At 38.3% G+C, this 54,043-nt stretch carries 45 protein-coding genes; 20 read left to right on the forward strand and 25 right to left on the reverse strand.

Annotated features, from left to right (window positions below; all coding sequences use genetic code 11):
- The first annotated feature begins 114 nt into the window (after positions 1-114).
- Positions 115-1,512, forward strand: a complete 1,398-nt coding sequence (locus tag H4J50_RS06570; RefSeq protein ID WP_220466119.1) for a sigma-54 dependent transcriptional regulator — start codon at positions 115-117, stop codon at positions 1,510-1,512.
- Between the two features lie 359 nt (positions 1,513-1,871).
- Here H4J50_RS06570 and H4J50_RS06575 read toward each other — a convergent pair whose 3' ends face one another.
- The 6 genes from H4J50_RS06575 to H4J50_RS06600 all read right to left on the reverse strand — a co-directional run bounded on the left by H4J50_RS06575 (position 1,872) and on the right by H4J50_RS06600 (position 6,774).
- Positions 1,872-2,378, reverse strand: a complete 507-nt coding sequence (locus H4J50_RS06575; protein ID WP_182255226.1) for a nuclear transport factor 2 family protein — start codon at positions 2,376-2,378, stop codon at positions 1,872-1,874.
- Between the two features lie 72 nt (positions 2,379-2,450).
- Complete coding sequence (locus tag H4J50_RS06580; protein ID WP_259366185.1) at positions 2,451-2,936, reverse strand: nuclear transport factor 2 family protein; 486 nt, start codon at positions 2,934-2,936, stop codon at positions 2,451-2,453.
- A gap of 45 nt (positions 2,937-2,981) precedes the next feature.
- Positions 2,982-3,515 carry a cytochrome c gene (locus H4J50_RS06585; RefSeq protein ID WP_182255228.1) on the reverse strand — a complete coding sequence of 178 codons (534 nt, stop codon included), beginning with the start codon at positions 3,513-3,515 and terminating at the stop codon, positions 2,982-2,984.
- An 84-nt stretch (positions 3,516-3,599) separates the two neighbouring features.
- Positions 3,600-3,938, reverse strand: coding sequence for a hypothetical protein (locus H4J50_RS06590; protein WP_182255230.1), 339 nt, complete (start codon positions 3,936-3,938; stop codon positions 3,600-3,602).
- 143 nt (positions 3,939-4,081) lie between these two features.
- Positions 4,082-4,945, reverse strand: a complete 864-nt coding sequence (locus tag H4J50_RS06595; protein ID WP_182255232.1) for a copper resistance protein B — start codon at positions 4,943-4,945, stop codon at positions 4,082-4,084.
- Complete coding sequence (locus H4J50_RS06600) at positions 4,942-6,774, reverse strand: copper resistance system multicopper oxidase (protein ID WP_182255234.1); 1,833 nt, start codon at positions 6,772-6,774, stop codon at positions 4,942-4,944. The genes H4J50_RS06595 and H4J50_RS06600 overlap by 4 nt, the downstream gene beginning before the upstream one ends.
- A gap of 165 nt (positions 6,775-6,939) precedes the next feature.
- Here H4J50_RS06600 and H4J50_RS06605 point away from each other — a divergent pair, with 165 nt between their 5' ends.
- Both H4J50_RS06605 and H4J50_RS06610 read left to right on the forward strand, forming a co-directional pair.
- Positions 6,940-7,626: a heavy metal response regulator transcription factor gene (locus H4J50_RS06605; RefSeq protein ID WP_182255236.1), complete on the forward strand. Its 687-nt coding sequence runs from the start codon at positions 6,940-6,942 to the stop codon at positions 7,624-7,626.
- Positions 7,616-9,010 (forward strand): heavy metal sensor histidine kinase, encoded by a 1,395-nt coding sequence (locus tag H4J50_RS06610; protein ID WP_182255238.1) that lies wholly within the window; start codon positions 7,616-7,618, stop codon positions 9,008-9,010. The genes H4J50_RS06605 and H4J50_RS06610 overlap by 11 nt, the downstream gene beginning before the upstream one ends.
- Before the next feature lie 178 nt (positions 9,011-9,188).
- Here the strand turns inward: H4J50_RS06610 and H4J50_RS06615 are convergent, their stop codons facing one another.
- Positions 9,189-9,857 carry a nitroreductase family protein gene (locus tag H4J50_RS06615; RefSeq protein ID WP_182255240.1) on the reverse strand — a complete coding sequence of 223 codons (669 nt, stop codon included), beginning with the start codon at positions 9,855-9,857 and terminating at the stop codon, positions 9,189-9,191.
- 343 nt (positions 9,858-10,200) lie between these two features.
- The gene (locus H4J50_RS06620) at positions 10,201-11,226 is read right to left on the reverse strand and encodes a zinc-binding alcohol dehydrogenase family protein (RefSeq protein ID WP_108457715.1); all 1,026 of its coding nucleotides are present in this window, start codon (positions 11,224-11,226) and stop codon (positions 10,201-10,203) included.
- A gap of 213 nt (positions 11,227-11,439) precedes the next feature.
- On the opposite strand from H4J50_RS06620, the gene H4J50_RS06625 reads away from it, so the two are divergent.
- Entirely contained in the window at positions 11,440-12,375 is a 936-nt protein-coding gene (locus tag H4J50_RS06625) for a LysR family transcriptional regulator (RefSeq protein WP_182255242.1), read from the forward strand.
- A 104-nt stretch (positions 12,376-12,479) separates the two neighbouring features.
- Here the strand turns inward: H4J50_RS06625 and H4J50_RS06630 are convergent, their stop codons facing one another.
- The gene (locus H4J50_RS06630; RefSeq protein ID WP_182255244.1) at positions 12,480-13,685 is read right to left on the reverse strand and encodes an AraC family transcriptional regulator; all 1,206 of its coding nucleotides are present in this window, start codon (positions 13,683-13,685) and stop codon (positions 12,480-12,482) included.
- 283 nt (positions 13,686-13,968) lie between these two features.
- Here H4J50_RS06630 and H4J50_RS06635 point away from each other — a divergent pair, with 283 nt between their 5' ends.
- Positions 13,969-14,394 carry a DUF6326 family protein gene (locus H4J50_RS06635; RefSeq protein WP_182255246.1) on the forward strand — a complete coding sequence of 142 codons (426 nt, stop codon included), beginning with the start codon at positions 13,969-13,971 and terminating at the stop codon, positions 14,392-14,394.
- 127 nt (positions 14,395-14,521) lie between these two features.
- Here H4J50_RS06635 and groL read toward each other — a convergent pair whose 3' ends face one another.
- From groL to H4J50_RS06650, 3 genes are all read right to left on the reverse strand, one after another.
- Positions 14,522-16,171 carry a chaperonin GroEL gene (gene groL / locus H4J50_RS06640; RefSeq protein WP_108454929.1) on the reverse strand — a complete coding sequence of 550 codons (1,650 nt, stop codon included), beginning with the start codon at positions 16,169-16,171 and terminating at the stop codon, positions 14,522-14,524.
- A 71-nt stretch (positions 16,172-16,242) separates the two neighbouring features.
- The gene (locus H4J50_RS06645) at positions 16,243-16,533 is read right to left on the reverse strand and encodes a co-chaperone GroES (RefSeq protein WP_182255248.1); all 291 of its coding nucleotides are present in this window, start codon (positions 16,531-16,533) and stop codon (positions 16,243-16,245) included.
- Between the two features lie 119 nt (positions 16,534-16,652).
- On the reverse strand, positions 16,653-17,162 hold the full coding sequence (locus tag H4J50_RS06650) for an FxsA family protein (RefSeq protein WP_182255250.1): 510 nt from the start codon (positions 17,160-17,162) through the stop codon (positions 16,653-16,655).
- 251 nt (positions 17,163-17,413) lie between these two features.
- Here H4J50_RS06650 and H4J50_RS06655 point away from each other — a divergent pair, with 251 nt between their 5' ends.
- Positions 17,414-19,270, forward strand: coding sequence for a protein-disulfide reductase DsbD (locus H4J50_RS06655; protein ID WP_182255252.1), 1,857 nt, complete (start codon positions 17,414-17,416; stop codon positions 19,268-19,270).
- Between the two features lie 105 nt (positions 19,271-19,375).
- Here H4J50_RS06655 and H4J50_RS06660 read toward each other — a convergent pair whose 3' ends face one another.
- The 3 genes from H4J50_RS06660 to H4J50_RS06670 are packed head-to-tail and all read right to left on the reverse strand — an operon-like array spanning position 19,376 to position 23,473.
- Positions 19,376-21,820: an EAL domain-containing protein gene (locus H4J50_RS06660; protein WP_162533705.1), complete on the reverse strand. Its 2,445-nt coding sequence runs from the start codon at positions 21,818-21,820 to the stop codon at positions 19,376-19,378.
- Positions 21,820-23,049, reverse strand: a complete 1,230-nt coding sequence (locus tag H4J50_RS06665) for a hypothetical protein (protein ID WP_182255254.1) — start codon at positions 23,047-23,049, stop codon at positions 21,820-21,822. The genes H4J50_RS06660 and H4J50_RS06665 overlap by 1 nt, the downstream gene beginning before the upstream one ends.
- Positions 23,021-23,473, reverse strand: a complete 453-nt coding sequence (locus tag H4J50_RS06670) for a hypothetical protein (RefSeq protein WP_182255256.1) — start codon at positions 23,471-23,473, stop codon at positions 23,021-23,023. Before H4J50_RS06670 ends, H4J50_RS06665 begins: the two co-directional genes overlap by 29 nt.
- Before the next feature lie 290 nt (positions 23,474-23,763).
- On the opposite strand from H4J50_RS06670, the gene aroQ reads away from it, so the two are divergent.
- From aroQ to H4J50_RS06690, 4 genes are all read left to right on the forward strand, one after another.
- The gene (gene aroQ, locus H4J50_RS06675; protein ID WP_108454923.1) at positions 23,764-24,225 is read left to right on the forward strand and encodes a type II 3-dehydroquinate dehydratase; all 462 of its coding nucleotides are present in this window, start codon (positions 23,764-23,766) and stop codon (positions 24,223-24,225) included.
- A gap of 75 nt (positions 24,226-24,300) precedes the next feature.
- The gene (gene accB, locus H4J50_RS06680) at positions 24,301-24,741 is read left to right on the forward strand and encodes an acetyl-CoA carboxylase biotin carboxyl carrier protein (RefSeq protein ID WP_108454922.1); all 441 of its coding nucleotides are present in this window, start codon (positions 24,301-24,303) and stop codon (positions 24,739-24,741) included.
- Between the two features lie 23 nt (positions 24,742-24,764).
- Positions 24,765-26,111, forward strand: a complete 1,347-nt coding sequence (gene accC / locus H4J50_RS06685; protein ID WP_182255258.1) for an acetyl-CoA carboxylase biotin carboxylase subunit — start codon at positions 24,765-24,767, stop codon at positions 26,109-26,111.
- Positions 26,112-26,200: 89 nt separating this feature from the next.
- Complete coding sequence (locus H4J50_RS06690; RefSeq protein ID WP_108454920.1) at positions 26,201-26,374, forward strand: oxidoreductase-like domain-containing protein; 174 nt, start codon at positions 26,201-26,203, stop codon at positions 26,372-26,374.
- A gap of 148 nt (positions 26,375-26,522) precedes the next feature.
- On the opposite strand, the gene H4J50_RS06695 is transcribed toward H4J50_RS06690, so the two are convergent.
- Both H4J50_RS06695 and H4J50_RS06700 read right to left on the reverse strand, forming a co-directional pair.
- The gene (locus H4J50_RS06695; RefSeq protein WP_220466120.1) at positions 26,523-27,710 is read right to left on the reverse strand and encodes a multidrug effflux MFS transporter; all 1,188 of its coding nucleotides are present in this window, start codon (positions 27,708-27,710) and stop codon (positions 26,523-26,525) included.
- Between the two features lie 21 nt (positions 27,711-27,731).
- The gene (locus H4J50_RS06700) at positions 27,732-29,177 is read right to left on the reverse strand and encodes a PLP-dependent aminotransferase family protein (protein ID WP_182255260.1); all 1,446 of its coding nucleotides are present in this window, start codon (positions 29,175-29,177) and stop codon (positions 27,732-27,734) included.
- A gap of 126 nt (positions 29,178-29,303) precedes the next feature.
- Here H4J50_RS06700 and H4J50_RS06705 point away from each other — a divergent pair, with 126 nt between their 5' ends.
- A complete protein-coding gene (locus H4J50_RS06705; RefSeq protein ID WP_182255262.1) occupies positions 29,304-30,269 on the forward strand; it encodes a DMT family transporter in 966 nt (321 codons plus the stop codon).
- A 151-nt stretch (positions 30,270-30,420) separates the two neighbouring features.
- On the opposite strand, the gene speB is transcribed toward H4J50_RS06705, so the two are convergent.
- Both speB and H4J50_RS06715 read right to left on the reverse strand, forming a co-directional pair.
- Positions 30,421-31,236, reverse strand: coding sequence for an agmatinase (speB, locus tag H4J50_RS06710; RefSeq protein WP_204100640.1), 816 nt, complete (start codon positions 31,234-31,236; stop codon positions 30,421-30,423).
- Between the two features lie 91 nt (positions 31,237-31,327).
- The gene (locus H4J50_RS06715) at positions 31,328-33,763 is read right to left on the reverse strand and encodes a zinc-dependent metalloprotease (protein WP_182255264.1); all 2,436 of its coding nucleotides are present in this window, start codon (positions 33,761-33,763) and stop codon (positions 31,328-31,330) included.
- A gap of 261 nt (positions 33,764-34,024) precedes the next feature.
- Here H4J50_RS06715 and H4J50_RS06720 point away from each other — a divergent pair, with 261 nt between their 5' ends.
- From H4J50_RS06720 to H4J50_RS06745, 6 genes are all read left to right on the forward strand, one after another.
- Positions 34,025-34,993 (forward strand): class 1 fructose-bisphosphatase, encoded by a 969-nt coding sequence (locus H4J50_RS06720; RefSeq protein WP_182255266.1) that lies wholly within the window; start codon positions 34,025-34,027, stop codon positions 34,991-34,993.
- A gap of 227 nt (positions 34,994-35,220) precedes the next feature.
- Entirely contained in the window at positions 35,221-36,759 is a 1,539-nt protein-coding gene (locus H4J50_RS06725; RefSeq protein ID WP_108454914.1) for a PAS domain-containing methyl-accepting chemotaxis protein, read from the forward strand.
- 326 nt (positions 36,760-37,085) lie between these two features.
- Complete coding sequence (locus tag H4J50_RS06730) at positions 37,086-37,628, forward strand: GbsR/MarR family transcriptional regulator (RefSeq protein WP_108454913.1); 543 nt, start codon at positions 37,086-37,088, stop codon at positions 37,626-37,628.
- 135 nt (positions 37,629-37,763) lie between these two features.
- Entirely contained in the window at positions 37,764-39,128 is a 1,365-nt protein-coding gene (locus H4J50_RS06735; RefSeq protein WP_182255286.1) for a cytochrome ubiquinol oxidase subunit I, read from the forward strand.
- Positions 39,128-40,129, forward strand: a complete 1,002-nt coding sequence (locus H4J50_RS06740; protein ID WP_182255268.1) for a cytochrome d ubiquinol oxidase subunit II — start codon at positions 39,128-39,130, stop codon at positions 40,127-40,129. Before H4J50_RS06735 ends, H4J50_RS06740 begins: the two co-directional genes overlap by 1 nt.
- 172 nt (positions 40,130-40,301) lie before the next feature.
- Entirely contained in the window at positions 40,302-41,228 is a 927-nt protein-coding gene (locus H4J50_RS06745; protein WP_108454911.1) for a manganese-dependent inorganic pyrophosphatase, read from the forward strand.
- 150 nt (positions 41,229-41,378) lie between these two features.
- Here H4J50_RS06745 and H4J50_RS06750 read toward each other — a convergent pair whose 3' ends face one another.
- Positions 41,379-41,807 (reverse strand): PACE efflux transporter, encoded by a 429-nt coding sequence (locus tag H4J50_RS06750; RefSeq protein WP_108454910.1) that lies wholly within the window; start codon positions 41,805-41,807, stop codon positions 41,379-41,381.
- 86 nt (positions 41,808-41,893) lie between these two features.
- On the opposite strand from H4J50_RS06750, the gene H4J50_RS06755 reads away from it, so the two are divergent.
- Complete coding sequence (locus tag H4J50_RS06755) at positions 41,894-42,775, forward strand: LysR family transcriptional regulator (RefSeq protein WP_182255270.1); 882 nt, start codon at positions 41,894-41,896, stop codon at positions 42,773-42,775.
- Between the two features lie 64 nt (positions 42,776-42,839).
- On the opposite strand, the gene H4J50_RS06760 is transcribed toward H4J50_RS06755, so the two are convergent.
- Positions 42,840-45,014 (reverse strand): prolyl oligopeptidase family protein, encoded by a 2,175-nt coding sequence (locus H4J50_RS06760; protein ID WP_182255272.1) that lies wholly within the window; start codon positions 45,012-45,014, stop codon positions 42,840-42,842.
- A gap of 348 nt (positions 45,015-45,362) precedes the next feature.
- On the opposite strand from H4J50_RS06760, the gene H4J50_RS06765 reads away from it, so the two are divergent.
- Positions 45,363-45,905, forward strand: coding sequence for a GNAT family N-acetyltransferase (locus tag H4J50_RS06765; protein WP_182255274.1), 543 nt, complete (start codon positions 45,363-45,365; stop codon positions 45,903-45,905).
- A 596-nt stretch (positions 45,906-46,501) separates the two neighbouring features.
- Here the strand turns inward: H4J50_RS06765 and fadA are convergent.
- The 3 genes from fadA to H4J50_RS06780 form a co-directional block, all read right to left on the reverse strand.
- On the reverse strand, positions 46,502-47,665 hold the full coding sequence (fadA, locus tag H4J50_RS06770; protein WP_108454906.1) for an acetyl-CoA C-acyltransferase FadA: 1,164 nt from the start codon (positions 47,663-47,665) through the stop codon (positions 46,502-46,504).
- A gap of 15 nt (positions 47,666-47,680) precedes the next feature.
- Positions 47,681-49,843, reverse strand: a complete 2,163-nt coding sequence (fadB, locus tag H4J50_RS06775; RefSeq protein WP_182255288.1) for a fatty acid oxidation complex subunit alpha FadB — start codon at positions 49,841-49,843, stop codon at positions 47,681-47,683.
- Between the two features lie 207 nt (positions 49,844-50,050).
- Positions 50,051-50,335: a MazG nucleotide pyrophosphohydrolase domain-containing protein gene (locus tag H4J50_RS06780; RefSeq protein WP_108454904.1), complete on the reverse strand. Its 285-nt coding sequence runs from the start codon at positions 50,333-50,335 to the stop codon at positions 50,051-50,053.
- Positions 50,336-50,490: 155 nt separating this feature from the next.
- Between H4J50_RS06780 and H4J50_RS06785 the strand changes: the two genes are divergently transcribed.
- Positions 50,491-51,687 (forward strand): MFS transporter, encoded by a 1,197-nt coding sequence (locus H4J50_RS06785; RefSeq protein ID WP_182255276.1) that lies wholly within the window; start codon positions 50,491-50,493, stop codon positions 51,685-51,687.
- 43 nt (positions 51,688-51,730) lie between these two features.
- On the opposite strand, the gene H4J50_RS06790 is transcribed toward H4J50_RS06785, so the two are convergent.
- Entirely contained in the window at positions 51,731-53,956 is a 2,226-nt protein-coding gene (locus H4J50_RS06790) for an EAL domain-containing protein (protein ID WP_182255278.1), read from the reverse strand.
- Positions 53,957-54,043 lie beyond the last annotated feature (87 nt).

Consider the following 54,043-nt stretch of genomic DNA (forward strand, 5'->3'; position numbering starts at 1 on the left):
TGTGGTACAACAGCCTCCGACTTCATTCGTATCTGGATTATCAAATTCCTAACGTTTTTGAATCAGTGGGTAGAGAATTAGAAATGGTTGCTTAACTAGGTTGACTGAATTTGGTTGACCACGTCAGTTTCGAGTGGCGCTTTATATAGCTCACAACTAGAAAGTGTGGGTTATCAAACCCGTCATTTTGTTGATGGTTATTCCGCTTTGGTTGCCATTAAAGAAAAAATGCCCAGCGTTATTATTCAAGATGTCTGCTTACCTGATATTAGTGGTTTAGATGTTTTACAATTCGTTAATAAACAAGCATCGCCAGCTAGGGTTATTATTATTACTTCTAACAGCTCTATCGAAATTGCTGTTGATGCCATGCGCTTAGGCGGTTTTGATTTTATCGAAAAACCTTTCACCCGCGAACGTATGCTGACCTCAGTAAATGACGCTGTAAAGCAGCTGATGCTGGAAAGTAACCCAAAAGAAATTGAAGAATCGCCTGAGCCAGCCGACAAAATTAACTTTGTTGGTGAGTCGTTGGCGATGCAAACGGTTTTTCGCTTACTCGATAGCGCATCACGCAGTAAAGCCAGTGTATTTGTGACGGGCGAAAGTGGTACCGGAAAAGAGGTTTGTGCGCAGCAATTACATCAATCGAGTAGTCGCAGAGTAGGCCCACTTATCGCCATTAACTGTGCTGCTATTCCAAAAGACTTATTTGAATCAGAATTTTTTGGCCATGTTAAGGGTTCGTTTAGTGGCGCACTCGCCGACCGTAAAGGTGCAGTTGAAGTCGCAAACGGTGGCACCTTATTTTTAGATGAATTATGTGAAATGGATTTAAACCTACAAGCTAAGCTATTACGCTTCTTGCAAACAGGTACATTTAATCGCGTCGGCAGTAGTGAAGTATTGCAAAGTGATGTACGTGTAGTATGTGCAACCAACAGAAATCCAGCCGAAGAAGTAGGCGAAGGACGTTTTCGCGAAGACTTATATTATCGTTTGAATGTAATTCCAGTACAACTACCTGCGCTTAGAGAGCGCGGTAACGACATACTATTGTTAGCCAATGCCATCCTAGCGGATAAAAGTAGCCAAAATAATAAAGACTTCAAACAGTTTTCAGCAGAAGTACAAAAGTTGTTTTTACAATATGACTGGCCGGGCAATATACGTGAATTACAAAATGTCATAGAGAATATGGTAGTTATTCATACCGGTGAAAGCATCACAACAGATATGTTGCCAGCAACGTTCGGTCAATCAGATGGTGAAATAACTAAATCAACAACAGTCGCGAAAAGATCCACACAACATATTATGGCGGCAGAAAAAATACAGCCTATTCAAGGTAGTTCCGCAGGCATAATACCTATGTGGCTAGTAGAGAAAAATACGATTGAACATGCCATAGAAGCCTGTAGCGGTAACATTCCACTTGCTGCAGCACACTTAGGCGTTAGTGCATCAACGATTTACCGAAAAATGAAAAGTTGGGATGCTAGTAACGTTTAAGACCAATTTTACACACATTTTAAATCATAAGTATTTATGTTGAAACTTCACTAATTTAAAGGTTAATAAAACCGGTTGATGTGGTTTCTTTTATTTAAAGCACTAAGTAATGTCACCTTAGTGCTTGCTCCTTTAATGATATGCAGGTATTTAAGCCATCATAATTACTTCAGCGAGGGGTTAAACTGAGTGTGCTTCGTCAAAATTTTAAAACCTGACTTTGCTTCTTAAAGCGTTTCTGTTTTGGCGTTAAAGTTTTATTAATATGACAAAATAAAATATTAAATTGGCTTATAAAAATGCAGCTAAAACATAAGCTATAGCTGCATTATTAATACTGAGATACAACCCATTAACCGTTAATGTTTGTGAGCTGCTTTAGGACGTTTATCACGTGTTGAAGAATGGGTATGAACAACCTTCCAATCCCCTTCTACTTTACGAAATAAGAAAGTTTGATAGCCTGTTTTATCAAATACCTTACCAGATTTTTTTACTTTTCCTTTGACTGCGCTATCAGCAATAGCCCAAGCAAAATCTTTATCTTTACCTTCAAAAGTAACCTCTATATTGGAAAAATTTAATTCGAGGTATTCCATGGCATCTTTTTCAGGTTCAACATGGTGATTAACTAAGCTGTCTAAACCTGGATTTTGACCGCCAGACTCTATATATCTAGCGCCTTTAAAGTCTAAGTAATTTTCTCTAAAAGGCGTTCCATCACCGTTTTCCCAACCAAATTTAATACCTGAGATAATATCAACAATGGCTTGTTTGCTTTTATCGTTATGATTTTTATCACCGTGAGCATTCACTGAGAAGCTCAAGATAACTATCATCGCTGTTAAAATGTTTTTAATCTTCATATCTACGACTCTTATTTTGTAGGTTGTAATATTTTGCAGAACAACAAAACCCTAAAGTGGCATTACATGTTGCTAATTTGACCAGTGAATATGTACTATCTTCCACTCACCAAGTTGCTTTTCTAGCACTATGGTTTCCATGCCTTCGTAATTAAGCGTTTTGTTTTTGTATGTGCCGCTGGTTTTACTACGTGACATTGAAACCGCACTATTACCCGTAACTTTAACATTATGCTCAAGTAGCTCACTGTTTGTGGCGGCTAGGTATTTCATATCGGATAACATATGATGATGGGCATATTCATCGGCTGAGCGCTCAACTCCTCCACCTTCAAAAATTAGTACGTCATCTGCTAATAATTTTCTCGCGGCTATTTTATCTTGTGCTTTCAATGCCTTATGAAATTGTGTAACTACCTGACCAGGCGCAGACTTAATACCAATAAACATTGGCGATTGCTCTAATGAATTAGGCTTGGCCTCATGCGCAATACTAACACTAGTAAAAAGCACACTTATTACACACACAAGCATCGTAGGTAACTTAACTTTTATCATTATTCTTCCTGTTATTATTTATTATTATTTATTTGTTAGTTAAATCTAATCAATCGCTGTCAGTATTTGATATTGTTCTGGTGTTAAAGTGTATAGCTGATTGATAAAAGCTACCATTGCCCATATGCGCTGATCGTCATGGGTTTTACCCCACGCAGGCATACCAGACGCTTTAATACCATGCTTAATTATCCAAAAATTTCTCCGAGCAGCGTCATCATCGTCACCATGTTCATGACCGACATGTGTTTTACTCGATATGGCCAAGTTAGGCGGCGCAGGATATAAGCCTAGGCTCATATCACTCTCACTCTGACCGGGTTTTAGGTGGCAACTGGCACACATAAATTCATAATCAGTACCGCCGGTTAGTAATAACTCCGGGTCACTTAAATCAGGTACTTTGATATTTTTTGCCGCATTGCGAATAGAGTTTTCTCTGGTTTCTTCTAACAGCCAATAGACAAGATCACTGTGCGGCTCATCAGCGGCGACATTAACAATACCTGAATACATCACAGTAGCGGCTGAGCCGATAGCTAAAACAAAAAGTACCAATAATAATTTAATGATTTTCATACCATTCCCTTCAAGAACTGAGGTTTAAAAAGTCACTTAGCGTCAGGATACTGACATAGACGCTAAGCTACTAAGTAAGTTGACTTAATGATTGTGTTCTTGATCATCTTTCTTCGCAGCATTTGACTCTGTTTGTTTCATTTTGCTGTGGTCCATTTCTTTCATTTTGCTGTGGTCCATTTTTTTCATTTTGCTGTGGTCCATTTCTTCCATTTTATGATCCTCAGCTTTTGACTGTTTCATACATTTTTTCATCATGGCAATGGCTACAGGATTTTTCATGTCCATTTTACTGTGATCCATTTTGCTACAATCCGCCTTTTCTGCTTTTTTTACATGCAGTGAAGGATCATGTGCTGTTGCTGAAAGTGATAAGGCCATTGTTGGTATTAATACTAAAGCTAATTTTGTTAACGTTTTCATGGTTTACTCCTAAATTTATAAAGTTTAATTGGGTTTATGTCTCGATCTCAAAGCAATATTTTCAAAAAATCGATTTATTAATCATCGTTATTTGATGGCTAGCGTCATTTAATTCACCTTTATCATAAAATAAAGTGTCTTAGCTAAAACCAAAATTTAACACCAGTAACAAACTCAGTTTGGTTACTGCGTTCTCCTCTTAATCTGGCATAATCGGCCGTTTGACCGTAAGAATTCTTCCATTCTACTCCTACGTAAGGCGCAAACTGGCGAGTGAACTCATAACGAAGTCGCAAACCAATAGAACTACTAGATAAGCCACTACCAAGTTCATTTTCCTCATCGTCTTTGCCATAGAGGGTGATTTCAGCGCGCGGTTGCACAATCAATTTTTGGGTTAATAGTAGTTCATATTCTGCTTCAAGTGTGAATGCGCTATGTCCCTTTTCGCCCAAATATGCAGTCATATCAAGCTCAAACCAATACGGCGCTAAACCTTGCAGACCTACGGCTAACCATTGGCGATTTTTACCATCTTTAGCGTAATCAGATCGAATACCTACTTGGGCATCCCAATACGCAGAAATAGCATGTCCCCATAATATATCAGTTTGATTTTCCTCAAGCTTACCGTCACTGATGTCACCTTCAGATTTGATCACTAAGCGATTAAAAGTAGTACCGTACCACGCTTGTAAATCAAACACGGCAGCATCAGTTTGTTCGTTATATTCAAATCGATCGCCTAATAAAGCATAAAAGCGATGTTCATCAGCCAATGTTAACCTTTCACCACCTTCTAGAGCATAAGGCCCCTGGGTTAAAGTGGTTCCTGCTGAGTAAGCATGCGGATCCCTAGCATTTTGTGGGGCATCACCACCTTGAGCTTGCATTTCATTACCTGACATTTCAGCCATATTACTTTGTGCAAGCGTGTGTTGACTCGCTAGCGACAAGCCAACGAGAAATACCGTATTTAAGGCGTTAACTAAGATTGTTTTTCTCATGATACAACTACCTCTCTAAACATTCCGGCATCCATGTGGAACAATAGATGACAATGCCAAGCCCAGCGACCTACATCATGTGGTGTGGTTAAAAAGCTAATTCTTTGCGCAGGTTGCACCGGTATAGTATGTCGGCGAACCATTACCTCACCTTGGTCATTTTCCAAGTCGCTCCACATACCATGTAAATGCATAGGATGTGTCATCATGGTATCGTTTTGTAAAATAACGCGTAATCGCTGATTATGTTTCATATGCACAGGCGTACTTTTACCAAACTCTAAGCCATCGAAAGACCAGCTATAACGTTCCATATTACCCGTTAAATGCAACTCTATTTCAGCTTCTGGCTCTTGGTGATCGGCAATGCCGTCAAGTGAACGTAAGTCTGCAAGTGTTAAAACACGACGGCCATTATTGCGTAAGCCAATACCAGGATCGTCTAAGTTTGTCCGCGGCATATCAACTCGCATATCTACCGAGGCGCCATACTCTGTTTTGGCGTGGCGTACTTTATTACTCGGGACAGCCAATGGGTTTCCACCCATGTTATGCATACTATGATCCATAGACATTGCGCTATGATCCATCGTCATACCACCTTGCTTCATAGCGCCCTTATCCATAGCATTTCCTGACATGCCTGCCATACCTGGCATTGAACCATGTTCACCGCCACTAGCCATGTTCCCCATCATATCCGTCATTGTTAACCATTCAACAGGATCGAGTGCTGGCACAGGCGCATCAAGGCTAGGGTCTACTGACAACGTGCCTTTGGCATAACCTGAACGGTCCATACTTTGGGCAAAAATGGTATAAGCATCATTTTTTGGTTCAACAATCACATCGTAAGTTTCACCTGGGCCAAAGCGAAATTCATCAACAGTGACTGGTTCAATATTTTGTCCATCAGCCTGCACGACGGTTAGTTTAAGTTCCGGTATGCGCACATCAAAAAAACTATTACTTGAGCCGTTAATAAATCTTAGTCTTAGCTTTTCACCGTTTTTAAATAGGCCGCGCCAATTTGCCATTGGTGTACTGCCATTCATAAGAAAGGTCATCGTTGATGCGGATAAGTCAGCGAGATCGGTAGGATTCATTCGCATTTTATTCCACATTTCTCGACGTTGTAATGCATTAGCAACACTGGAACTAGCGACATCATCAAAAAACTCGGGCACAGTCGGTTGATTAAAATTGTAGGTATCACCCTGCACTTTTAATTTACGAAATACATCCATTGGATTTTCGTCAGTCCAATCAGATAATTGAATGACATATTCGTTATCGGCACTAATAATATCTTGCTCACGAGGCTCGATAATTAAAGCACCGTACATGCCGGTCATTTCTTGGAAACCACTGTGTGAGTGATACCAATAGGTGCCACTTTGTTGAAGTTTAAATTTATAGACAAAGGTTTCACCCGGCATTATACCTTTGAAGCTTATGCCAGGGACGCCATCCATTTGATACGGTAAAATAATGCCATGCCAGTGAATTGAGCTAGGAACCTTTAAATTATTAGTTACTCTAATAGTGACATCATCGCCTTCTTTAAGGCGTAAGGTTGGAGCAGGTATAGAGCCATTAATTGTTGTCGCTGTACGCACAACACCAGTAAAATTAACCAGTGATTCACCTATCACCAAATCAATAACTTTACCGCTCAATTCTGTTACATTACCTCTATTGCCTGTGGTTAGTGATGAAGCAGCATAAATTATACTAGGGCATGCCGCCAGCACGCCGCCAGCAATTAAACCTTGAACAAACCGTCTTCTTGGCATATGTGTTGGATGTAGTGACTCTTTAACTCTCATTACTTATCCTTTGATATTAGAATATACCTAGAGTATAAGTATTTTGCCTGACATTGACATGACGCGAAGATTACAAAGTTGTAATCTTCGCGTCATGTTATTGTTGTAGTTGATATTGCATAGTGTTATCGAAACCGTGATGAAGGACTTTATTGAAGGAATTATATGCGTTTATTAGTTGTTGAAGACGAAGTTAAAACTGGTGACTACTTAAAGCAAGGCTTAAGTGAGTCAGGCTTTCAGGTATCGTTAGCTCGTAATGGCCTTGATGGTCACCACTTCGCTATGACTGAATTATTTGATGTTATTATCTTAGACGTAATGTTACCCGATGTCTCCGGTTGGCGGATTCTACAATCCCTACGTGAAGCTAATAATGAGACCCCTGTATTATTTTTATCTGCGCGAGATAGTGTCGATGATAGAGTAAAAGGTCTTGAACTAGGTGCTGATGATTACCTGATAAAACCGTTTGCCTTTGCTGAAGTATTAGCCAGAGTACGCACATTGATTCGCCGTGGCGGCACTCAAAAAGTTGCCGATATATTAACAGTGGCTGATTTAGAAATAGATATCCCAAAACGCAAGGTTCAGCGCGCAGGTAAGCGTATTTTATTAAGTAACAAAGAGTTCAACCTTCTTGAATTGTTGCTCCGCCGAGAAGGCGAAGTTTTACCTCGTTCATTAATAGCGTCTCAAGTTTGGGACATGAATTTTGATAGTGACACAAACGTCATCGATGTTGCTATTCGCCGATTAAGAGGAAAAATTGATGATGAGTTTGGAGTGAAACTTATTCATACTGTTCGGGGTATGGGTTATAAATTAGAGGCTGAATTTAATGAAAGCTAATTTCAGGACTCGGTCAATTACCTTTAGAGTTGTATTGTTTGTTGCCATTACCGCTGTATTTAGCCTTTCTGTTATCGGTACACTTATCTATAGCTCTATTGATCACCACTTTATTCAGCAAGATATTGGCGAACTTAAGGTGATTAATCATTCAATTGAAACAACATTATCACAACAGCACAATGCCAAAGTGCCACTAGCTAACGCTTTATCAAAAGCCGTGGCTGGTCATCACGGTGTTTATTTTCAAGTGAACAGCCAGGCAGGTGAATTAATATATAGCAACTCCCCCAGAGACTTTAGCCAGTTGAACATCCCCTTGCCAACAACCCTTGGTTTTAATAGCGAAAATATTACCAAACACAGTATTGGCAAGTTTGTTTATAGGGTGTTAGTCACTAATTATAGTAATCAGCAAGCCAACTACAAAATCACCGCGGCTATTGATATGAGTTTTCATATGCAATTTCTCAGTCACTTTAAACAAAGTTTATGGATTATTATGCTCTGTTCAGGGCTAATGGTTTTACTAGCTGCTTGGTTTGCTGTTTATCAGGGATTAAACCCTTTACGGGGTCTGAGTAGAAAAATGCAAGATATCCAAAGCGATAACTTTGAAATTAGATTAGATGAAGACAAAGTACCCACTGAATTAATTAATATGGTGCGCTCTTTTAATTTAATGCTTGATAGATTACAAAATGAATTTTTACGTTTATCAAATTTCTCCACCGATATCGCTCACGAACTCAGAACACCTTTAACAAACATTATTACACAAAGTCAGGTTGGACTATCAAGACCAAGAAAACTAGAAGAGTATCAGGAATTATTATTTTCTAACTTAGAAGAGCTAGATAGATTAACCAAGATGGTCAGCGATATGCTTTGGCTGGCAAAAACACAAAATGGCCTGATCAAACCTGAGCAGCAGATATTAAATAGCGATACCGAAATAGCGGCATTGTTTGAGTATTTTGATGCCCTAGCTGAAGAAGAAAATATCACTTTTATAAAACGAGGTGAAAATTTAACTTTCTATTGCGACAAATTACATTTTCGCCAATTAATATCTAACTTGTTATCAAATGCCATGCGTTATACCGCCAAAGGCTTAGCGGTCACGGTGAGCATGACTAAAACAACCAATGGACAAGCTTGTATATCAGTAATAAATCCTGGAGAAAAGATACCTGCTGAGCATATACCTTATTTATTTGACCGTTTTTATCGACCTGATAAGTCAAGAACGCGACACAGTGATGGAGCGGGATTAGGCTTAGCTATTGTTAAAGCATTAGTAGAAACTAATGCGGGTAAAATCGACGTCACTTCAAATGATGAAACAACATGTTTTAACATTTTTCTCAAACTAGCAAAGTAGCAAAGTAGCGGGTTATGACTCCCTTTGTACTGCGTTTTAGGCCAGTAATTTCGTAAATGATCTTTTTTCTTTAAAAAACTAGGTAACAAAAAGCCACTTAAAATATAAGTGGCTTAGTTTATTTAACTAACTAGCGCCAATGCTTACGCTGGTTAGCGCTTAAAGCCTTTTAACAAGCTTATAAAACTTGGATTATTTGCTCTTTCGCTAAACGCGACTTAGGTAACTTAGCGTTATAATCTTCAGAGTCATCGTGGTAACCAAGCACTAATGCGACGTCGCAGATGTAACCGTCTAATTCTTTTTCAAAAACTTCACCAATTAGCTCAGCATCTACGCCTTCCATTGGGGTCGAATCAATACCTAAACGTGCTGCTGCATGCATTGTGTTACCTAAAGCAATGTAGGTTTGCGCTTTAGTCCATGTTGCATTGTTGCCTTGCTCATCTGTATTCATATCAACAAAAGCAAAAGCGCCAAACGCTTGCTCACGGTTCTCTGCTTGAGTGCGACCATTTTTAATATCGGCATCAATGACTTTTGCGTAATCTTCGCGAGTGTATTTAGGGTTGTAAGCAAATAAAATAACGTGCGACGCTGTTTTAATATGTGGTTGATTAAACTGAAATTTATTAGCAAAGGTATTATGCATACGTTCTTTAGCTTCATCAGATTCAATAACAATAAACTTCCAAGGTTGTGAGTTAATTGATGAAGGAGAAAGGCGCATAGCTTGAAAAACTACGTTTAGATCATCTTGAGGAATACGCTTGGTGGTATAGCGCTTAGTAGTATAACGTTTTTCTAAATCACTAATAATTGGGTGAGTCGTGTTTTGTTGAGTCATGGGTTTCTCCGTTAGGTGGCTTGTTTTGCCGATGTTTACTATGTTGAGCCGTTTTATTAAAAACAAAGCCTGTATAACAATTAATTACTTATTTGTTGAGCCATTGGCGAGTGGCTTCATCTATTACCTGTCGCTCTTTGCTCACTTTATAATCAAGCGCGGCAATTATATCGTTCGAGAAATGTAGCTTATCAAGTCTCTCTAGTTACGCTTGACTAAAAAGTGCCTGTTTATCTTCACGTAACAATAAAACCGCTCTATCAACGCTACCGAGTAAACCTTTAGGGTCTGCAAGTTCACGTATCTTATTATCATGTAAAAATTGAGGCTTTCAAAGTAGTGATTAAAAGCCTTCAAGTACAATTTTACCGATAGATGTACCCGCTTCGAGCTCTTCGTGAGCAATGCGCAAATTAGCCGCATTAATCGTACCTAAATTTTTACCTATAGTCGTTTGAACGTAGCCTTGGTCAATTAAATCAGCAACATGATTTAATAACTTACTTTGTTCTATTAAATCTTTAGCGTTAAACATTGAACGAGCAAACATAAATTCCCAATGAAGCGATAAGCTTTTCATTTTTAATTTGCTAACATCTAATGACTCAGGATCGTCAATCATCGCAATTTTACCAAATGGTGTTAGTACTTCGGTATATGCTTCAAAGTAAGTATCAGTACTGTGCAGGCTAGCCACATGTGTTACTGAGCCAATGTTTAGCGCTTCAATTTGTGCTGGTAATGGTTTGGTGTGATCAACCACATGATCAGCGCCTAGTTTTTTAACCCATGCTTGCGAGCTTTCGCGTGATGCTGTTGCAATCACAGTTGCGCCAGTAATTGCTTTAGCTAATTGAATAAAGATAGAACCAACGCCGCCAGCTGCACCCGTAACCAAAATAACTTCGTCTGATTTTGTTTTTGAATCAGGCGCTTGTTTTACAATGTTTAAATGCTCAAATAATAATTCGTATGCTGTTATTGCTGTCAGTGGTAATGCTGCAGCTTCGGCATTGTTTAAGCTTTGCGGCTTAAAACCGACAATGCGCTCATCCACTAATTGAAATTCTGCGTTACTGCCTGAACGAGTAATATCACCGGCATAATAAACGGCATCACCAGGTTTAAAGCTTGTTACAGCATCACCTGTTGCAACAACTTCACCAACAGCATCCCAGCCAATTACTTTTACCTCGCCATCGGCTGGTGGCATAAATAAACGTACTTTGTAATCTGCCGGGTTAACGGCAATGGCTTTAACTTTTATCAGTAAATCACGACCGGTAGCAATTGGTTGTGGTAGCTCCACATCAATTAGCGACTCAGGGTTTGAAACAGGAAGAGATTTTTTATAACCGATGGCTTTCATCATTATGTATCCTAAATAAATTGTGTAAGTGATAGCTTTCTAGCTGATGGAGTTAGTTTACGTTTTACACTCATTTAGATAAGCCACCTAATCATTGAAACATTATCAAAAAATAATTGATAATCTAGGTGTTGATTTATGCTTTAATACTAATAGTGAGTATATTTTTAGCTATTAGCTTCAATTAGATTTAACCAAAGTGGATTTATAAAAATGTTATTAGAAGACCTACAGGTAATATTAAAAGTAGCTGAGTTTAAGAGTATTACCGCCGCTGCTTCAAATCTGGATATGCGAACGGCCACTGCCAGTGCAGCAGTTAAAAGGGTAGAAAAATCGCTTGGACTTGAACTTTTTATTCGTACCACCCGCCATTTGCGTTTGTCAGCTGCGGGGGAGCGCTACATTCCTCAATGCCAGCAAGCACTTGCTATGCTCGATCAAGCAAAGCAAACAATGAAAAGCGACGATGATATTATTGACGGTGAGCTACGCATTGCAATGTCGTCAGACTTAGGACGTAATGTTGTTATTCCATGGCTTGATGAATTTATGCAAACTCACACCAAATTAAGCTTACGCGCTAATGTTAGTGATAGTAAAATCGATTTCTACCGCGACTCGGTAGATATAGCACTGCGCTACGGTAAACCTAATGATGCCAGTATGTATGGGTTTAAAATTTGTAATGTACCACGCGTTTTATGCGCAACTCAGGGGTATTTAGATCAGCATGGCACACCAAGTCACCCACACGATTTGGCGGCTCACAAAGGTTTGTTTTATCAGCTCCATGACATCATAAAAGATGTATGGGAATTTAGTGGTGAAGACAGCGAATTTAAAGTCAAAATGAATGGTGGACACGCAACTAACGATGGTGACCTAGTCAGGCGTTGGTGCTTGTCTGGTAAAGGCCTTGCTGTAAAATCGTGCTTAGATATGTCAAACGATTTACTCGCGGGTAATGTTGTCAGTGTTATGCCAAATTTTACGCCGACACAAACAGAACTTTGGCTTGTATGCCCAAGCAGGCAGTCGATTACTCCTGCTGTACGTTTACTTCGCGACGCATTTAGAGAAAAAAGCACTGCTATTTTAAAGGCACTTATTGCTCGAGGAATAATTGATAAAAGCGTTCTGAGTTAATTAAAGAGAGACTTATCAATAAAACAGCTTTTCCATTGCCGGAATATTCAGTTACTCTTATCAGAAGTACTCGTTAAGCTCTATAGGCTAACGAGTGCGCCTAATTAGTGAGTTTCAATGTGAGCTATTTGCTTACGAAACTCACTTGGGGTTTGTCCTGTTTCTTGTTTAAAGGCTTTATAAAAAGAAGATCTCGCGTTAAATCCAACCTCAAGTGCGATGGTAAGTACTGAGTCTTTATTAGCTAATATTTTCGGCTTCGCTGCTTCAATGCGCCACTTATTGATGAAATCAAAAAAGTTTGTGCATAGCGTTTCATTCAGTGTTTGTGATATATAATTAGGAGAGATAGCTAAATGGTTAGCGAGTTTTTGCAGTGACAGATTTGAATCTAAATATAACGTCTCTTTGCTCATAATGTTATTAATTTTATCTGCAATACGATTGGATTGCTCATTATCTAGCGCTGAACGTTGATACTTCATTGGAGGACTTCTGACAGTAATGTCCTCATTCTTTGGAGCTTCTGTATTTTGAGCAGCAATATCGACGCTCTGACTTTCATCATAGTCAATAAAAACTGGTTTTTGCTGCAAGCCAAAGTGAGCCAAGCTCCATACCAACAGCAGTGACAGCAAACTCTCAGTTCTTATATTAAATAAGAAATTATCAAATAGGTTTGAAGAAAACACCGTAACCAAAGAAAACAACCAAGTACTAATAGCAATGAATAATAGCCAGTTCATCCAGTTAAGTGATTTATCGTCATGATTAGAGAACACATTTTTCAACTGTTTTCGATAATCAACCAAACGGTAAATAATACGAAAAGCGATATATACACATTGACCAAGCCAGAGCATCATCAAAACCAATAAGCCTATAGCGGTGACGATAGCTAAAGGAGCAACCACATCAATATCGTTAATAAATATATCTGTATACATGTCTTTTGGTAAAAACATGATCATTACACCAACAATAAGAGCAGGCCAGAACAAAACAAAATGGAGGGTTTGCTTTTTGTTTAGCTTCCAAGGTTTTTCAGCGGTGATCCCTTCAATATAAAACCATAAGCAGGGACACAATAAAAAAAGAGTAGGGAAAACTATCGCGCTGTACAATTGACTCAAGTCAGGAAATTGGGCATTAACAATTGGCACGAGTGCTATAGTGCTATTGGCAAGTAAGAATATCGCTAAAGGTAAAAAAATTACAGACTTCATTGCTCGGCTCAGAAGAATAGGAACGCTTAATAATATCTGTCCTAGCATAACCATGCTGATAATCATTACGACAGGGTCTGTCAAATTTAATACCTTTTTACACACTTGAATATTTAAGCGTTTAATTCTACCTCATTATCTACAAATACACCTAAAAAAGTGTCCGCGCTTCTAGTCTCGGACGACATAAGCACTTATAAAATCTATTATTTAATCAATCACGGACAAGTTGCAATAACGCCCCTTAGTTATCTTGTCACTGAGCAAGTGTTAATAAAAATATTGGTATTGTCCTTCACTAATATTTTTAACTATCACCTTTGGCCTGTTCGGCAGCGCTATAATATATTAATAAATGGAGTTACAAATGAGTTCTATAAATAGTAGAAAAGCAGTTTTTGAAGACTTTCAAATTAACGTCAAACTAAAAATTTCGGCGCTTTGGATAGCGGTTATGTTTTGTTATGTCTATGGAGACTATATACAGATTTATGTACCTGGAATATTAGCAAAAGCGATGGAAGTTAAGGCGACAACTGAAACGCAATTTCAGTTTTTTGCCGTGGCTTTATTGATGGCAATACCCAGTGTGATGATATTTTTTACCTTAGTGGTTAAGCCTAAAATCAATCGTTGGTTGAATATAATACTGAGCACGCTTTATATAATTATGCTTATTGCAACTAATTTGACAGAAACTTGGGTGTTTTACCTATTTCTAACAGCAATAGAGGTTTTAATTTCAGTGGCGATTGTTTGGTACGCATGGAACTGGCCAACACTTGAAGCTTGAACAATCGACAAATTAAATCACTAACTAGAAAGTATATTTTAATTCGTTAAAAAAAAGCCCGAATATCGCTATTCGGGCTTTCGTTTAATGATTTGAATCACACAAAAATAGAATTAAAGTTCTATTTTTACATCATACCGCCCATTCCACCCATACCGCCCATGCCGCCCATATCCGGCATGCCACCAGCATCTTTAGTTGGTGCGTCAGTGATCATGGCTTCTGTTGTTAGCATTAAGCCAGCAATTGAGGCCGCAAACTGTAATGCACTACGCGTTACTTTAGTTGGGTCAAGAATACCCATTTCTAACATATCGCCGTAAGTGCTATTACTAGCATTGTAACCGTAGTTACCTGTGCCGCCTGTGCGTACTTGGTTTAATACTACTGAGGCTTCGTCACCTGAGTTAGTTGCGATTTGACGTAAAGGAGCAGACATTGCACGGATAGCTACGTTAATACCGTGTGTTTGGTCTTCGTTGATACCTTCTAAATCTTTAATCGCGTCTGCTGCACGAACTAGTGCAACACCACCACCGGCAACAACGCCTTCTTCAACCGCAGCACGAGTTGCATGTAGTGCATCTTCAACACGGGCTTTTTTCTCTTTCATTTCCATTTCTGTTGCAGCGCCAATTTTGATAACCGCAACACCGCCAGCTAATTTAGCTAAACGTTCTTGTAATTTTTCTTTGTCGTAATCTGAAGAAGAATCTTCAATTTGAGCGCGAATTTGTGCAACACGTGCTTGAATTTCAGCTTCTTCGCCAATACCATCAATGATCGTTGTATTGTCTTTAGAAATAACAACACGTTTAGCTTGACCTAGGTCTTCTAAAGTTGCTTTTTCAAGCTCCATGCCGATTTCTTCAGAAATAACAGTCGCTTTCGTTAATGTTGCGATGTCTTGTAACATAGCTTTACGACGGTCGCCAAAACCTGGTGCTTTAACAGCAGCAACTTTCACGATACCACGCATGTTGTTAACCACTAATGTAGCAAGCGCTTCGCCTTCAACGTCTTCAGCAATAATGAGTAGTGGCTTACCCGCTTTAGCAACACCTTCAAGTGTTGTTAATAATTCACGGATATTAGATACTTTTTTATCAACTAATAAGATGAAAGGATTTTCTAATTCAACACTACCGCTTTCTTGGTTGTTGATGAAGTACGGAGAAAGGTAACCACGGTCAAACTGCATACCTTCAACAACGTCTAGCTCATCTGTAAGAGCTTGACCTTCTTCAACAGTAATAACACCTTCAGTGCCTACTTTGTCCATTGCTGTTGCAATGATTTTACCCACAGTTTCATCAGAGTTAGCAGAAATAGTGCCTACTTGCTCAATAGCTTTGGTGTCGCTACATTCTTGTGATAAACCTTTAAGTGCTTCAACTGCAGCAATAACTGCTTTGTCGATACCACGTTTAAGATCCATTGGGTTCATGCCAGCAGCAATTGATTTTAAACCTTCGTTTACAATCGCTTGTGCTAGTACTGTTGCAGTAGTTGTACCGTCACCTGCTTCATCATTGGCTTTAGAAGCAACTTCTTTAACCATTTGTGCGCCCATGTTTTCGAATTTATCTTCTAATTCGATTTCTTTAGCAACTGATACACCATCTTTAGTGATCGTTGGGCCGCCAAATGATTTGTCTAAAACTACGTTACGACCTTTAGGACCTAATGTAACTTTAACTGCGTCTGCAAGTATGTTGACACCTTTAAGCATTTTTGCGCGGGCGTCGTTACCAAATAATACGTCTTTTGCTGCCATTTTCATGGTTCCTTATATTCTGTTTTGTACCGAATTTAATCCATACAATAAAATGAGTGGAAAATTATTAATTATTCAACGATGGCTAAAATGTCAGACTCTGACAAAATTAGTACTTCTTCACCGTCAATTTTTTCAGTTTTCATGCCGTAACCTTCACTGAAGATTATTTGGTCGCCAACTTTAACATCTAACGCACGAACTTCACCGTTTTCTAGCATACGACCTTTGCCAACTGCTATAACTTCACCTCGTGTTGATTTTTCAGCCGCACTACCTGTTAGTACGATACCGCCTGCAGATTTTGATTCTACTTCTTTACGCTTAATGATCACACGATCATGTAATGGACGAATACTCATTGCTCTCTCCTGAGGTGTTCAATTTAATAATAAATTAAAGGGTTTAATTTAGTTGCTATTAATTAGTAAAAGTAAGATGGGGATTAATTAAAACTTCACAAGCCCACCTTGCTATTTTTTTAATCTTTACGTTCAAATTCGCCGTCTAAAGTCTTAGCTTTGTGAGGTGGCTGAATATGCGCTTGAAACGGACTATCTTGCTGTTCGGTAGCGTCTTCATGTTCATAAACATTTCCTTCGCTATTAAACTGAAAACTTTGCTGACTAGCGCTGTTGGTTGTTATGTGTGATTTAACACTGCCTGCAATCGCTTGACGCACCGCGGGGATCAATAAACTCAAACCAAGAAAGTCAGTAACAAAGCCAGGTGTAACTAGCATCACGCCGGCAACTAATAAGACTAACCCGGTAACAATTTCATCAGAAGGCATTTGCCCTTGAGCCATTTTTTCTTGTACCGAATTTAAGGTTGCAATCCCTTGTTGACGAACATATTTTGCCCCTAACCATGCAGTTAAAATAACCATGGCAATCGTTGGCCACACACCTAACAATGCCCCAACCTGCATCAGAACAGTAATTTCAATAATGGGAATAATAATAAAAAATACAAATAATATGCGAAACATGGGCGATCCTAAAAATCTTTAATGAAACTAATATGGGGATTAACGGGTCTTTTTCAAGCAAGCTAGCTTTTTATGTATTTTGATTAAGGTTGCCTCAATTATGCTGACACCTTACTCAATGAAAAATAATAGCGTAAACTGATAATATAGTTTTATTTTTAAATACAGCATTCGTGTAGTAACCACTTTGAACATCCAGCAAAGTGGTCATCATTATTTAAACTGGATCAATGAGTTTTAAAATAAAGGTTATGAAAAAAATTGTTACTGTTTTTTGGTTAATACTAACAAGCTTATCATTTGCTAATTCACCCCTTGTAAATGCTCAAGAGTCAATTTTTAGTTCGCCAGCATCGCTTTTTAGTAATGATGGCGAGTTTCTAAAAGTTGATAAAGCTTTTGTTTTTGATTTTCATCAACAAAAAAACAAACTACAAGTCAGCTTTAATATTGCTGATGGTTATTACTTGTATCGTCACCAATTTAAATTCACCACAGAAAACGCCACAATTGTCCCGGTAGATTTGCCTGAAGGTGAACACCATGAGGATGAGTTTTTTGGTGTTCAGCAAATATTTACTGGCCAGTTAGCATTTACTATTGATATTACTGAAGCTAAAAGTAATGCAAATATTACCGTTCGCTATCAGGGCTGCGCCGACAAAGGCTTATGCTATCCGCCAACAAAGAAAAAACTTGATTTAAGCAAGGTTGATTTAACCACTGCTTCTGCAAACAATGCTGAAAATATTTTATCTGCACTTGGCAGCCCGAGCGGCGAATCAGCACAATCAGAAATAACTCAAACTTCATCTAATAAGGTCACCGACAGCAGCGAACAGCACCAATTAGTCGACATGCTAAAAAGTGACAGTGTTTGGTTAACGCTAGTGGCATTTTTTATCGGTGGTTTGCTATTGTCATTTACGCCTTGTGTTTTCCCAATGTATCCTATTTTAACCGGCATTATTGTCGGCCAAGGTGACAAACTATCAACTAAACGAGCTTTCGCTTTATCTTTTGCTTATGTGCAAGGTATGGCCGTTACCTATACCCTGCTCGGTATTGTTGTTGCTATTGCTGGTGCGCAATTTCAAGCCATGTTTCAACACCCAATAGTACTTATTGCTCTAAGTCTATTGTTTATATTTTTAGCACTTTCTATGTTTGGTCTATTTAATTTGGCATTGCCAAGTAGCTGGCAAAACAAGTTGAACCAGCTAAGCAGCAATCAAAAAGGTGGCTCTTATATCGGTGTGCTAGTGATGGGTGCTATTTCAGGCTTAGTCGCCTCTCCTTGCACTACAGCACCATTAACGGGTGCTCTGTTGTATATATCACAATCGGGCGATATATTGCTTGGCGCGTCAGCACTTTATGCACTGAGTTTAGGCATGGGCTTGCCTTTGCTTATATTAGGTAGTTCGGGTGGTAAGTTGTTGCCTAAAGCAGGTAACTGGATGAACGTAATTAAAAATATCTTTGGCCTATTACTTTTAGCCGTGCCGATATTCTTACTTGAGCGTTTTTTACCTGTGATGGTTATCAACGTGTTATGGGTAATTCTGACTTTAGCTACTGCGGGTTACTTTTATACCGTCAATCAAGATACGCAAAAAACCTTTGGATTTGGTCTGCGCAGTATTTTAATCTTTTTAATTTTCTTTATTGGTGCAAACAAAGCGTACCAACTAGTTTACCCTGCAACCAATATTACGATGTCACAGCAAGCCGATGTTAATGGTTTTAAGCATGTAAAAAACTTAACTGAAATGAATATCGCCATTGCAAAAGCAAACGAGCAAGGCAAAACCGTTATGGTTGATCTTTATGCAGACTGGTGTGTGGCTTGTAAAGAGTTTGAAGAATACACTTTTTTTGAAAGTGACGTTCAACAAGCACTTTCAAACTCAGTATTAATACAAATTGATCTAACCGATACAGGCTCAAAAGATAGTGTCGAGCTGATGTCTACCTTCGATATATTTGGTTTACCGTCAATTCTATTCTTTGACTTAGCAGGTAATGAACTACCTCAACGCAGGGTAACTGGTTTTATGGCTGCAAAGGAGTTTACCACGCACGTTAATAACACTTTTGTACAGTGATAGTGTCAATTTGACTTGTAAAATTTTACTGTAAACAAGCACACAAAATAAAAGCGCCATATGGCGCTTTTATTTTAAATCCTTGCGGGTAATCTATTCGCGTAATTACCCATCGCTGTTAACTCTAACTCTCCAGTTACCATCAATAATTTCTCGATTAATAAAATCAATGAGACCCACTTCTGGGATAGGTTTTGAAAAATAATAACCTTGAATGAGATCACAATCGTTTTCAGTCAATGTACGCAACTGAGCTTTAGTTTCTACGCCTTCAGCAATAACAGTCAAACCTAAACTCTTCACCATAGCAATCGTTGACATAATAATTTGAAAGTCAGCATGGTTTTCTAGCATACCAACAACAAAACTCTTATCTATTTTAATGACGTCTACAGGCATACGCTTTAAGTAAGCTAATGATGAATAACCCGTGCCAAAATCGTCGATAGCAAAGCTAAAACCAATTAATCGAAGCGCATCCATAGTCGCGATAGCTTTATCTATATCTTTAACCAAGGTATGTTCGGTTAGCTCAAGCTCAAAGTTTTCAGCATTTAATTGAAATTCATCGAGTAACCCTTCCAGATAGTGCTGCAGGTTAATATCAGCAAACTGTGCTGCTGATAAATTAATGGCAATAATAACATCGCTTAACCCAGCGGTTCGCATTTCATCATATATCTCAAAACAACGTCGAATAACCCAATAGCCTAGCTCGATCATATGCTCAGAGTTTTCTAATAAAGGAATGAAATCGTCTGGAGATACCATACCTCTTTCAGGATGCTGCCAACGTAATAAGGCTTCAAAACCATGCACTTTGTTAGTTTTTGACTCCAGCTGAGGCTGTAAACTTAAACTAAACTGCCCTTTCGCTAGCGCTTGTTTAACTTCTCCTTCCATCATCACTCTATGAGCAACACGCTGGAACATGTCACCATGATAGACAAAGTAACGATCGCCACCGTGATCTTTAGCTTCGTACATTGCAATGTCTGCATGACTAACTAGCTCACTAGCTTGAATATCCGTACCTTCAGTCATTGCGATCCCAATACTGCAAGTAACATAAAACATAGCTGTATTGACTCTTATCGGTTTTTGAAAGCTTTTTAATATCTCTCGAGCAAGTTCTTCTGCGGCTTCATTAGTCGTATTTTCGTTCAATAAAACAACGAATTCGTCACCACCAAACCGACATGACATCCCAATGTTCGCAACACTAAGGTTTATTCTATTAGCTGCCTCAACCAACAACTTATCGCCTTCACCATGTCCATGACTATCATTTACTTTTTTAAAGTCGTCTAAATCAAGAAATAAAATTCCGACACTAACATTGTTATTTGCCTTGTTTTTTAACTGCTTACGCAATTGAAAGTTGAGCATATTACGATTAGGTAAACCCGTTAACAGGTCATACATGGCAATATTTTCTAACTCTTTAGTTTTTTGTGTGACTTCAATATTCAATTGTTCCAATTCATAACTTAAATCAGTTGTGGCATTAATCAGCACATCAATTTCATCAGGAAATATTTTAGACTGTGGTATTTGAACGGCACGAAATTGGTCAAACTTTTTACGCGCTAATAGAGGCAGTATATCTGAAAGGATTAATAGCCTTTTAGTAAAAGGACCTGCGACAAAGTGCACTAACAAAGCTAAAACAATAAAAATGGCTAACGTAGACAATATAAACTGCATACGGTAGGTTTGATATTTGTCTGTAAATGAACTGACATTATCGACTTGTGCCATATAAAAGTCTTGCATAGGCGAAGAAGCCAGCGGTAACATATTGATTAAGTAACTATTTTTTTGATAATCAACTTGTAAGCCAGATTTTTTTACCGTAGACAATAAGTCTGATGGTTCATTTAATCTAAATAATGCATACATTAAATGTGTTGCCGATGAGGTAATAATATCGGCTTGCGCTAACGTTACCGCTTGAGACTTATCAAAAGCAACAATGGCTACTTGGTTCTCGAGTGCCTGATTAATAGCATAGATAACATCAACCAAGGAAATTGCCATTGTCACGATAGCCATTTCTCCTTGAGCATTCAAAATGGGTATCGACACGAGTTGTTGACACTGCTGCACACAACTTAATAAGTGAACAGGCGCATAAATTTCTTTCACATTTTTTGCACTTGCTATAACTTGCTCTGTTAAGGGGGAAGATTGATAAATAGGATTTAAATCGTCTGACATTAACCATATACCTTCTACATTATGGTTAATTTGTAATGCATCAAATTGTTGCTCTAGCGCTTCAGCTGCACGCTCAAAATTAAGTTGATCTTTAAGTTGTATAAGGTCAGTAAATGACTCTAACCAACTACGCACTTGTTCTCTAACAAGTTTACTTTGTGTTTCAAATTGTGCATTACCTTGACGTAATTTATTGCTTTGATATTGAGAGAACTCTTGATCTAGCCTACTGACTGATAATATAGAAATAGATAAACTCAAGAGTAATAATGCACTAACAACGAGTACAAAAAGTTTAACGCTAACACTGACTAATCTCGTTTTCATCATTAAAACCAATACATAAATTGAATAGCCCAAACCTGCCAATTTTTACTATCGTTCGCGATAGGGTCTGGCTGCACTACAGGTGATAGTCGAGCCGCACCTTGCATCCAATGATACTCGGCATTCATCCGAAAATTACTGCTAAAATCATATGAAAGGCCAATCATAGCATCATTATGAAAACCAAAATAAGCAGGAATTAAGCCACCTGAATTTTGTTCTAATTCAGAACCATTTTTATCATTTTTATTGACATAGAAACGCTCATACCTGAGAGTAAATGATAAATATCTTTCTATTTGATATCTTGCTTGTGCGTAATAACCTTGACCTATTTCATCGCGTTGAAATTCAGGGGAATAAAAACCATCGATTGCCAATCTTTCTTGCACTAATTCTGCACTAAATTGCCAAAATTCGCCTTCATAAAGCGCGTTTACAGTATAAAGTTTAAAGATAAAGTCACTATCAAAGAAACTGTCAACTACTGCTGATTTATAGCTAAACGAAGAGTCGTTAGATGAAAGTCCAATCTGCCATTGAGAATACGATGGACGCCAATACAGACTCATTTGAGTATCTAGGTCATGGTCTATACTCCCTAAAGCTTGCTCACCAATATTTACATCAGCTTGTTCATCAGAAATTGCGCTTTCTCCACGGCTAAAGTTAAAGTCAAACTCGCCTAAGTCGTCATTACTGTATGTTATTTTAACCGCTGCACCATCGCCGCCAACAGCAATATCTCTAAAGCCATCAAAATAAGTCACTTGTGGATTTATGATTGATGGTCGAGCAAAAGGTATGTCGCGTGTACTTGAATATAACCAATGATTATTTTTCACGCGGCCAACATAAAAACTTGCTTGCCAGGCCTCATTATGAAATGCATCCCACTCCAACAACAAATAATCTAAACGCAAGCCAGGGTGATATCGATTGCCACCATTAAGATAAACTGCTTGGCCTGCAATGCGAAAGTCATCATTCAGTTGATAAGAGGCATTAAGACCAATTTCAGTTAATTCAAACGATAAGCTTTCATCATTGTTTATAAAATTACTATTACTGGCATCAATAACGCCCTGTGCGACAAATCCATGAATTTGCAAGGGTTCACTTTTAATTTCAGCAGCACTTAAATTGAACACAAAACATAAACTAAAAAGAGCACCTAGATATGCATTCGATAATTTTGCTGGTCTAATCATCAAGTTTAATGATGTTAACATCCTTGACCTCCGATAAATTTTCAACATACCCAATAGCACCTTTAGTCGTTCTTATAGCCTCAATAAGCGCTTGTTGGTTTTCAACTTCAATTGGCGCAACGCCGAAACCCGAAAAGCTCAGCTTGTGCCATATACGATCAAGTTGGTATGGAAATAAGCGTAACTGCTCTCGACAAAACTGTTGATGAAGTGGGTGTTTACTCGCCAAAACATATACCACAATAGGAAGCCCATTCTGCCAATGGACTTGCCTCATTGAGTAAATACGGCGCAACTGTGCAATCGACAATGAAGTGGTGTCTGCCGTTATATTTGAAATAATATTTATTGCAACTACTCGCGGACTAAAAAGTAAAATAACGACAACAATGTGAATAAATACGGTTTTAATATTTTCTTCCTTGTGATTAACAGGAGAGGACATGACAACATTTAACCAAGGGCTCCCTTGAGCAGCGATTAGTTAAATCAATGAATTAATTAATATTCCTACAATATTTATATTAGTAAATTTATTATAACTTACCTAACATTCATAGCTTTATTTTCCTTACCAAGTCATTAGACCAGTATTTTGCTGCTATATTCTGCGAAAACACTATAATAATCGTCAAATGAGTTTAATTTTGGTTTTAGACCAAATTTAATTCAATCACAAAGTAAAATATGACATGATGCTATCATTACTTAACAATCAAGGTATTTTAACCGAAGATGACTACAAAGTTTAACATTTTAGTACTAAATGGTCCTAACTTAAATATGTTAGGTAAGCGTGAGCCGACTATATACGGTGCATTATCGCTAGCTGAGATTATGGAAAATCTAGCCAACAATGCCGAAATAGCTAATGTACATTTGACACATAAACAGTCAAATGCAGAGCATATTTTGCTTGACGAAATTCATAGCAGTTTTGAAAAGGTAGATTTTATCATTATAAATCCTGCAGCATTCACCCATACCAGTGTAGCACTCAGAGATGCATTATTATCGGTAAGTATTCCTTTTATAGAAGTTCATTTATCAAATGTGCATGCACGTGAGTCTTTTAGACAACACTCGTATTTATCAGATATTGCCGTAGGTGTTATTAGCGGTTTAGGAGCTAAAGGTTATGAATATGCTTTAGCTGCAGCAACAGATTGGTTAGAAAAGAACAAACATAAAAATTAATAATGACTTAAGGTGCGATTTTGCACGTTAGGTTTTCACACATAAATTTAATAACGATCAAAAAAAGGTATTCAAATGGATATTCGTAAAATTAAAAAGTTAATAGAATTGGTTGAAGAGTCTGGAATCAACGAATTAGAGATTTCTGAAGGCGAAGAGTCAGTACGTATTAGCCGTGGCGCTACAATTATGCAAGCCGCTCCTATGATGCATTCAGCCCCAGCGGCCCCTGCACCAATCGCAGCAGCTCCAGCTGCTGAAGCTGCAGCTCCTGTAATAAGTGGACATGTAGTTCGTTCTCCAATGGTAGGAACTTTTTATGCTTCTGGCTCTCCTGATGCACCAGCATTTGTTGAAGTGGGTCAGCATGTTAACTCTGGCGATACTTTATGTATTCTAGAAGCAATGAAAATGATGAACCAAATCGAAGCCGATAAATCAGGTGTTATCAAACAAATTTTAGCGGCAAATGAAGACGCTATTGAATTTGATCAACCGCTATTCATCATTGAATAAGCCCAACCATTAAGGGTATTTTCATGTTAGATAAAGTTGTTATCGCCAATCGAGGCGAAATTGCCTTAAGAATACTGCGTGCTTGTAAAGAGCTTGGCATTAAAACGGTTGCTGTTCACTCAACAGCCGATAAAAGTCTAAAGCACGTATTATTAGCCGACGAAACTATTTGTATTGGTAAGCCTTCAGCAATGGATAGTTATTTAAACATTCCTGCCATTATTACCGCCGCTGAAGTTACCGACGCTGTGGCTATTCATCCTGGCTATGGTTTCCTTGCAGAAAACGCAGACTTTGCTGAACAAGTAGAAAAGTCTGGTTTTGCATTTATTGGCCCTAAAGCGGAAAGTATTCGTTTAATGGGTGATAAAGTTTCTGCAATAAAAGCCATGAAAGCAGCTGGTGTTCCTTGTGTGCCTGGATCAGACGGTCCTTTGACCTCTGATAATGAAGCCAACTTGGCACACGGTAGACGTATTGGTTACCCTGTTATCATCAAAGCCTCTGGTGGCGGTGGTGGTCGTGGTATGCGTGTAGTACGCAACGAAGATGATTTAATTGAATCGATTCAGTTAACAAAAACTGAAGCTCGTTCGACTTTCAATAATGATATGGTTTACATGGAAAAATTCCTTGAAAATCCACGTCACGTTGAAATTCAAATCATGGCTGATGGCCAAGGTGGTGCGATTCATTTAGGTGAGCGTGATTGTTCGATGCAACGTCGCCATCAAAAAGTAGTTGAAGAAGCGCCAGCACCAGGTATTACACCTGAAATGCGAGCGAAAATTGGTGAGCGCTGTTGTAATGCTTGTATCAAGATCAACTACCGTGGTGCAGGTACTTTTGAGTTTTTATACGAGAATGGTGAATTCTATTTCATAGAAATGAATACACGTATTCAAGTAGAACACCCTGTCACTGAAATGGTAACTGGTGTTGACTTAATTAAAGAACAGCTTCGTGTTGCCGCTGGCCAACCGCTTTCTTATACACAAGACGATATTAAGATTTCGGGCCATTCAATTGAATGTCGAATCAATGCTGAAGATCCTCGTTCTTTTATTCCGTCGCCGGGTAAAATTACGCGTTTTCATTCGCCAGGTGGTTTAGGTGTACGCTGGGATTCTCATATTTATGCTGACTACTCTGTACCTCCTCATTATGACTCTATGATCGGTAAATTGATCACATGGGGTGATAACCGTGATGTAGCAATAGCACGTATGCGTAATGCATTAAGTGAATTGGTAATTGATGGCATTAGAACTAACATTGCTTTACACCAAGACATCTTAAGCGACCAAGGTTTTATTAATGGTGGTGCAAATATTCATTACCTTGAAAAGAAACTTTCAGAATTAGAATAAAACCTATCATGACTGTTTGATAAAAAGCTCTGCATGCAGAGCTTTTTTTATTTATAATCATTTAAATTTTAAGGCGAAGCTAAAAAGTTATGACTAAATTATTAGAAAAACCTGCTCCACCTGCCGATGATGACTGCTGTGGTGGTGGTGCATGTAACCCTTGTGTTTGGGATCATTATTACGCAGAGCGGAAAAAATGGCGTTTACAACAAGTTGAACTAAAGGCGGCAGAAGAAAAAAATAAGCAAAATACCACAACATAAGTTTATCGCTCATATTAATGGCTCAAAAGAACATTAATATCGCTGTTAGATATTTTTTATTAGCGTTGCTTCAGCTTATATTTATGATTCTTATCTCTTCGATATATTTAACCAACCACAGTCATTTATATTCCCCATAATCTGCTAACTATGCTGCTACCTTATGCTGCTTACTTTGTAGTAACTGGCAGATTAAAACCAAATAAACAGGTACCACCATCAATAATGCAAAAGGTAGTGCACTGCCATCATAAAACACCGCTAAAATAGGACCGGCTAATGCGCCAATACCAAAGCGCAACGTACCATTAACGGCGGTTGCAGTTCCGGCATGCTCGGCAAACTCTTGTAAAATTAGCGCATCTGCATTAACAGAAATCATCGATAAACTGCCCATTAGCGGTAAAATTGCCAAAACATAAAAGATTAAAGATAAAGAAAAAATATTAGCTAGCAATAAACTCGTGCCCGCCAGCACTGAAAGTACAACCCCACAACGGAGCATTCTTCTAGAGCCCATTCTCCCCACCAGTCGCGTATTAATAAAGTGAGCAACCATTAAGCCAAAAACATTTAGCCCAAAGAGCCAACTAAACTCGAATTCAGACACTTCAAATATGGTTAAATACACGAAGGGAATCGCCGTAATATAACTAAAAAATGCTAATGAGATCAGCATAATACTCAATAGATCAAAGCGTGCGGCACGATTACTAAATACAATTTTATAACGCTTAATAACGCTATAGCTAGCGCTAGACTTCACCGTTTTAACATCAGGTAAATAGCAATAACTGCACACAAGAACAATACCAGCATAACCCGCTAATACATAAAAGATCATTTGCCAACTATCGAGCAGTAATATACTTCCAATGCTAGGGGCAATCATGGGTGCTAACATCATGATCATACTGACATAAGATAAGCCTTTGGCGGTATCTTTGCCGTAAAGTTGTCGAATAATACCAGGAACCACAACTGTTGCAGCGCTACTAATAAAGGCTTGTAAAAATCGCAAAAAAATAAACTGTTCAATATTTTGTGCAATGGTTAATGCCAATGTTGTCATTATAAAGCCGAGCAGCCCTATTATCACTAATCTACGACGAGAGTATTTATCAGCCATAGGACCAAACACCAGCAGGCCAACAGCGTAACCCAACAAATAAATACTGAGACTATTTTGAACCAGTGGCATTTTTGTTGAAAAGTACTCAGCAATTTCTGGCATACCCGGAAGGTACATATCGATAGCCAACGGAGAAACCGCAATAATGGCGGCAAGTAACGGTAAAATTAATGCTAATGAAGTTTTTGTACTGCTTTGTTTCAACTTTGATATTTCCTGATATAGTTAAGATTCTGGATATTCATGAACTAATTTCCCAAGTACTTGTATTGCATGGTCAATTTTATCACTCCATTGAACACCATAACTAATACGCATATAGTTTTTATATTTGCCAGAAGGGGAAAATATTTCTCCTGGCGCAAAGTTGACGCCTTGTTCAATAGCCTGATTAAAAAACTGACTGCTATCAACATGAGATCGGCATCTAACCCATAACACACTGCCGCCTTTGGGTTTCGAAATGCACACCTGTTCAGGGAAATGTTCAGCAATTAATGCTCGCATTCGTTCACAGTTATATCGCAAGGTTTTTCTTAGCACTTGCAAATGCCGGTCGTATTCACCTGACATTAAGTAATCGCTTAATGTCCATTGCTGTAACATCGAAGTAGAACAAGATTGTGCTCGCTTTATGCGCTTGGCTTTTTCCTCAAATTTACCTGGCAGCAACCAACCAACACGATAACCTGGTGCTGCAGTTTTTGAAAAAGATGAACAGGTTAATACTAAGCCTTTCTCTGAATACAACTGTGCAGGTACCGGTCGGCGCTCACTAAAATATAAGTCGCTGTAAACTTCATCTTCTATTAACGCAATATTATTATTTTCAAGTAATCTGACCATTGCTTGTCGTTGATTGTCCGTCATCATTGAACCTAACGGGTTACTAATCGCCGTTGAAAACAAGCACGCTTTAACGTTGTGTTGTTCAATAACTTTAGCTAATTCAGCAACACAAACGCCCTCTTCAGTACAGGTATATACTTCTAATGCTTTCATACCTAAGCTTTCAATAAGTTCGATAAGCCCAAAGTAGCAAGGTGATTCTACAGCGATAATATCGCCTCGTTCAGCGACACATTGCAAAGCAATTGATAACGCTTCTTGTGCGCCATTGGTGATAATGACATCTTCATGATTAATCGAAACACCATGTTCTTGATAACGAAAGGCTAAATTCAAGCGTAATTTAGGATCGCCATTAATTGGGCCATAACTCACCGCTTTTTCAGAAACCCTACTCAGCACCGAGCGCATTAATCTTGCCAGTGTTTTATCTGGCGGATGCGCATGTACCGGGTTTGAAATACCTAATGCTACCGAGTCAGGCATGTGCACCGCATCATAAACCTGTTCGATTAAACTACGACATGATATTTCTGTCGGTTCACCACCAGCCCACTTTGCACGCATAGGTAAAAGCGTTCTTGCTTGTTTTGCCTGCAAATAGTAACCAGATTGTGGACGTGCAGAAATAGTACCTTGTCGCTCAAGTTCTAGGTATGCCTGCTTAACGGTAGGTACACTAATCTCAAATTGTCGACTAAGTTTTCGTAAACTAGGTAATTTATCGCCTGGGCGAATAGCACCACTTTTTTCCTGTTGCTCAACAAAGTCGATGACCTGCTGATATAAAAAGTCGGAGGAAGATTTGTCGATTAGCCGCATAACTGTATAGGTTTCATTTTCATTTTTCTGTGTATGTTATTACAACAAAAAATAAGTAAAATGTCTATGCTCGCTAACAGTAGCTTCTAAGCAAACTTTCGTTGCTAGATATTCTAAGGGATTACAATGAACAACACCTTTTTATACATCATCACCGTGCTGATATGGGGATCAACTTGGATCGCTATTAATTACCAGCTTGGTAATGTAGCCCCTGAAGCATCAATAGTTTATCGCTTTGCATTAGCCGCTGTTATTTTATTTACTTACTGTAAAGTTGCAGGTTTAAGGTTGCAGTTTTCATTACGTCATCATCTGCAATTTTTTATTTTTGGTTTGACGTTATTCAGCTTTAATTACTATTTTCTCTACTCAGCCCAACAGCATATTAATTCAGCATTAACCTGTATCGCTTTTTCGATGATCATGTTTTTTAATGTTTTCAATGCTCGCATTTGGTATGGCACCAAAATAACTCGGCAAGTCTATGTTGGGGGTATTCTCGGCTTATTCGGTATTGTGACACTTTTTTGGCCTCAAATAAGTGATACACAATTAGGAGCTGAAACTTTATTAGGCTTAGGGCTTTGTTTAACAGGTACTGTGGTTGCATCTACAGGCAATATGATATCCATGAGGAATCAAAAGCAAAAATTACCACTTTTACCGGCAATGGCCTGGGGTATGGCTTACGGTGCAAGCGCTATGGCAGTAGTATTTATATTACAAGGTAAAAGTTTCAGCTTTGACTATACATTTTCGTATGTTATCTCATTACTCTACTTAGCCGTTTTTGGCTCCGTAATCGCCTTTGCTAGCTACTTAACATTGTTGAATCGTATTGGTGCGCATAAAGCATCTTATGCATCAATTATGTTCCCCGCCGTTGCCGTGATCATTTCAACCATAGTCGAAGGTTTTGCTTGGACAACCTATACCATGGTGGGTTTGCTATTTATCTTAGCCGGAAACTTAGTGGTACTTACTCGCTCAAAAAAACCAATAACACCGATTGATAAACTAGATGAAGATATCAGTAACACTGAATTATTAAATATAAATAAACCAAAATTAGAAACACAGCGTTTATAACGCGAGTTTAACCTCATCTAAACACTCTTTTTTGTGCGCAGTTCACTTTACAGTATTTGCTATTTGCACAACGGCACTGAATACCTTCCTATTCAGTGCCGTTTTTTTTTGTTCTGATTCACCAAACTACATGGCAAGTTACATGGCTAAGCTAACTTATTGATAGCATTTTACCGGCCACTTCTTTCACTAACTTTGCGGCCAATTGGCTGGTCATATTATCGATGTCTTTATTAGGGTTATATTCAACAATATCGGCGCCGACTAGCGGCATATTAATTTGATGGATCAAGTTAATCACTTCCCGTGTGGTTAAACCGCCGGGTTCTCTATGTGATACACCTGGTGCAAAAGCGGGATCAATACCGTCAATATCTAGTGATAAATACACCGGATGATCGAACTTTAGTGGTTGAGATAGTGGCCAGTTTCTCATTTCTAAAGACTCTACATTAAACTTTTTTATTTGTTCCGTTTGGTGCAAGTTTAACGTTCGAATACCCACTTGGACTAAACGATCACATAAACCATCTTCCATCACGCGCGCAAAAGGGCAAGCATTAGAATAACGATTACCTTTGAATGAGTCGTACAAATCTGAATGGGCATCAATATGCAGTATCGACAGTTTATCAAAGTACTTGCGATAACTTTTTAGTATCGGGTAGCTAATACTATGATCGCCACCTAAAGTTACTAACCGTGTGTTTTGTGCCAATAATTCATCGCAGCGTTGTTCAATATTTTCAATAAAATTATCAGATGAAGTGATTTCAACGTTACCAGCGTCTAGCCAAAGCTTTGACTCGCGTAAGTTTATACCTAACTCTGTAGAGCCATTAAGCGAACCATTATTAAGCACTTCCCGAATTTTACTTGGTGCTAGTGCTGGGCCACGTTCAAAAGAAGAATTATCATCAAATGGTATACCCAGAAGCGCAACCTTAAATGCTTGATTGTCTGTCATGTTTTTTCCTTGATAGCGTATTTTATGACAAGGCATTTTCAATTATTCACTGAAAATGCCTTGTATAAGCAACTAACCGATATAAATATTTTTAATAACTACCAATCGGTGAACCTGGTGGTAGTGCTACTTTTGACGCTGGAGTAAACGACTTATCATGCGCTAGGCTGTAATTTATTTGCTGTGCTAATAACAAAAAGTGAGCTTGATACCCTTTATATTTTCGTATGCTACGTTTATCGGATAGCCATTGAGCTAAATTTGTCAGCGTAAGATAAACTTCAGCTCGCACTTCAGGTACTACAGCTGTGCTATGCCAAAGGGCTAACAGATGTTCAATAAACTGCTGATTTACACGTTGTTGTACTAGAATCTCTGTTGATTTTTTGGGTGTTGACTGTACCGAGTTCATGACTAATTTATTTAATAAAAAAGCGACCGATGGAATGTCTTCATCAATCATGGCTTGCTGCTGTAAGCGCGCTAATCGTTCAGCGTTAAGCAGAAGCGAAAGCGTATGTTTTGCACTTGCTTGCGCAGCACTAATAGGGTCAAACGTTAAACCTGTTTGGCTAATAAAGCTTTCTCTATTTCGACTATAACCGTATGCCTTAGGTGGAATTAATGCGGTTATTCTAGCTGGCAATGTTAATGTTTTTGTTGAAATTGTAGTGATTAGCGCATCAAGGGCAGTACGCTGTGCTTTGCCTGAGACCCTTTTTTGTTGATTGGTAAATTGCTCACTACGTAGTTGATAGCCGTAATCGACTCCAGCAATGAGTTTCGCTGCTGCTTGCACTTGAAAGCGATGAAAATTATAAATAGGCACCAATACTTGTTCGAGCTCAGACATTGGCGTGTTCATCTCAATACTGTTTAACCCAAAGTTTGCTAGTGCATGCGCCCTAACTTCAAGTACCCGTGTTAGTTCTTCCGCAGGATCTTTACCGTTGTCCCACAAGTGTCCAGTGGCATGAGCACCAGATTGTGGCCTTGCATCAGGGTCTGAAACATATTGCAGCCCCGCCTGTTGCGTTTTGGTAATTAATTCGGCTAAAAATGTCGCCTCTTGAGATTCCTCTATGTCTGCATAACCATAAGCAACAACATATTTATCCCACTCACCAATATCTTTAGCATAAGCATTAGCTAAGTTAACTACGCCATTATCAAGGGTAATTAAAGGATGTGGATAGTCCATTACAGATGCTCGATTATTTACACTCGCAGCGAAGTTATGCGCTATACCTAAGGTATGCCCAACCTCATGTGCAGATAATTGACGAATACGCGCTAAAGCCATGTTTTTCATCGCACTGGTATCAGTCTCAGCACTTTTAAACGGTGAAGTTAAACCTAAAGCAATTAAATAATCTTGACGAACACGCAAAGAGCCTAGCGTTACATGACCTTTGATAATTTCTCCGGTGCGCGGATCAATAACCGAATCCCCGTAAGACCAACCGCGCGTTGCTCTGTGCACCCACTGAATAACATTGTATCGAACATCCATCGGGTCTGCGTCACTTGGCAGCATCTTCACTTGAAACGCATTTTTATAACCAATAGCAGAAAAGGCTTGATCCCACCAGCGTGCGCCATCGAGCAGTGCACTTTTTACAGGCTCAGGAACGCCAGCATCCAAATAATAAATAATAGGTTCAACAGCTTCACTTACCTTAGCTGATGGATCTTTCTTATTTAGACGATGACGTGGAATAACTCGCTTTATTAATGGTTCATCAATTGCGCTGGCATAATCAGCATATGAATCTTGCCAAAAGCCACTGTAAGGATGAAATATGCGCGTTTTATAATTACTGTCAGGCAACTTAATTAACGAATGATGCAAGTTCACCGTAACAGCTGATGCATCTGGGGTAACTGATCTTAAGTACTCGCCAGCTTTGGTACCTTTGAAAGTAATAGTTGCTTCTAATTCAGTATTATTTGGAAAGGCTTTCGTACGTTTTTTATAAACTCCGCTGCGGGTGGTATCAACTGAAAAGCTCCCCTGCTTAGTGCGCTGCAATTGTTCTGACAAGTTATGTATATCAGATAGCAAGAACGGGGTGTAATCAATTAAAGTTTTGCTGCTATCTTCGCTAGTAGAACTAACGTTAAAACCCCAAATAATGGAGCTAGCAAATGCTTCATCTATGGCTTGTTGTTCAAGTTTGTTATCGGTAGTAGCACGAAAATAGGTATTGAGCTGACGTAAAAATACTTTATTGCCTACTCGCTCAAATCGAACTAGCCTAGTGTCACCTAGTTGACCACGATCTAAGCCAATATCATTGGAACCAATACCGTGTGGCAAACCACTTTGAAATAAAAATTCTTGTTCAAAACGCTCAATCTCTAAAAATACTTTGCCTGTTTGCTCATCAAGATAAAAAGAAAAATATCCTTGTTGAACTTGCTTGTCTTTAACAAAATCAGCGTAATTTTCTTCGGTTTCTGCCTGTGCTTGCGCTAACAAACCGCCATATAAAAATAACACTAACAGCTTAATGAAAAACTTCATTTTATATCCTTGTTTTAAATAAAATAGAGTAAGTTAGATTACCTAACCTTTGAGCTAAAATTAAAATGATAAGAAGTACTAAATAACGTCTTATTATTGTTATAATTGGCTTACATCCACTTAGTTAACTATTGGTTATTTTTAATGGTAAGTGGAGATTAAATAGCACTTTCGATGCTTTGATAATACACCAAAACGTCGAAAATTAAATACAATATGCTCTACCATAAGAGTATGACTCTAAAGTAATTAGGTAACCCTATGCAACGACTAGCTCCCGCCTTACGTGAAGATAATGTACCCGCAGATTTAATTTCATTAATAGAAACCATTTTAACTGCGACAAAAGAAATTTCGTTTCTTGTCAGTCAAGCTCACTTAGGTGATGTAATGGGATCTACAGTAGATGAAAATATTCAAGGCGAGGTACAAAAAAAACTTGATGTTGTTGCTAATGATTTATTTAAAGATATTTTATTAGAGTCAGGATTTGTTAAAGCTATATCATCGGAAGAAGAAGATACTTCTGTTGCGGGTGAAAAGCATGGCAAGTTTATCGTATCGTTCGACCCACTTGATGGCAGTTCAAATATTGATATTAACTCATTAATTGGAACTATTTTTTCAATTCATAAAGCGCCTGCTGATATGGAAGCTAGCGATCCTGACATGTTTAAACAATCAGGTAATCACCAAGTTTGTGCTGGTTATGTGCTTTATGGACCCGCCACAATGTTGGTAATGACCACAGGTAAAGGTACGCACTTTTATGTATTAGACCGAACTCATGGTGGCTTTTCACTCGTTGAGCGTAACGTAAAAGTGCCTCAAGACACGCAAGAGTTTGCAATTAACATGTCTAACCAGCGTTTCTGGCAAGCCCCTATGCAAAACTACATTAAGGATTTACTTGCTGGTGATACCGGCCCACGCGGAAAAAACTTTAACATGCGTTGGATAGCCGCCATGGTTGGCGATATTCATCGCGTATTAACCCGAGGTGGTTTATTTACTTACCCTGCTGATAATAAAAATCCAGAAAAACCTTACAAATTACGTTTAATGTATGAAGCAAATCCAATGAGCTTTTTAATAGAACAAGCAGGTGGTTTAGCTATGACTAGCAAAGGTCGCATTATGGATATGGAGCCAACAGACATTCACCAGCGTGTAGAAGTGATCATGGGTTCAAGAAATGAAGTAGAAGCTTGCTTAGCTTATTACAAGTAAAAGTCTCACCTACCTCAACGATTTTTAACCTCTAGTAAGCCTAAAAGCACCTAAATTTACCAGGTGCTTTTATTTATAATTATTATAGCCTTACCATAAGTTCAGCAAAACAAACTGTTACAATACAAAACCCCATTTTCCCTTTGTTAATTATAAAAAAGAGGCTATTGTTATTTATAGTAGTATTTAAATTTTATGAGTAAAACTTTCACAAGGACGATGGAATAATGAGTCATATCACCAATGTTGAACGTACCTTCACCGAACAAGAACAACTAGTTTCTACCACTGATTTAAACGGCACCATTACCTATGCTAATCCTGAATTTTGTGAGGTGGCAGGTTACAGCTTAGAAGAGTTAATTGGTCAACATCATAATGTAGTTCGTCATCCTGATATGCCAAAAGCAGCTTTTAAAGATTTATGGGAAAAATTAAAACGAGGAGACTCATGGCGTGGCATGGTTAAAAATCGTTGCAAAAATGGTGATTATTATTGGGTAGATGCCTATGTAACACCATTATTTGATAAAGGAGAAATTACCGGCTATCAATCAGTTCGTGCTTTTCCTACCGTTCAGCAAAAAAAAGAAGCTCAATTACTTTACAACACCTTAAACAATAATAAATCAATTTTAGATTTGCACGCTAACATTCCACTCAAGCGCCTTGCTGCACTTATTTGTGTGATCGCAGCAATTGCGATCACCTGGGTACTCACTGGCACGGCGACCTCTGCAATAATATTGTTAGTTTGTGTCGCGTTAATCACCGTTATTTTTTCAGAAGAATTGATAAAAATACCGAGTCATTTAAGTAAAACAAAATCAATATTTGATAGCCCTTCGCGCCATGTATATCTAGGTAAAGGTATACTTAATATCATTAATTACCCTGCCGAATTATACAAAGCTAGAATAAAGACGGTCTTAGGTCGAAGTAACGACTCAGGCAGAAGGTTAGCCAAACTCGCAGAAGAGCTTGCTCATACGTCAAATGAAATGCTTAGTGGTATTAAAGAAGAAAATGAATATATAAGCCAGTTTTCTGCCGATATTACTCAAATGAGTGTAACCATAAACGAAGTAAGTGAAAGTACCAATTTGGCCAATGATAAAGTTGCCCAAGTAAAAATTGATTGCCTACAAAATATTGCCACTATTGAAAGTAGTGAAAATAAAATCGACCAGCTCGCAAATGACGTTGAAAATGCGGCGAATAATGCGACAGAATTAGTGACTGATGTTGATAAAATATCGACTGTTATGACTGAAATTCAAGGGATTGCAGATCAAACAAACTTGCTAGCATTAAACGCAGCAATTGAAGCAGCAAGAGCAGGTGAGCAAGGCAGAGGGTTCGCCGTTGTTGCTGATGAAGTGAGAACACTAGCAAGTAGAACCCAAAGTGCGACAGAACAAATACAATTATCAGTGACTGAGTTACAACGTACGTTAAAAACTTGGAATCAAGTAATGATGTCGAATAAAACCAATGCCGATGAATGTTCAACTGAATCAAAAACCATTAAAAACGCCATGCAAGATATTATAGACAACATTCAAAATGTTAATGACATGACCGCCCAAATTGCTACCGCATCTGAGCATCAGAGAACGGTAGCTGAACAAATTACTCAAGGTATTCATAATATTGACAGTATATCTCAACGCAATACTCAATTAGCAGCTGCAGTATCTAGTAAAAGTATTGAAGTAAATAAAAATGCCGAAGCAATTGAAGAGCTCAGTACTAATTTTAGTTAACGCTTAAGTAAGCTGCTGCTATATAAATTAATAATAAAATGACTACCTAGGTAGTCATTTTTTATTGGATCACCATAAAGCTTTTTTTTGTTTAATTTCAGTATTTACCTTCAACTTAGTACACCTCGCCCTTTGACCCCTAACCCCTAACCCGACAAATAAACACCTATTTTTCAATGTTCACTCATGTTTTACAGAGGTAATGAATTTGTCATGCAAATTAAAATAACTGACTAAAAATCATTTTATCAAGGCTAAAAACTTGACTTAAATCAAAAAGAGATTACAATTTTCACAAATTACTGAAAACTCAGAAAGTACAGAAAATGAAAATAACAGCAATGACACAATCATTAGTTTTACACTTTGGTGAAATGGGCTCTCGATGGGGATTAAACAGAACATTAGGGCAAATGTATGCGGTTATTGTGCTCACTGAAGCACCGCTTAATGCTGACCAAATTAGTGAAGCGCTACAAATATCTCGTTCAAATGTCAGCATGGGCTTAAAAGAACTTAAATCGTGGAATTTAATAAAATTACATCATATCCCCGGCGATCGAAAAGAGTATTTTTCAGCGCCAAGTGACATCTGGGAAATTGCTCGTACGTTAGTTGTAGAGCGCAGAAAGCGTGAACTAGACCCAACATTATCTACATTGCGCGACGCCCTAATGGAACAGCCAAGTAATGAGTCAGACGAGTACACGCAAATGCGTGTAAAGCAAATGCATGATCTCATGGAAATGGTCACTTTATGGACCAACGAAATGCAAGGAATGTCGTCTGAAAAGTTATCCACCTTACTTAAAATGGGTGAAGGCATAAGTAAAATCTTAGATGTTAAAGACAAATTATTACTGCGATAACCTTACATTATATTTTTGATATTTAGGTCAACATAAACGACCTAAATAGTTTTTAGAACATAACTTACAATAACTTAACCCAGTGGAGTACATCACGTGTTAGATGCATCAGCTATTGCTAATGACACAAGTTTCATGCTTTCCCGCATCCAATTTGCTGCCAATATTAGTTTTCATATTTTATTTCCTACTATCAATATCGCCTTGTGCTGGGTATTGCTGTTTTTCAAAGTTCGCTTTAATCAAACCCAAGACGATAGTTGGTTACGTGTATACCGATTTTGGGTCAGAATATTTGCGTTAACTTTTGGTATAGGCGTGGTCAGTGGCATTACGATGTCATTCCAGTTTGGTACTAATTGGCCGGGTTACATGGAAACCGTAGGTAATATTGCGGGACCGTTACTCGGGTATGAAGTAATGACCGCTTTCTTTTTAGAAGCCTCATTTCTTTCAATTATGCTATTTGGTATGGATCGAGTGTCTAACCGTGTTCACACCATTGCGACCATACTGGTTTCTTTTGGCACCACATTATCAGCATTTTGGATTTTGTCTCTTAATTCTTGGATGCATACGCCAGCAGGTTTTGAGATGATTGATGGAGTAGCACATGTTACTAGTTGGCTTGAGGTTATTTTTAACCCTTCTATGCCCTATCGATTCATGCACATGCTAATAGCCTCAGGGTTAACGACGGCATTTTTAATTTCAGGTATTTCTGCTTACAGATTAATCAAAGGCGACAATAAAAAGTCAGTAAAACAAGCGTTAAATTTTTCAGTCGTTATGGCGGCTGTTTTAATTCCTATACAAATTTTTGTTGGTGATTTACACGGGTTAAATACCTTTAAAAATCAACCTGCTAAAATTGCCGCTATGGAGGGAGTATGGAACACCGAAGCCAATGTTCCGTTATTACTGTTTGCATTACCTGATGAACAAAAACGAGAAAACAACTTTGAAGTAAAAGTGCCTAATATGGCCAGTATTATATTAACCCATGATTCAGCAGGAGAAATACAAGGCTTAAATGACTTTGTAGATAAACACCCTCCAGTTGCGCCGGTATTTTTCAGCTTTAGAATAATGATAGGCGTTGGTGTATTAATGCTGCTATTTTCTTGGCTCGCAACTTATCAATATGTTATCAAAAAACGCTACCCAACTTGGTTATTAAAAGTGGGTGTTGCTATGACATTTTCTGGCTGGTTAGCCACACTGGCTGGTTGGTATGTAACGGAAATTGGCCGACAACCTTACTTAGTAACGGGAATATTACGCACCAAAGACGCCGTGACCACTACACCGCCAGAAAATATAGTTATGTCATTAACGCTGTATTTAGTCATTTATGGTTTCTTGCTTATTGCCTACATACGCACTTTATTTGTCATGGCAAATCGAGCGATAATTTTAGAACAGTCAAATGCATCACTAAACGAACCAAACTCGTCGATTGAACCTCAAATTCCCTTAACTGAAGAAGGAGCGAAATAATGATATCTACATCAGTTGATTGGCTGCCTATTGTATTCGTTGGCTTAATGGGCCTTTCGTTTTTAATTTACGCGATACTTGATGGTTACGATTTGGGCGTGGGTGTTTTACTACCTTTGGATAACCAGCAGCAGCGCGACACTATGATCTATTCCATTGGACCATTTTGGGATGCTAACGAAACATGGCTGGTAATGGCTATTGGCTTATTGTTGATAGCTTTCCCTAAAGCACACTCAATTATCTTTCAAGCATTGTACTTACCAACAGCCCTGATGCTAGCTGGGCTTATTTTACGCGGAGTTTCATTTGATTTTCGAACTAAAGCGCCAAGTAACGATAAAAAGAAGTGGGATTTTGCGTTTAAATTTGGCTCTTTATTAGCGACATTATCACAAGGTTACATGTTGGGACGTTATATCACCTCATTTGAAGATACATGGTTATCACTCGGTTTTTCTGTCTTGTCCGCTATTTGCGTAACAGCAGGTTATTGTTTTATTGGCGCAGCATGGTTGGTAATGAAAACCGAAGGTGAATTACAACGTAAAGCGGCAAAATGGGCGAAATATACCAATGTATTAATGGCGTTTGGTATTGTCGCTGTATGTATAACCAATTTATTAATTGATCAGCAAATTATGGATAAATGGCTTGGTGGCGTTCAAGCCATACTGATTCTTCCATTAACTTTCTTACTTGGTTTTACTTTTATTACTGTCCACCGATATCTAGACAAAGTACCTATGGAGAATGACTTGGGCTGCTGGTTACCATTTTCAGCTGCTATTATGTTATTTATTCTCTGCTTTTGTGGTTTAGGCTATAGTTTTTATCCTTACATTGTGCCCTTTCAAGTAACCATATTTGAAGCGGCAAGCTCAAGAGAATCACTATGGTTTATCTTTGTAGGTGCTGCAGTAGTGCTGCCAATGATTATTGGATACACAATATTTTCTTATAAAGTGTTCTGGGGCAAAACCACTAAGCTTAACTACTAGGTTTAACTACTAGGCTGAACGATCTGGTTTAACGACTAAAGTTGGACAAAAAGAGTGCAAATAGTCACTAGGCTATCACTAAGAATTTTTGCTAGAATATGCGCCATATTCTAGACAATACTCACTTTAGACGCACCGTTATTAAATTAGCGGTGCTTGGAGATAGCAATTTATGCCAGCTTACGCCGTAGGTCACAAAGTACCAGATTCAGATTCAATTTGTTCAGCCATCGCACTTTCATATTTAAAAACCACTATTGGTGAAGATGTGAGACCAGCACGTTTAGGTGAACTTTCACCTGAAACTGCGTTTATTTTAGAAAAATTTGGCTTAGAAAAACCTGAGCTTAAATTGAGCTATGCTGATACAGACGGAATTTACGTTGTTGATCACTCAGACCGTATTCAAGGTCCTGACGATATTGATGACTCAACGGTATTAGGCATTATCGATCACCATAAATTAGGTGATATTACTACTTCAACTCCGTTGGAAATTTGGGTTCGCCCTGTGGGTTGTACAAATACTATCATTAAAATGATGTACGACTTTCACGATGTTGAAATTCCTAAAAACATTGCTGGTGCCATGATGTGCGCCATTTTGTCTGACACTGTAATTTTTAAATCGCCAACTTGCACCACTGCTGATATTAAATGTGTTGAAGCTTTAGCAGAAATTGCCGGCATCGAAGATTACAAAGGTATGGGCATGGAAATGTTCACAGTTAAGTCTTCTGTTCAAGGTACACCAGTACGTGATTTAGTGTTACGTGATTTTAAAGATTTCAATATGAGTGATAATATTGTTGGTATTGGCCAGTTAGAAGTTATTGACCTAGCATTATTTGACGAGATGAAAGCTGATTTACACGCTGATTTACAAGCGGTTAAAGAAGAAGGTAAGCGTCATACCGTAATGTTGTTACTTACTGACATTATGCAAGAAGGCTCTGAGCTATTAGTGGTTAGTGACGATACTAGCATTATTGAAAAAGCTTACGATATTAGCTTAGTTGACAATAAAGCTTGGTTACCTGGTGTCATGAGTCGTAAAAAGCAAGTCGTGCCACCACTACAAGATACTTTTGCTAAATAACCAAAACTGAAATCAAATAAATTTCACTGAAGTTAACTATTAGCGACTAAGAGTCTTAATTTAAAGCCCAGTTATCACTGGGCTTTTTACTTTCTAGATATTTTAATATGCCTTAATTTCATCAAAAATTTAGGGCATAAAGTCAAAATTCTAAATGACCTGCGCTTTGCTAAACCACTTTTTATAAGGTTGATATCTATCGTAAAGCCAATTAAACATGAAAGTATAAATGAGTATAAACGTTATAAATCCAGCTTCTAAAATAATAGCGGCTAACCAGGTTATATTTAAATACCAAGCTAATGTTGGCAAAGTAAATATCAACAGACCAAACTCAAAACCACAGGCATGACAGATTCGAGTGACTAAACTCCTTTCAATCCGATTTCCGCCAGCTAGTCGGTCAAATACTATGTTGTAGATGTAATTCCAAAACATAGCAAAAACAGATAACGCAATACCAACAACCAACATTTTATCAGGCTCAAAACCAGCAATTAGCACGGTTGCAGGTACTGTTATGGCCAATGTGGTAACTTCAAAAATGATAGCCTGAAAAACTCTCTCAATTGTTTTCATAAAATAATTCTATTTATAGTGACGATGCCGCTATTTTCATCCAAAATAAAGATACATGTAAGTTAGGTTGTATCTGGAAAAACGATATGTTTAGTGTTGAACAACTTCAAGCCTTTGCAACAACGGTAGAGACCGGATCATTTTCGGCGGCGGCTCGACATTTAAATAAAGCGCAATCAGTGATTAGCCAGCACATCATTAATTTAGAAATAGACTGCAATGCCACGCTTTTTGAACGCTCTGGCCGCTATCCTTTATTGACAGAGGCCGGTAAAAATTTATTACCACAGGTACAAGCACTGCTAAATCAGCATCAAAGGTTAAGAAACTCTGCACTGGCGTTATCTGATGATACACCGAGCGAAATAACAATAGCACTTGATGAAGGCATACCGTTTAAAAAAATCATAACCGCTATTGACCAATTACAACGTCAATACCCTCATGTAACTTTAGAATTTTTAAGTGCCTCAAGTCTCGATATTATTGACATGCTAAAGACCGAGCAAGCATTAACAGGTATTATTTTTAGCGAACTTGCGATGCCGAATTATTTAGATTTTGAATGCCTTGGCACTGTAAAGTTTGATGTGTATGTTGCAAAAAATCACAGCCTAGCAAAGCTGAAGTGTCAAAACATCGATGGTTTGCGACTACACCGTCAATTACTCATTCGCTCGCGCAATACCCAAACAAGTAGCTTTCAATTAAAGATCAGTCCCGATATTTGGTATGCCGATAATTACTTTCTATTACTTGAACTCGCCTTAAAAGGACACGGATGGTGCTTATTACCTAATCACGTGGCAGATGAATCAATAGAGCGAGGAGAACTAGTTAAGTTAACCTTAGAGCATGGTGATATGGGCTGGCATGCCAATGTTGATGTATTGCAGCATCAAAGACACAGTAACTTAGCTATTTTTAGAACACTGAGAAATTTATTGCGGAACCGACTTAAGCCTTAGCATTTGCATCGTAAAAAAGCCCAGCAGTTGCTGGGCTTTTGTTATTTACCTACTCGAGAAAAGTTTAAATACCTTTCACGCCCATATTGAATAGTGTAAAACCGTAAATATCAGCATATTGATCAATGGTTTTACTGATTGGCGTACCAGCACCATGACCCGCATCCGTTTCAATACGAATTAAGGTTGGGTTAGCGCCAACTTGTTTCGCTTGTAACTCAGCAGCAAATTTAAATGAATGTGCAGGTACCACGCGATCATCATGATCACCTGTTGTTACCATCGTTGCTGGGTAATGCGTACCCGCTTTAACATTATGTACCGGCGAGTAGTCTAATAAATAGTTAAACATTTCAGCATTGTCATCTGACTTACCATAGTCGTAAGCCCAACCAGCGCCTGAGGTAAACGTATGGTAACGTAGCATATCCAATACACCAACGGCTGGTAATGCTACCTTAAATAGTTCAGGACGTTGTGTCATCACCGCTCCTACTAATAAACCACCATTAGAGCCGCCCATTACCGCCAGCTTATCAGATGAGGTAACTTTTTCTGCAATTAAGTATTCTGCCGCGGCAATAAAGTCATTAAAAACATTTTGTTTTTTCAACTGAGTACCAGCGTCGTGCCATTTTTTGCCGTATTCACCACCACCACGTAAATTAGCAACAGCATAAACGCCACCTAATTCTAACCATGCAGCACGCGTTGAGCTAAATTGTGGTTGTAAACTAATATTGAAGCCACCGTAACCATAAAGAATAGTTGGATTAGTACCATCTAACACTAAACCTTTCTTATGAGTAATGATCATAGGAACTTTAGTGCCATCTTTAGAAGTATAGAAAACTTGATTTGATTCGAAGTTATCGCTATCAAATTTAACTTTCGACTTCATATGTACAGTAGACTCACCTGTTGTGACATCTAAACTGAAAACTGTTGACGGTGTTTTCTGATTACTAAAAGAGTAATACAGCTTATTTTGTAATTCTTTACCGCTAAAGCCGCCAGCAGTACCGACTTCAGGTAAAGCGATATCACGCACTTTTTTGCCGCTCAGATCATATTGCTGAATAAAAGATGTGGCATCTTTCATATATTTAGCAAATAAATAACCACCACCCGTTGAAACATCTAATACATTTTCAGTCTCAGGGATAACATCTACCCAGTTCTCAACAAGTGGTTGTTTCGCATTAACTTTAACAACACGTTTATTTGGCGCGTTCATGTTAGTAATAAACAGTAAGCTATCACCTTTGCTGCTCACTAAGTAAGTATCAGAGTCGGTATTGCCCACAACAGTAACCAATGCTGAATCAGCTTTGGTTAAGTCTTTAATAAATAATTTACTACCTGAAGTAGAAACCGCTGCTGACACTAATAAGTATTTGCCATCATCAGTCACTTCACCACTAACATAACGATGTTTTTCAGCCTCAATACCACCAAATACCAATGCATCAGTCGATTGAGCAGTACCTAACTCATGGTAATACAATTTATGTTGATCAGTTTTTGCTGATAACTCACTACCTTGAGGCTTGTCGTAGCTAGAGTAATAAAAGCCTTTGTTACCGACCCATGATAAACCGCTGAATTTAATATCAACCAGCTCTGACTCGAGTACTTCTTTAGTTTCGGTATCAATAATGCGTGCTTTACGCCAATCGCTACCGCCTTCAGAAATTAAATAAACTGCTAATGAACCATCTTTACTAAATTCAATGCTCGATAGCGAAACGGTACCGTCTTCACTAAAAGTATTAGGATCTAAAAATACTTTTGCTGGAGCATCACCCTTTTGACGATACAAAACATATTGATTCTGTAAGCCATCATTTTTATAGAAATAACTGTAGTCGCCCTCAATAAAAGGCATGCCCACTTTCTCGTAATCAAGCAAAGCGGCAAGGCGTGATTTAATTTTATCGCGGTAAGGAATTTGTGCTAAATAGTCATGAGTGGTTTTATTTTGTGCCGTGACCCATTCAGCTGTTTCGGCGCTCATATCATCTTCTAACCAACGATAGGCATCGGGCACTTTAGTACCAAAGTAGTCATCAACTACTGTACCTTTTTTCGTTTCAGGGTAAGTTATCATTGTGCTTTCATTACTAGCAGTTGCTGCTTTTTCAACTGTCGAGGCTGTTGCTGAATATTCAGCACAGCTAGTAAGACCAAATAGAGCTATCAGTACCGCCGAGCTTAAGGTTATTTTTTTAGAATTCATAATTTACCATATAAATTAGACTGTTATTATTTGCCAGCAATCATAGGGGAGGAAATTATTGATGTCTACCAAATCACTAAAGTTAACAGAAAGTTACTGTAAACAACTGAACCGAAGCGCAACAGACCTTATTCAAGATCCCGCTTGTTTATTTAACCGCACTATAACGTCGATAAAAAACACAAGATCACCTTGATAAACCATATTAATGATTTAAGTTTGAACATTACTTTGTTAACGTCATAAGCTATTGTTTTTAAATAAACATCATGCGTATTTACTCCGAGTTCCGATTAAATACGTCAGCTATGACTATCGTCAAACAATTAAAAGAAAAATGGTGCACCTATGAATATTGAAAATTCTTCCCGCCTTAGCTATCAGCTTATTGATGAAACTGACAGCGAGTTTCTGTTTCAACTCGATCAAAATCCAGACGTTATGCGCTACATCAATGGCGGCGTTTTGACGACACGCGAAGATATTAAAGATCTATTCATCCCACGTCTTAATGCCTATAAAAATGTCGATAAAGGTTGGGGATTATGGAAAGTTAGCGTTATGACAACGCAAGAAGATATTGGCTGGATTTTAGTACGTCCTATGGAGTTTTTTTCCGACACCCCCATTTGGCACGACATTGAATTAGGCTGGCGATTTTTACAATCCACTTGGGGCAAAGGTTATGCATCCGAGGCAGCAATTCATATTCACCAAGCACTAGCTAAACAACCTGAAAATAAAGTATTTAGTGCGGTTGCCATGCAGGATAATGCCGGTTCTATCGCTGTAATGAAAAAAATGGGTATGAAATATATAAAATCCTATACTCATTCTGACTCACAACTGGGTGATTTAGATGTTGTGCTTTACAGCATAGAAAACGTCTGAAAAATTAAAAAGTGCCTGTTGAAATAAAGTCTCTCCCTATATTTATCTATAGCCCACTTTATCGATAGAATTTTGTCAGTATATTCTTTTGGCGCACCTTCAACCGCTATTATGGATGGCCTGATTATCAAAAGTTAAGATAATTTGAAATAAACACTTGACGATACAAATGATAATGATTATCATTTGTATCTCTTCTTGGTCAAAGTGGGCGCACTACTACTTAGACTAATGTTGATACAAGTGCGGAGCTTAGTTGTTATGAATTAGGACGTGTTTCAACTAAGCAACGTACTTAACCAATGAATAACTTGATAGCGTTATTTAAATTAAAAAGCCAACTATTCTCCAGTAGTTGGCTTTTTTGCATTTCAGCTATTTTTTAAGGTTGTACGTAGGTAAATAATTTATAACTTGTCAGGTCACCCGTATTAACTTTTTATCTTCGTAAGGCGCAGCTTTTAAATAATAGTATCTTCAAGTTGAACTAAGTTTATTAAAACTAAAAAACAGAAAAGCCCAACAAAAGTTGGGCTTTACATAATTCAACGAGTAAAAGTTAGCTAAATTTCTTCATCAAAAGTGAGTAAGCGAAATTACACTCTTTCAAATACTGTAGCAATACCTTGGCCTAAACCAATACACATAGTGGCTAAACCAATGTTAGCGTCTTGCGCTTCCATTAAGTTAATTAACGTACCTGAAATACGCGTACCTGAACAACCTAATGGGTGACCAAGAGCAATAGCGCCACCATTAAGGTTAATCATGTCATCCATTTTGTCTTCTAGACCTAATGAACGTACACATGACAACGCTTGTGCAGCAAATGCTTCGTTAAATTCAGCCAATTCAATATCAGCTAACGTTAAACCTGCACGTTTCAATGCTTTCTTCGTTGCTGGCACTGGACCAAAGCCCATAGTAGATGGATCACAACCTGCGATAGCCATACCACGGATTTTAACACGAGGTGTTAAGCCCATTGCTTTTGCACGTTCAGCTGACATCACTAACATCGCCGAAGCGCCATCAGAAAGTGCAGAAGAGGTACCGGCTGTTACTGTACCATTTACCGGATCAAATACCGGACGTAAACCCGCTAAGCTTTCAATCGTGGTTTCAGGACGAATAACTTCATCATGCTCGATAAGCGTTAACGCGCCCATAGCATCATGACCTAATGTTGGTACAATTTCGTTTGCCCAACGGCCTTCAAGCATAGCTTTGTGAGCACGTTGATGAGAACGAGCGCCAAAAGCGTCTTGTTCAGCACGCGTAATACCGTGTTGCATACCTAGTAACTCAGCCGTTAAGCCCATGTTACCAGCAGCACGTGAAATATGCTTACTTAATGCAGGATCAAAATCTACATCGTACATCATAGGTACGTGACCCATGTGCTCAACACCACCAACTAAAAACACATCGCCTTGACCGGCCATGATGTTAGTCGTGGCGTCATGTAGTGCTTGCATTGAAGAACCACATAAACGGTTAACGGTAACAGCACCAGTAGACTTTGGTATATCTGTTAATAGTTGAGCATTACGAGCAATATTAAAACCTTGCTCTTTAGTTTGCTTAACGTTACCCCAAATAATATCTTCAATTAATGCAGGGTCTAAATTAGGGTTTCTTACTAACAATTGTTGCATTAAGTGTGCTGATAAAGTTTCAGCACGAACATTACGAAAAACACCAGCTTTTGAGCGCCCCATTGGGGTACGGATGCAATCGACAATTACGACTTCTTTCATGATTTTCTCCTTCGCTTAAGCTGTTTTAACATCGGTTGTAAAATATGACTGACCAGATTTCGCCATTGCGCGCATACCGTCAGTTACTTGATAAATTTCGCCTAAGTGCGCGTATTTATCAGCCATAGCAATAAAGTTATCTAAACCTAAAGTTTCTAAATAACGAATTGGACCACCTCTAAATGGTGGAAAACCTAAGCCGTATATCAAGCCCATGTCAGCTTCAGCTGCGGTATCAACCACACCTTCTTCTAAACAGCGCACAACTTCATTCACCATAGGGATCATCAAACGAGCAATAGTTTCGTCTTGGCTAAAATCTTTTTTCTCAACGCCAGCAAATAAATCATAAGCCACTTGTGCCGCAACTTTCGTTGGACGACCGCGCTTATCTTTACCGTAATCGTAAAAGCCTTTACCATTTTTCTGACCTAAGCGATCTTTATTATATAAAGCGCTTACTGGGTCATTATCAATTTTAGACATACGCGTTGGGAAACCAGCAGACATAACACCAGTACAATGATCTGCAGTATCAATACCAACAACATCAAGTAAATATGCAGGGCCCATTGGCCAACCGAATTGTTTTTCCATTACTTTATCAACAGCAACAAAATCAGCACCTTCAAGTACTAATTGGCTAAAGCCGGCAAAGTATGGGAATAAAACACGGTTGATATAAAAACCAGGACAATCGTTAACTACGATAGGTGATTTACCCATTTTCGCAGCGTAGGCTACAACAGCAGCAACGGTTTCATCTGAAGTTTCTTTACCACGAATAACTTCAACTAATGGCATTTTGTTTACCGGGTTGAAGAAATGCATGCCACAAAATTTATCTTTACGTTTAAGGCCTTCTGCTAATAAATCAATTGAAATAGTAGAGGTATTTGAAGTCACTATGGTGTCTTCGCTAACATGACTTTCAACTTCAGCTAAAACCATTGCTTTAACTTTTGGATTTTCTACAACAGCTTCAACAACAATATCAACATCTTTAACGCTGTCGTAACTTAATGACGGGGTAATACTATTAAGTACACCAGCCATTTTCTTAACCGTCATGCGACCACGTTCAACTTGCTTAGTTAAAATACCTGCAGCAGTTGATAAGCCTAAATCAAGCGCTTGGTCGTTAATATCTTTCATGATAATTGGCGTGCCTTTATAGGCTGACTGGTAAGCAATACCACCACCCATAATTCCTGCACCCAACACAGCCGCTTTATTTACAGCTTTAGTGGCTTGTTTACCGGCTTTTTTCGCTTTTCCTTTCACTACCTGATCGGCCATAAATAGGCCAATTTGTGCAGTAGCTACGTCGGTTTTCGCTAATTTTGCAAAACCGGCATTTTCTAATGCCATGGCGCCAGCACGATCTAAACCTGCGGCCGCTTCAATAGTTTTAACCATCACCATAGGTGCTGGGTAGTGTTTACCCGCTTTCGCTGCAATCATGCCTTTACACGTATTAAAGGTCATAATGCTTTCTGTTGGTGAAAGCTTTAATGGCTCTAGTTTAGGCTGACGCTTAGCACGCCAATCTAATTTGCCTGCAATAGCTTGGTTAAGCATTTTTATTGCTGCTTCACGCAAGTGTTCTGGCGCTACAACTGCATCAAGTAATCCTACAGCCATTGCTTGTTCAGCTTTAAAAGCTCGGCCTGTCGACATCCATTCAATGGCATTATCAGCGCCAATTACACGTGGTAAACGTACAGTACCACCAAAACCTGGGATTAAACCCAAGTTAACTTCAGGTAAGCCGATTGAACATGTGGTATCAGCAATACGATAATCACACGCTAAGGTCATCTCACAACCACCACCTAACGCAAAGCCATTGATGGCAACGACGGTAGGAAGATTAATATCTTCAAATGAGTCAAAAATATCGGAGGCTTGTTTTACCCAAGGTAATAATTCGTCTTCCGGCTTTTTAAATGTTTCTAAAAACTCGGTGATATCAGCACCAACGATAAATGAAGACTTACCTGAAGTAATTAATACTCCTTTAGCTTCACTGCAATTATTTATCGCATCAATAATCGCGATATATTCTTTAAAGGTTGCCTGATCAAACTTGTTAACTGAGCCTTGTGCATCGAATTTAAATTCGACAATGCCATCATCTAACAACTTGGCAGAAAGGCTTTTGCCTTGAAATAACATGCCTACTCTCCTGACTTTTTGTGGGTCGATTGACTGGTAATATGTAATCATAGACTACTACCGAGCGTGTGAATATTTAGCTTACACATTAAATTTAATTAACGAGTAAAAGAAATAAAGTGCACATGAGTTTGCCTTGAAAGGAAAGGGAAAGCAAACTTTTTTAAACAAGCGTTTTAATTAAGTGTATTAATTTTTTCAAACGCCTTATTTAATGCGCCCTCGCGTGCCTCTTAGTTCATTTTTATGCATTTTATCCAACAGCACTTTCTCCATATCAATACCTTGCCAGTGAGCAATATCTAATACTCTGAGCACAATATCAGCTAGCTCTTCAGCAAAGTCATCACTTGGTTTTTCACCACGACATTCATTAATTGCCTCACCAACTTCAGAGGCGACCAAAGCTAATGCTTCTAAAGTAGTTTTATTGTGCCACCCCATACGTTCAACCCATTCATAATTGAGCTCTGCTATTTTATTAATATTCATTAATGCCTCTGTAATGGTTTTATTAAAGTAACAACTAAGTAATAACCCGAAAAATCAGGATTATCACCTTTTGTTTTACTACATTCTTTATGGTTTTTTCTTGTAATTAACTTACAATAACTTGCCCATGTCAATGCCATAAAACTGAAATTAAAATGCTAATCAGCGAAAAATTACGTAATCCGGAAAACTTATTACTCGCTATGGCATTTATTATGCCTTTAGTCTTTTCAGTTTGGATGGCAATGTTAAACAACTTTGTTATTGAACAGGCAAACTTTACTGGTATAGAAATAGGTATATTACAAAGTTTAAGAGAGATCCCAGGGTTCCTTGCCTTTACCGCTATTTATGTTTTGCTATTTATAAAAGAGCAAAAGCTAGCCTTACTTTCACTGGGTTTAACTAGCTTAGGTGTTGCAGCAACAGGTTTTTTTCCATCGGTTGTTGGCTTGTACCTCACTACGGTCATTATGTCTGTTGGCTTTCATTATTTTGAAACCGTTAATCAATCACTCACTTTACAATGGATCAGTAAAGATAAAACAGCACACTTTTTAGGTCGAGCCTTATCAGTGAAATCTATTGCCTCCTTACTTGCTTTTGGCAGTATTTGGGTATTAATGGAGCAATTTGAATGGAGCTATCAAGCCACTTATTTACTGTTTGGCGGTATTGCCTTAGTTTTCACTATCGCTTTGGTTATATCATTTCCATCTTTTGTACCACCCGTAGAACAATCTCGTCGATTAATTTTACGAAAACGCTATTTACTATTTTATGCATTAACCTTTTTTAGTGGTGCACGCAGGCAAATTTTTGTCGTATTTGCTGGCTTTTTGATGGTAGAAAAATTTAATTATAGTGTTGCAGATGTTAGTGCACTATTTATGATTAACTATGTTTTTAATTGGTTATTTGCTGCAAAAATTGGCAAATTTATTGGCCGAGTCAGCGAACGCCATGTGTTAAGATTTGAGTATATTGGGCTTACCATTTTATTTATTCTTTATGGTTTAGTTGAAAACGCCAATATTGCAGCCGTATTGTATGTGATTGACCACTTATTTTTCGCACTGGCAATTGCCATAAAAACCTACTTTCAAAAAATTGCTTTGCCAGAAGATATAGCCTCAAGTGCAGGAGTTAGTTTTTCCATCAATCATATCGCAGCTGTAGTTATTCCGGCATTACTTGGAATGGTTTGGATAGTGAACTCTTCATGGGTATTTTATATTGGAGCAGGCTTTGCGTCTTGTTCTTTGTTGCTGACTGTATTTATGCCGTTAACTCCAAAGCTAAATGTGGAGTTTCGCAAAAAAGAAAAAGCACTTGTTCAACAAGTGCTTTAATTAAATGATTAAGGGCATAATACCGATAATGAATAACATAATGCTATCGGTTAATTTTCTCTAGAAAGCTAAAAAACTCATCAGCAGGCATAGGTTTTGCGTAATAGAAACCTTGAACTTCATCACAGCCTAAAGTTTTAAGCTCTGCTTCTTGTCCAGTGGTTTCTATGCCTTCAGCAATAACTTTCAAACCCATTTGCTTACCAAGGTTGATAATAGTGTCTGCTATTATTGAACCTCCCGGTGCTGCAATATCGCTAACAAAAGCTCGGTCGACTTTTAATCGGTCTAAAGGGAGTTTTTGTAAATAACTTAAAGACGAGAAACCTGTACCAAAGTCATCAAGAGCAATACTGATACCTTCCGCTTTTAATCTGACTAGCGCATCAATAATAATCTGAGGCTCGTCCATTAATATATTTTCAGTAATTTCTAACTCTAATTTACTGGTATCAACTTTATTAGACTTGGCTATTTCAATCACCGTATCAACAAAATTGTCGCGTTTAAATTGTGGTATAGACACGTTAACCGAAATACTGACATCGTTAAATTTACTCGCTGCTAGCTTATTTAACTGCTGGCACGCTTGATCAACCACCCAATTACCAATTTCAATAATTAAACCTGAATACTCTGCTAGTGGAATAAATACAGCTGGTGAAATAAATTTACCTTCGGCGGTTTTCCAACGTAATAACGCTTCGGCGCCAATAACCTTGCCAGTCGATAAACTTAGTTGTGGTTGATAATAAAGCTCTAAGCGGTTATCAGCAAAATCAGTACGTAATTGTCTGATCATTCCTAAACGCCAAAGCGTTTTATCTTCCATTTCTTGATGATAATAAACGTAAGGTTCGTGCAAAGATTTTTTAGCTAAATTGAGCGCTATATTAATTTGGTTAAGCACTTTTACGCCACGAGAACCCGCAGAGCTTTTTGAACAAAACCCGAAACATGCACTAATTAGTAGGTTTTGTTCTCCAACGGCAAAGGGTTCATTAAAGAGTGCCGTCATCGTTTCTGGGTTCACCCATTCTTTAGGACCAATAATGCCAAAAACATCAGCGCCAATTCTTGCTATATGATTTTGTTCACTCAACGATCGAATACGAGAAGAAACAGCCATCAATAACTGATTACCAATATCTTGGCCTAATCCGTCGTTGATATCACTGAAGTGATTAAGATCAATAAGCGCGGTAGCTAATTCGTTGTTATCACTTTGACAAAAGTCATCGAGTAAATTTAAAAAGTCTAAACGATTAGGTAAATCTGTTAACCAATCTTTGTAGGCAGCATTGCGCAGTTTTTGAAATAAATGAACATTTTCATAACCGGTGGCGATATTGGTTAGAAAAACTTCGATAAGTTGAATTTCTATTGTGGTTAATGCTTTACTTAGTTCTAGATGAATTACAGCTCTAAAGCCACCACTTGAAAAGTAAAAGGAGGCTGAATCAGTATCAAAAAAATGCTGCTTTTGTTGAAAGCAACGGGTAATTTGGCTGTCAGTATCTCTATTATCTAAACTGGATAATTTTTGGTTCACTGCAGTTTCGGATAAGCCTGACTGTCCTAAAATATACAAACTTAAATCATCAGCACCATTGACGATACTTTGCCCACGAGCACAAAAGACACTGTTGTTACTATCCACTAGCATTTTAAACTCGGCTAAAACGCCGCTAGCATAGTCGTGCACTGTATGCTGCTCAAGTAAGCTAGCAGCAGCGCCAATAATTTTTTCTAAACCTTGTCTATTTTTAGTAACGGAATCAATTTGCTGGTATGAACGAATAGCGGCATAAACTGTGGTAACTAACTTGCGGCGGGTTAACTCTGTTTTGGTTTTGTAATCATTTATATCGTAATCTTTAATAACACTTTCTTCTGGCGCATAACCTGGCTGGCCGGTGCGTAGAACTATTCGAATGTCATCACGTTTTAATTTTTCACGTATGTGCTTAACCACAGTAAGGCCAGCGTCATCGCTCTCCATAACAACATCAAGTAAAACCAAAACAATATCGTCATGTTCTTCGATTAAACTACATGCATCTTGGCCTGAGTAAGCGTGTATATATTCTAAGTGTCGACCTAAAACAACCAGGTCCGATAAGGCAAGCTGAGTTACTGAATGGATCTCAGGATCATCATCGACAATTAATACTTTCCATGTATCTCTAATAGCTGAATCAAATATTTCATCTTCATCGCTATCATCGATAAACAAAAAATCGTCGTTGGTATTTTCGGAAACTTGCATATCATCCTCAATGCACTAGTAAATAACAACTAGCTGAATTTTTGAACATCGGTCTCATTATAAATTGCCAACGTGTAATAAGTATAT

The organism is Colwellia sp. 6M3, assembly GCF_014077595.1.
GTDB lineage: Bacteria > Pseudomonadota > Gammaproteobacteria > Enterobacterales > Alteromonadaceae > Cognaticolwellia.

What these genes read in the sequence shown, in the direction of transcription:
- H4J50_RS06575 (WP_182255226.1), bottom strand. Translation starts at nt 2,378, where the DNA reads ATGAAGATTAAAAACATTTTAACAGCGATGATAGTTATCTTGAGCTTC.
- H4J50_RS06580 (WP_259366185.1), bottom strand. Translation starts at nt 2,936, where the DNA reads ATGATAAAAGTTAAGTTACCTACGATGCTTGTGTGTGTAATAAGTGTG.
- H4J50_RS06585 (WP_182255228.1), bottom strand. Translation starts at nt 3,515, where the DNA reads ATGAAAATCATTAAATTATTATTGGTACTTTTTGTTTTAGCTATCGGC.
- H4J50_RS06590 (WP_182255230.1), bottom strand. Translation starts at nt 3,938, where the DNA reads ATGAAAACGTTAACAAAATTAGCTTTAGTATTAATACCAACAATGGCC.
- H4J50_RS06595 (WP_182255232.1), bottom strand. Translation starts at nt 4,945, where the DNA reads ATGAGAAAAACAATCTTAGTTAACGCCTTAAATACGGTATTTCTCGTT.
- H4J50_RS06600 (WP_182255234.1), bottom strand. Translation starts at nt 6,774, where the DNA reads ATGAGAGTTAAAGAGTCACTACATCCAACACATATGCCAAGAAGACGG.
- H4J50_RS06605 (WP_182255236.1), top strand. Translation starts at nt 6,940, where the DNA reads ATGCGTTTATTAGTTGTTGAAGACGAAGTTAAAACTGGTGACTACTTA.
- H4J50_RS06610 (WP_182255238.1), top strand. Translation starts at nt 7,616, where the DNA reads ATGAAAGCTAATTTCAGGACTCGGTCAATTACCTTTAGAGTTGTATTG.
- H4J50_RS06615 (WP_182255240.1), bottom strand. Translation starts at nt 9,857, where the DNA reads ATGACTCAACAAAACACGACTCACCCAATTATTAGTGATTTAGAAAAA.
- H4J50_RS06620 (WP_108457715.1), bottom strand. Translation starts at nt 11,226, where the DNA reads ATGAAAGCCATCGGTTATAAAAAATCTCTTCCTGTTTCAAACCCTGAG.
- H4J50_RS06625 (WP_182255242.1), top strand. Translation starts at nt 11,440, where the DNA reads ATGTTATTAGAAGACCTACAGGTAATATTAAAAGTAGCTGAGTTTAAG.
- H4J50_RS06635 (WP_182255246.1), top strand. Translation starts at nt 13,969, where the DNA reads ATGAGTTCTATAAATAGTAGAAAAGCAGTTTTTGAAGACTTTCAAATT.
- groL (WP_108454929.1), bottom strand. Translation starts at nt 16,171, where the DNA reads ATGGCAGCAAAAGACGTATTATTTGGTAACGACGCCCGCGCAAAAATG.
- H4J50_RS06645 (WP_182255248.1), bottom strand. Translation starts at nt 16,533, where the DNA reads ATGAGTATTCGTCCATTACATGATCGTGTGATCATTAAGCGTAAAGAA.
- H4J50_RS06650 (WP_182255250.1), bottom strand. Translation starts at nt 17,162, where the DNA reads ATGTTTCGCATATTATTTGTATTTTTTATTATTATTCCCATTATTGAA.
- H4J50_RS06655 (WP_182255252.1), top strand. Translation starts at nt 17,414, where the DNA reads ATGAAAAAAATTGTTACTGTTTTTTGGTTAATACTAACAAGCTTATCA.
- H4J50_RS06660 (WP_162533705.1), bottom strand. Translation starts at nt 21,820, where the DNA reads ATGATGAAAACGAGATTAGTCAGTGTTAGCGTTAAACTTTTTGTACTC.
- H4J50_RS06665 (WP_182255254.1), bottom strand. Translation starts at nt 23,049, where the DNA reads ATGTTAACATCATTAAACTTGATGATTAGACCAGCAAAATTATCGAAT.
- H4J50_RS06670 (WP_182255256.1), bottom strand. Translation starts at nt 23,473, where the DNA reads ATGTCCTCTCCTGTTAATCACAAGGAAGAAAATATTAAAACCGTATTT.
- aroQ (WP_108454923.1), top strand. Translation starts at nt 23,764, where the DNA reads ATGACTACAAAGTTTAACATTTTAGTACTAAATGGTCCTAACTTAAAT.
- accB (WP_108454922.1), top strand. Translation starts at nt 24,301, where the DNA reads ATGGATATTCGTAAAATTAAAAAGTTAATAGAATTGGTTGAAGAGTCT.
- accC (WP_182255258.1), top strand. Translation starts at nt 24,765, where the DNA reads ATGTTAGATAAAGTTGTTATCGCCAATCGAGGCGAAATTGCCTTAAGA.
- H4J50_RS06690 (WP_108454920.1), top strand. Translation starts at nt 26,201, where the DNA reads ATGACTAAATTATTAGAAAAACCTGCTCCACCTGCCGATGATGACTGC.
- H4J50_RS06700 (WP_182255260.1), bottom strand. Translation starts at nt 29,177, where the DNA reads ATGCGGCTAATCGACAAATCTTCCTCCGACTTTTTATATCAGCAGGTC.
- H4J50_RS06705 (WP_182255262.1), top strand. Translation starts at nt 29,304, where the DNA reads ATGAACAACACCTTTTTATACATCATCACCGTGCTGATATGGGGATCA.
- speB (WP_204100640.1), bottom strand. Translation starts at nt 31,236, where the DNA reads ATGACAGACAATCAAGCATTTAAGGTTGCGCTTCTGGGTATACCATTT.
- H4J50_RS06715 (WP_182255264.1), bottom strand. Translation starts at nt 33,763, where the DNA reads ATGAAGTTTTTCATTAAGCTGTTAGTGTTATTTTTATATGGCGGTTTG.
- H4J50_RS06720 (WP_182255266.1), top strand. Translation starts at nt 34,025, where the DNA reads ATGCAACGACTAGCTCCCGCCTTACGTGAAGATAATGTACCCGCAGAT.
- H4J50_RS06725 (WP_108454914.1), top strand. Translation starts at nt 35,221, where the DNA reads ATGAGTCATATCACCAATGTTGAACGTACCTTCACCGAACAAGAACAA.
- H4J50_RS06730 (WP_108454913.1), top strand. Translation starts at nt 37,086, where the DNA reads ATGAAAATAACAGCAATGACACAATCATTAGTTTTACACTTTGGTGAA.
- H4J50_RS06735 (WP_182255286.1), top strand. Translation starts at nt 37,764, where the DNA reads ATGCTTTCCCGCATCCAATTTGCTGCCAATATTAGTTTTCATATTTTA.
- H4J50_RS06740 (WP_182255268.1), top strand. Translation starts at nt 39,128, where the DNA reads ATGATATCTACATCAGTTGATTGGCTGCCTATTGTATTCGTTGGCTTA.
- H4J50_RS06745 (WP_108454911.1), top strand. Translation starts at nt 40,302, where the DNA reads ATGCCAGCTTACGCCGTAGGTCACAAAGTACCAGATTCAGATTCAATT.
- H4J50_RS06750 (WP_108454910.1), bottom strand. Translation starts at nt 41,807, where the DNA reads ATGAAAACAATTGAGAGAGTTTTTCAGGCTATCATTTTTGAAGTTACC.
- H4J50_RS06755 (WP_182255270.1), top strand. Translation starts at nt 41,894, where the DNA reads ATGTTTAGTGTTGAACAACTTCAAGCCTTTGCAACAACGGTAGAGACC.
- H4J50_RS06760 (WP_182255272.1), bottom strand. Translation starts at nt 45,014, where the DNA reads ATGAATTCTAAAAAAATAACCTTAAGCTCGGCGGTACTGATAGCTCTA.
- H4J50_RS06765 (WP_182255274.1), top strand. Translation starts at nt 45,363, where the DNA reads ATGAATATTGAAAATTCTTCCCGCCTTAGCTATCAGCTTATTGATGAA.
- fadA (WP_108454906.1), bottom strand. Translation starts at nt 47,665, where the DNA reads ATGAAAGAAGTCGTAATTGTCGATTGCATCCGTACCCCAATGGGGCGC.
- fadB (WP_182255288.1), bottom strand. Translation starts at nt 49,843, where the DNA reads ATGTTATTTCAAGGCAAAAGCCTTTCTGCCAAGTTGTTAGATGATGGC.
- H4J50_RS06780 (WP_108454904.1), bottom strand. Translation starts at nt 50,335, where the DNA reads ATGAATATTAATAAAATAGCAGAGCTCAATTATGAATGGGTTGAACGT.
- H4J50_RS06785 (WP_182255276.1), top strand. Translation starts at nt 50,491, where the DNA reads ATGCTAATCAGCGAAAAATTACGTAATCCGGAAAACTTATTACTCGCT.
- H4J50_RS06790 (WP_182255278.1), bottom strand. Translation starts at nt 53,956, where the DNA reads ATGCAAGTTTCCGAAAATACCAACGACGATTTTTTGTTTATCGATGAT.